Annotated in this window: 53 protein-coding genes and 3 pseudogenes (1 of these 56 cut by a window edge); 31 read left to right on the top strand and 25 right to left on the bottom strand. The window is 70.1% G+C overall.

All coding sequences use genetic code 11. The features are described 5' to 3' along the window. The 3 genes from ACZ7L9_RS14210 to ACZ7L9_RS14200 form a co-directional block, all read left to right on the top strand. A protein-coding gene (locus tag ACZ7L9_RS14210; protein WP_471415301.1) for an acyl-CoA dehydrogenase family protein crosses the window boundary here: on the top strand, positions 1-500 show its 3' portion. The gene continues 661 nt to the left of window position 1, outside the view; the window shows 500 of its 1,161 coding nt (coding positions 662-1,161); its start codon lies beyond the left edge, outside the window; it ends in the stop codon at positions 498-500. A 146-nt stretch (positions 501-646) separates the two neighbouring features. Further along, positions 647-1,396: an enoyl-CoA hydratase family protein gene (locus ACZ7L9_RS14205; RefSeq protein ID WP_471415300.1), complete on the top strand. Its 750-nt coding sequence runs from the start codon at positions 647-649 to the stop codon at positions 1,394-1,396. Further along, a complete protein-coding gene (locus ACZ7L9_RS14200; protein ID WP_471415298.1) occupies positions 1,384-1,977 on the top strand; it encodes a TetR/AcrR family transcriptional regulator in 594 nt (197 codons plus the stop codon). Before ACZ7L9_RS14205 ends, ACZ7L9_RS14200 begins: the two co-directional genes overlap by 13 nt. Before the next feature lie 135 nt (positions 1,978-2,112). Here ACZ7L9_RS14200 and ACZ7L9_RS14195 read toward each other — a convergent pair whose 3' ends face one another. The 3 genes from ACZ7L9_RS14195 to ACZ7L9_RS14185 all read right to left on the bottom strand — a co-directional run bounded on the left by ACZ7L9_RS14195 (position 2,113) and on the right by ACZ7L9_RS14185 (position 5,311). Continuing rightward, on the bottom strand, positions 2,113-2,745 hold the full coding sequence (locus ACZ7L9_RS14195) for an RloB family protein (RefSeq protein WP_471415297.1): 633 nt from the start codon (positions 2,743-2,745) through the stop codon (positions 2,113-2,115). Beyond that, positions 2,699-4,021, bottom strand: coding sequence for an AAA family ATPase (locus tag ACZ7L9_RS14190; protein ID WP_471415295.1), 1,323 nt, complete (start codon positions 4,019-4,021; stop codon positions 2,699-2,701). The genes ACZ7L9_RS14195 and ACZ7L9_RS14190 overlap by 47 nt, the downstream gene beginning before the upstream one ends. 180 nt (positions 4,022-4,201) lie before the next feature. Further along, complete coding sequence (locus ACZ7L9_RS14185) at positions 4,202-5,311, bottom strand: citrate synthase 2 (protein ID WP_471415292.1); 1,110 nt, start codon at positions 5,309-5,311, stop codon at positions 4,202-4,204. A gap of 220 nt (positions 5,312-5,531) precedes the next feature. Here ACZ7L9_RS14185 and pdxH point away from each other — a divergent pair, with 220 nt between their 5' ends. Then, entirely contained in the window at positions 5,532-6,158 is a 627-nt protein-coding gene (gene pdxH, locus ACZ7L9_RS14180; RefSeq protein ID WP_471415691.1) for a pyridoxamine 5'-phosphate oxidase, read from the top strand. Between the two features lie 350 nt (positions 6,159-6,508). Here the strand turns inward: pdxH and ACZ7L9_RS14175 are convergent, their stop codons facing one another. Continuing rightward, positions 6,509-7,264: an SIS domain-containing protein gene (locus ACZ7L9_RS14175; RefSeq protein WP_471415290.1), complete on the bottom strand. Its 756-nt coding sequence runs from the start codon at positions 7,262-7,264 to the stop codon at positions 6,509-6,511. 207 nt (positions 7,265-7,471) lie between these two features. Between ACZ7L9_RS14175 and ACZ7L9_RS14170 the strand changes: the two genes are divergently transcribed. Together ACZ7L9_RS14170 and ACZ7L9_RS14165 are read left to right on the top strand one after the other, a co-directional pair. Then, positions 7,472-8,164, top strand: a complete 693-nt coding sequence (locus ACZ7L9_RS14170; protein WP_471415288.1) for a metal-dependent transcriptional regulator — start codon at positions 7,472-7,474, stop codon at positions 8,162-8,164. 614 nt (positions 8,165-8,778) lie between these two features. Beyond that, positions 8,779-9,672, top strand: a complete 894-nt coding sequence (locus tag ACZ7L9_RS14165) for an alpha/beta fold hydrolase (protein WP_471415286.1) — start codon at positions 8,779-8,781, stop codon at positions 9,670-9,672. Positions 9,673-9,722: 50 nt separating this feature from the next. Here the strand turns inward: ACZ7L9_RS14165 and ACZ7L9_RS14160 are convergent, their stop codons facing one another. Together ACZ7L9_RS14160 and ACZ7L9_RS14155 are read right to left on the bottom strand one after the other, a co-directional pair. Then, the gene (locus tag ACZ7L9_RS14160; protein ID WP_471415284.1) at positions 9,723-11,378 is read right to left on the bottom strand and encodes a transporter; all 1,656 of its coding nucleotides are present in this window, start codon (positions 11,376-11,378) and stop codon (positions 9,723-9,725) included. After that, entirely contained in the window at positions 11,375-12,211 is an 837-nt protein-coding gene (locus ACZ7L9_RS14155; RefSeq protein WP_471415283.1) for an ABC transporter ATP-binding protein, read from the bottom strand. The genes ACZ7L9_RS14160 and ACZ7L9_RS14155 overlap by 4 nt, the downstream gene beginning before the upstream one ends. Positions 12,212-12,601: 390 nt before the next feature. On the opposite strand from ACZ7L9_RS14155, the gene ACZ7L9_RS14150 reads away from it, so the two are divergent. Continuing rightward, positions 12,602-13,984: a transcriptional regulator gene (locus tag ACZ7L9_RS14150; RefSeq protein WP_471415280.1), complete on the top strand. Its 1,383-nt coding sequence runs from the start codon at positions 12,602-12,604 to the stop codon at positions 13,982-13,984. Between the two features lie 355 nt (positions 13,985-14,339). After that, positions 14,340-15,821 (top strand): hypothetical protein, encoded by a 1,482-nt coding sequence (locus ACZ7L9_RS14145; RefSeq protein WP_471415278.1) that lies wholly within the window; start codon positions 14,340-14,342, stop codon positions 15,819-15,821. A gap of 58 nt (positions 15,822-15,879) precedes the next feature. Here ACZ7L9_RS14145 and ACZ7L9_RS14140 read toward each other — a convergent pair whose 3' ends face one another. Continuing rightward, positions 15,880-17,169: an ABC transporter substrate-binding protein gene (locus ACZ7L9_RS14140; protein WP_471415276.1), complete on the bottom strand. Its 1,290-nt coding sequence runs from the start codon at positions 17,167-17,169 to the stop codon at positions 15,880-15,882. A 173-nt stretch (positions 17,170-17,342) separates the two neighbouring features. Between ACZ7L9_RS14140 and ACZ7L9_RS14135 the strand changes: the two genes are divergently transcribed. Then, positions 17,343-17,789: an SCO4402 family protein gene (locus tag ACZ7L9_RS14135; RefSeq protein WP_471415690.1), complete on the top strand. Its 447-nt coding sequence runs from the start codon at positions 17,343-17,345 to the stop codon at positions 17,787-17,789. Positions 17,790-17,817: 28 nt separating this feature from the next. Further along, positions 17,818-18,696, top strand: a complete 879-nt coding sequence (purU, locus tag ACZ7L9_RS14130) for a formyltetrahydrofolate deformylase (protein ID WP_471415274.1) — start codon at positions 17,818-17,820, stop codon at positions 18,694-18,696. A gap of 57 nt (positions 18,697-18,753) precedes the next feature. On the opposite strand, the gene ACZ7L9_RS14125 is transcribed toward purU, so the two are convergent. Together ACZ7L9_RS14125 and ACZ7L9_RS14120 are read right to left on the bottom strand one after the other, a co-directional pair. Beyond that, positions 18,754-20,064: a zf-HC2 domain-containing protein gene (locus ACZ7L9_RS14125; RefSeq protein ID WP_471415689.1), complete on the bottom strand. Its 1,311-nt coding sequence runs from the start codon at positions 20,062-20,064 to the stop codon at positions 18,754-18,756. Positions 20,065-20,114: 50 nt separating this feature from the next. Then, complete coding sequence (locus ACZ7L9_RS14120; protein ID WP_471415273.1) at positions 20,115-20,717, bottom strand: RNA polymerase sigma factor; 603 nt, start codon at positions 20,715-20,717, stop codon at positions 20,115-20,117. Between the two features lie 365 nt (positions 20,718-21,082). On the opposite strand from ACZ7L9_RS14120, the gene ACZ7L9_RS14115 reads away from it, so the two are divergent. The 3 genes and pseudogenes from ACZ7L9_RS14115 (at position 21,083) to ACZ7L9_RS14105 (ending at position 23,214) form a co-directional block, all read left to right on the top strand. Then, a complete protein-coding gene (locus tag ACZ7L9_RS14115; RefSeq protein ID WP_471415688.1) occupies positions 21,083-21,451 on the top strand; it encodes an STAS domain-containing protein in 369 nt (122 codons plus the stop codon). A 45-nt stretch (positions 21,452-21,496) separates the two neighbouring features. Then, positions 21,497-22,018, top strand: coding sequence for an EF-hand domain-containing protein (locus ACZ7L9_RS14110; protein ID WP_471415272.1), 522 nt, complete (start codon positions 21,497-21,499; stop codon positions 22,016-22,018). A gap of 298 nt (positions 22,019-22,316) precedes the next feature. Then, a pseudogene (locus tag ACZ7L9_RS14105) lies at positions 22,317-23,214 on the top strand (glycosyltransferase family 2 protein). 23 nt (positions 23,215-23,237) lie between these two features. On the opposite strand, the gene ACZ7L9_RS14100 reads toward ACZ7L9_RS14105, so the two are convergent. From ACZ7L9_RS14100 to ACZ7L9_RS14080, 5 genes are all read right to left on the bottom strand, one after another. Further along, positions 23,238-24,416 carry a DegT/DnrJ/EryC1/StrS family aminotransferase gene (locus ACZ7L9_RS14100; protein ID WP_471415270.1) on the bottom strand — a complete coding sequence of 393 codons (1,179 nt, stop codon included), beginning with the start codon at positions 24,414-24,416 and terminating at the stop codon, positions 23,238-23,240. After that, on the bottom strand, positions 24,413-25,468 hold the full coding sequence (locus ACZ7L9_RS14095; RefSeq protein ID WP_471415268.1) for an NAD-dependent epimerase/dehydratase family protein: 1,056 nt from the start codon (positions 25,466-25,468) through the stop codon (positions 24,413-24,415). The genes ACZ7L9_RS14100 and ACZ7L9_RS14095 overlap by 4 nt, the downstream gene beginning before the upstream one ends. A 20-nt stretch (positions 25,469-25,488) precedes the next feature. After that, positions 25,489-26,520: an NAD-dependent epimerase/dehydratase family protein gene (locus ACZ7L9_RS14090; protein WP_471415266.1), complete on the bottom strand. Its 1,032-nt coding sequence runs from the start codon at positions 26,518-26,520 to the stop codon at positions 25,489-25,491. Next, complete coding sequence (locus tag ACZ7L9_RS14085; RefSeq protein ID WP_471415687.1) at positions 26,517-26,978, bottom strand: GntR family transcriptional regulator; 462 nt, start codon at positions 26,976-26,978, stop codon at positions 26,517-26,519. Before ACZ7L9_RS14085 ends, ACZ7L9_RS14090 begins: the two co-directional genes overlap by 4 nt. Before the next feature lie 84 nt (positions 26,979-27,062). Then, positions 27,063-27,437, bottom strand: coding sequence for an ATP-binding protein (locus ACZ7L9_RS14080; RefSeq protein WP_471415264.1), 375 nt, complete (start codon positions 27,435-27,437; stop codon positions 27,063-27,065). 132 nt (positions 27,438-27,569) lie between these two features. Here ACZ7L9_RS14080 and ACZ7L9_RS14075 point away from each other — a divergent pair, with 132 nt between their 5' ends. Both ACZ7L9_RS14075 and ACZ7L9_RS14070 read left to right on the top strand, forming a co-directional pair. Beyond that, the gene (locus tag ACZ7L9_RS14075; protein WP_471415263.1) at positions 27,570-27,950 is read left to right on the top strand and encodes a hypothetical protein; all 381 of its coding nucleotides are present in this window, start codon (positions 27,570-27,572) and stop codon (positions 27,948-27,950) included. Between the two features lie 12 nt (positions 27,951-27,962). Beyond that, on the top strand, positions 27,963-28,436 hold the full coding sequence (locus ACZ7L9_RS14070) for a hypothetical protein (RefSeq protein WP_471415261.1): 474 nt from the start codon (positions 27,963-27,965) through the stop codon (positions 28,434-28,436). A 216-nt stretch (positions 28,437-28,652) separates the two neighbouring features. Here the strand turns inward: ACZ7L9_RS14070 and ACZ7L9_RS14065 are convergent, their stop codons facing one another. Beyond that, positions 28,653-30,197, bottom strand: coding sequence for a class I adenylate-forming enzyme family protein (locus ACZ7L9_RS14065; protein ID WP_471415258.1), 1,545 nt, complete (start codon positions 30,195-30,197; stop codon positions 28,653-28,655). A 149-nt stretch (positions 30,198-30,346) separates the two neighbouring features. On the opposite strand from ACZ7L9_RS14065, the gene ACZ7L9_RS14060 reads away from it, so the two are divergent. The 4 genes from ACZ7L9_RS14060 to ACZ7L9_RS14045 all read left to right on the top strand — a co-directional run bounded on the left by ACZ7L9_RS14060 (position 30,347) and on the right by ACZ7L9_RS14045 (position 34,690). Then, positions 30,347-31,546 (top strand): amidohydrolase family protein, encoded by a 1,200-nt coding sequence (locus tag ACZ7L9_RS14060; RefSeq protein ID WP_471415257.1) that lies wholly within the window; start codon positions 30,347-30,349, stop codon positions 31,544-31,546. A 7-nt stretch (positions 31,547-31,553) separates the two neighbouring features. After that, on the top strand, positions 31,554-32,708 hold the full coding sequence (locus tag ACZ7L9_RS14055) for an acyl-CoA dehydrogenase (RefSeq protein ID WP_471415256.1): 1,155 nt from the start codon (positions 31,554-31,556) through the stop codon (positions 32,706-32,708). Between the two features lie 7 nt (positions 32,709-32,715). Continuing rightward, positions 32,716-33,672, top strand: a complete 957-nt coding sequence (locus tag ACZ7L9_RS14050; protein WP_471415254.1) for an acyl-CoA dehydrogenase family protein — start codon at positions 32,716-32,718, stop codon at positions 33,670-33,672. Between the two features lie 517 nt (positions 33,673-34,189). Then, positions 34,190-34,690, top strand: a complete 501-nt coding sequence (locus ACZ7L9_RS14045; RefSeq protein ID WP_471415252.1) for an ATP-binding protein — start codon at positions 34,190-34,192, stop codon at positions 34,688-34,690. A gap of 75 nt (positions 34,691-34,765) precedes the next feature. Here ACZ7L9_RS14045 and ACZ7L9_RS14040 read toward each other — a convergent pair whose 3' ends face one another. Then, complete coding sequence (locus ACZ7L9_RS14040) at positions 34,766-35,692, bottom strand: cyclase family protein (protein ID WP_471415250.1); 927 nt, start codon at positions 35,690-35,692, stop codon at positions 34,766-34,768. A gap of 84 nt (positions 35,693-35,776) precedes the next feature. On the opposite strand from ACZ7L9_RS14040, the gene ACZ7L9_RS14035 reads away from it, so the two are divergent. Both ACZ7L9_RS14035 and ACZ7L9_RS14030 read left to right on the top strand, forming a co-directional pair. After that, the gene (locus ACZ7L9_RS14035) at positions 35,777-36,709 is read left to right on the top strand and encodes an SDR family oxidoreductase (RefSeq protein ID WP_471415249.1); all 933 of its coding nucleotides are present in this window, start codon (positions 35,777-35,779) and stop codon (positions 36,707-36,709) included. Between the two features lie 129 nt (positions 36,710-36,838). Continuing rightward, positions 36,839-37,888 carry a Zn-dependent alcohol dehydrogenase gene (locus ACZ7L9_RS14030; RefSeq protein WP_471415245.1) on the top strand — a complete coding sequence of 350 codons (1,050 nt, stop codon included), beginning with the start codon at positions 36,839-36,841 and terminating at the stop codon, positions 37,886-37,888. 9 nt (positions 37,889-37,897) lie between these two features. Here ACZ7L9_RS14030 and ACZ7L9_RS14025 read toward each other — a convergent pair whose 3' ends face one another. Together ACZ7L9_RS14025 and ACZ7L9_RS14020 are read right to left on the bottom strand one after the other, a co-directional pair. Beyond that, the gene (locus ACZ7L9_RS14025; protein WP_471415243.1) at positions 37,898-39,523 is read right to left on the bottom strand and encodes a serine/threonine-protein kinase; all 1,626 of its coding nucleotides are present in this window, start codon (positions 39,521-39,523) and stop codon (positions 37,898-37,900) included. Positions 39,524-39,690: 167 nt separating this feature from the next. Beyond that, the gene (locus tag ACZ7L9_RS14020) at positions 39,691-40,680 is read right to left on the bottom strand and encodes a GlxA family transcriptional regulator (RefSeq protein ID WP_471415241.1); all 990 of its coding nucleotides are present in this window, start codon (positions 40,678-40,680) and stop codon (positions 39,691-39,693) included. A 58-nt stretch (positions 40,681-40,738) separates the two neighbouring features. Between ACZ7L9_RS14020 and ACZ7L9_RS14015 the strand changes: the two genes are divergently transcribed. Both ACZ7L9_RS14015 and ACZ7L9_RS14010 read left to right on the top strand, forming a co-directional pair. Further along, positions 40,739-42,088: an MFS transporter gene (locus ACZ7L9_RS14015; RefSeq protein WP_471415240.1), complete on the top strand. Its 1,350-nt coding sequence runs from the start codon at positions 40,739-40,741 to the stop codon at positions 42,086-42,088. Continuing rightward, positions 42,085-42,534 (top strand): ribosomal maturation YjgA family protein, encoded by a 450-nt coding sequence (locus tag ACZ7L9_RS14010; RefSeq protein WP_471415238.1) that lies wholly within the window; start codon positions 42,085-42,087, stop codon positions 42,532-42,534. The genes ACZ7L9_RS14015 and ACZ7L9_RS14010 overlap by 4 nt, the downstream gene beginning before the upstream one ends. On the opposite strand, the gene ACZ7L9_RS14005 is transcribed toward ACZ7L9_RS14010, so the two are convergent. Beyond that, positions 42,491-42,820, bottom strand: a complete 330-nt coding sequence (locus ACZ7L9_RS14005; RefSeq protein WP_471415237.1) for a hypothetical protein — start codon at positions 42,818-42,820, stop codon at positions 42,491-42,493. The two genes, ACZ7L9_RS14010 and ACZ7L9_RS14005, sit on opposite strands and share 44 nt — an antisense overlap. 177 nt (positions 42,821-42,997) lie before the next feature. Here ACZ7L9_RS14005 and ACZ7L9_RS14000 point away from each other — a divergent pair. Next, positions 42,998-44,294: pseudogene (locus ACZ7L9_RS14000) on the top strand (MFS transporter). Positions 44,295-44,312: 18 nt separating this feature from the next. Here ACZ7L9_RS14000 and ACZ7L9_RS13995 read toward each other — a convergent pair. Both ACZ7L9_RS13995 and ACZ7L9_RS13990 read right to left on the bottom strand, forming a co-directional pair. Then, positions 44,313-44,918 carry a flavin reductase family protein gene (locus tag ACZ7L9_RS13995; protein WP_471415686.1) on the bottom strand — a complete coding sequence of 202 codons (606 nt, stop codon included), beginning with the start codon at positions 44,916-44,918 and terminating at the stop codon, positions 44,313-44,315. Between the two features lie 43 nt (positions 44,919-44,961). After that, positions 44,962-45,189 (bottom strand): annotated as a pseudogene (locus ACZ7L9_RS13990) (hypothetical protein); the annotation flags it as partial. A gap of 129 nt (positions 45,190-45,318) precedes the next feature. Here ACZ7L9_RS13990 and ACZ7L9_RS13985 point away from each other — a divergent pair. From ACZ7L9_RS13985 to ACZ7L9_RS13970, 4 genes are all read left to right on the top strand, one after another. Further along, positions 45,319-45,720 carry an ArsR/SmtB family transcription factor gene (locus ACZ7L9_RS13985; RefSeq protein ID WP_471415236.1) on the top strand — a complete coding sequence of 134 codons (402 nt, stop codon included), beginning with the start codon at positions 45,319-45,321 and terminating at the stop codon, positions 45,718-45,720. Continuing rightward, the gene (gene arsB / locus ACZ7L9_RS13980; protein ID WP_471415234.1) at positions 45,717-46,823 is read left to right on the top strand and encodes an ACR3 family arsenite efflux transporter; all 1,107 of its coding nucleotides are present in this window, start codon (positions 45,717-45,719) and stop codon (positions 46,821-46,823) included. Before ACZ7L9_RS13985 ends, arsB begins: the two co-directional genes overlap by 4 nt. Continuing rightward, a complete protein-coding gene (locus ACZ7L9_RS13975; RefSeq protein WP_471415233.1) occupies positions 46,816-47,268 on the top strand; it encodes an arsenate reductase ArsC in 453 nt (150 codons plus the stop codon). The genes arsB and ACZ7L9_RS13975 overlap by 8 nt, the downstream gene beginning before the upstream one ends. Positions 47,269-47,384: 116 nt before the next feature. Continuing rightward, positions 47,385-47,522, top strand: coding sequence for a hypothetical protein (locus ACZ7L9_RS13970; RefSeq protein WP_471415232.1), 138 nt, complete (start codon positions 47,385-47,387; stop codon positions 47,520-47,522). 42 nt (positions 47,523-47,564) lie between these two features. On the opposite strand, the gene ACZ7L9_RS13965 is transcribed toward ACZ7L9_RS13970, so the two are convergent. Next, positions 47,565-47,774: a DUF397 domain-containing protein gene (locus ACZ7L9_RS13965; protein WP_471415229.1), complete on the bottom strand. Its 210-nt coding sequence runs from the start codon at positions 47,772-47,774 to the stop codon at positions 47,565-47,567. Next, positions 47,771-48,649 carry a helix-turn-helix domain-containing protein gene (locus ACZ7L9_RS13960; protein WP_471415227.1) on the bottom strand — a complete coding sequence of 293 codons (879 nt, stop codon included), beginning with the start codon at positions 48,647-48,649 and terminating at the stop codon, positions 47,771-47,773. The genes ACZ7L9_RS13965 and ACZ7L9_RS13960 overlap by 4 nt, the downstream gene beginning before the upstream one ends. 210 nt (positions 48,650-48,859) lie before the next feature. On the opposite strand from ACZ7L9_RS13960, the gene ACZ7L9_RS13955 reads away from it, so the two are divergent. The 3 genes from ACZ7L9_RS13955 to ACZ7L9_RS13945 all read left to right on the top strand — a co-directional run bounded on the left by ACZ7L9_RS13955 (position 48,860) and on the right by ACZ7L9_RS13945 (position 51,400). Then, positions 48,860-49,246: an ATP-binding protein gene (locus ACZ7L9_RS13955; RefSeq protein WP_471415685.1), complete on the top strand. Its 387-nt coding sequence runs from the start codon at positions 48,860-48,862 to the stop codon at positions 49,244-49,246. A 276-nt stretch (positions 49,247-49,522) separates the two neighbouring features. Continuing rightward, entirely contained in the window at positions 49,523-50,518 is a 996-nt protein-coding gene (locus ACZ7L9_RS13950; protein ID WP_471415226.1) for a helix-turn-helix domain-containing protein, read from the top strand. 9 nt (positions 50,519-50,527) lie between these two features. Then, positions 50,528-51,400 (top strand): RpnC/YadD family protein, encoded by an 873-nt coding sequence (locus ACZ7L9_RS13945; RefSeq protein ID WP_471415224.1) that lies wholly within the window; start codon positions 50,528-50,530, stop codon positions 51,398-51,400. 139 nt (positions 51,401-51,539) lie between these two features. Here the strand turns inward: ACZ7L9_RS13945 and ACZ7L9_RS13940 are convergent, their stop codons facing one another. After that, positions 51,540-52,370 carry an enoyl-CoA hydratase/isomerase family protein gene (locus ACZ7L9_RS13940; protein WP_471415222.1) on the bottom strand — a complete coding sequence of 277 codons (831 nt, stop codon included), beginning with the start codon at positions 52,368-52,370 and terminating at the stop codon, positions 51,540-51,542. Positions 52,371-52,500: 130 nt separating this feature from the next. Further along, on the bottom strand, positions 52,501-54,729 hold the full coding sequence (locus tag ACZ7L9_RS13935) for an acetate--CoA ligase family protein (protein ID WP_471415221.1): 2,229 nt from the start codon (positions 54,727-54,729) through the stop codon (positions 52,501-52,503). Between the last annotated feature and the right edge of the window lie 535 nt (positions 54,730-55,264).

Raw genomic sequence — 55,264 nt, 5'->3', positions numbered from 1 at the left:
CCGACGCCCTCGTCGGCGAAGAGGACGCCGGGCTGCTCCAGCTCTTCGCCGGGCTCAACCCCGAACGCATCATGACCGCCGCATTCGGCATCGGCATGGGCCGCTACGCACTCGCCCGCGCCGTCGAGTACGCGAAGACCCGCCAGGTGTGGAAGGAGCCCATCGGCTCCCACCAAGCCATCGCCCACCCTCTCGCCCAGGCCCACATCGAACTGGAACTGGCCCGGCTGATGATGCAGAAGGCCGCCCGACTGTACGACGAGGGCGACGACATCGGTGCCGGCGAGGCCGCCAACATGGCGAAGTACGCGGCCGGCGAAGCCTGCGTCAAAGCCGTCGACCAGGCCGTGCACACCCTCGGCGGCAACGGCCTCACCCGCGAATACGGCCTCGCGTCCCTGATCGCCGCCGCCCGCGTCGCCCGGATCGCCCCCGTCAGCCGGGAAATGATCCTGAACTACGTGTCCCACCAGTCCCTGGGTCTCCCCAAGTCGTACTGACCCGAGCCGTGTGCCGGACGGCCGAGTGCGACCGGTCGCTGTCCGTGCACGCGAGCGAGGGCACCGCAGACCATGCACGCGCGCTTGAACGCTCCCGGCTCGCTGCCACGCTCGGCAGGACGTCCGGGGAGAAGGAGACGAACCACATGAAGCCGACGCTCGCCGGCCCCACCCACGACCGGGGCATCACCAGCCTCACCCTCGACTCACCGGCCAACCGCAACGCGCTCTCCGCACGGCTGGTCGGCGAGCTCTCCACCGCCCTGGAGACGTGCGCGGCCGACGACACCGTACGAGCTGTCGTCCTCACCCACACCGGCAACACGTTCTGCGCGGGCGCGGACCTGACCGGGCCGCCCGACCCGGCGGCCTTCGTCGCCCTGATGCGGCAGATCGTCGCACTGCCCAAGCCCGTCGTCGCCCGGGTCACCGGACACGTCCGGGCGGGCGGCCTCGGACTGCTCGGAGCCTGCGACATCTCCGTGGCCGGGCCCGACGCCTCGTTCGCCCTCACCGAATCCCGGCTCGGCCTCGCCCCCGCCGTCATCTCTCTGCCGTTGCTGCCCCGCACCGACCCGCGCGCCGCCGCCCGCTACTACCTCACCGGAGAACGCTTCGACGCCACCGAAGCCGCCCGCATCGGCCTGATCACGCTCGCCGTCGGGTCCGCCGAGGACATCGACAAGGCACTCGTACCCGTCCTGGACGGACTGCGCAAGGCCTCACCCCAGGGGCTGGCGGCATCGAAGGAGCTGGTCACGGCTACTGTGCTGAAGAGTTTCGACCAGCATGCCGAAGACCTCATCGCCCGCTCGGCGGCCCTCTTCGCCTCCGCCGAGGCCCGGGAAGGAATGACGGCCTTCCTCGAACGACGGGACGCCGCATGGGTGTTTTGACGCCCCCCACCGACCGGACCCCCAAGCAGGACCGCAGCCGCGCCACCCGCCGACGGCTCCTCGAAGCCGCGGTCGCCTGCCTCGCCGAGCACGGCTGGGCCGGCTCCACGGTCTCCGTCGTCGCCGAACGCGCCGGCGTCTCGCGCGGGGCCGCCCAGCACCACTTCCCGACCCGCGAGGACCTGTTCACCGCGGCCGTCGAATACGTCGCCGAGGAACGGTCCGCCGCCCTGCGCGCCCTGCCCGTCCAGGGCCGCACGGCCGTCGTCGCCGCGCTCGTCGACCTCTACACGGGCCCACTCTTCCGCGCCGCACTCCAGCTCTGGGTCGCCGCGTCCAACGAGGAACAACTCCGCCCCCGCGTCACCGAACTCGAAGCCCGCGTCGGCCGCGAGACTCACCGCATCGCCGTCGAACTCCTCACCGCCGACGAGACGAGGCCCGGCGTACGCGAAACCGTCCAGGGCCTCCTCGACATGGCCCGCGGCCTGGGCCTGGCCAACGTACTCACCGACGACACCGCCCGGCGTCAGAGGGTCGTGGCACAGTGGGCGGCGCTGCTGGACGACGCCCTGGGCTGAGTCCGCTGTGACGCTCAGGATTTGGGTGCGCCCTACCTGAACGGCACGGTGAATCGCAGGGTGTGAGGCCGAAGTCGCGGCGGAAACCGAGATGTCGGCGCCAAGACCAACATCATTCGCCCCTAAGCACTTTGATCAAGTGTGCCGCTGTGCTGGGCCGCCGATGGCGAGGGCGAGCTGCCACATGCCGGTGGAGGGGTTCACCTCCGGCTCTTTGCCCTCCGGGGCCAGTCCTCTCGCGCGGCGGACGGCTTCGCGCCAGGTGCTTTTGTAGAGGCGGAAGTCGAGGCCTGTCTTGCTGTATCCGCCTGGCGTGTGTTTGTTCAGGTGCGGCACGAGATGGGCATACGACGGGGCGTGACTGCGGTGGTCGGTGAAGTGCAGCAACAGCCACAGCTCAAAGCATGGATTGGACAGCGCGACAGCAACGCCGTGGCGGCCCGCTTCGGCCACGGCCCGGTCGATGTCCGTGAATTCGTCGACATCGAAGACGCACCACGCTCGGTCGTACTCGTCGGCCGCCGACTTGAGTAACTTCACTGCGTACGAGACGACTTGAGAAGGCGCCTTGGGGCGCTCGATGATCTTGACCGAAACCGCCGAATTTCTCGCAGAGCTCTTGAGCCCCTGCACATAGTCCCGTTCCGTCACCTCGGTGCCGCAAACGACCAGTAATCGCTGCCGGGCGTCACGACGCCCGGTTCTCCTGCCGAGCTGGGACTCAAAGGAGGGACGATTTCGTCCGCTCGGCTTCGGTGTCCTCGCCATCCTGCTCCCCCCGGCCCGCCAGAGCCCTGGCGAAACTGTCGTCGATGAAGGGCACGCCGCCGTAGCTGCCGCCCAGATAGCGGCGCTCGTGGTTCTCCCCGATGCGTGGCTTGAACTCCGACAGGGCGAACAACTCCGTCTCCCCGTACTGATTTTTCTCCAAGAACCACACCTGGTCCCGCTTGAGGATGTCCTCCCCGCCCATGCGACCGAGCAGGCTGGCATCGTGGGTGGTGAAGACCAGTTGCGCTCCGTGCGGGTTGGTGGCCGGGTCCTGGAAGAGGCCGATGAGCTGCGCGGTGAGCAGCGGGTGGAGACTGGAGTCGATCTCGTCCACGACGAAGGTGCCGCCCCGCCGCAGGACCGACATGAACCGTGGAGCCTGTTCCAGAAGCGCCCGGGTGCCGGCGGACTGCTCGTGCAAGTCCATCCGCACCACGCCGGTACGACCGCGATGCCCAAGCCACGGACGTACGTGTTCTTGCGGGCCCTCTTCTTCCAGTCGGGCGAGCAGACGCGGCAGAACGCGTCTGCCGTACCGCTGTCGCAGTGCGTCCTCGTCCAGGAGCACGCGCTCCGTGCCGCACTCCTCGATGCCCAGGTCAGCCGCGCGCAAGAGGGCCATAAGCTCGGGATGGCGTTCCGGTGTCTCCAGCATCCGGCCCACCTCGGGGCCGACGAAGCGTCCAGGTCCCTGCCGACCGAACCTCAAGTCTGTCAGGAACCAGTCATAGACCGGGCGGAAGTCCATCTGCCTGGAACGTGCCGCCATGGTCAGGAACAGCACATTGGGTTCGGTGATGTTCTCGACCAGTTCCAGTTCGCGCTTGGCCTGCGAGTCACCGGGCTGTACGTCGCCGTCGGGCCGCTCGAAGATCTTGCGCTTCTTCCCGTGTGGGTAGCTGTAGAGCCACTCGTCGAGGACTCTTTCGTCGTCGACGCTGAAACCGTAGGTGTAGCGGACACCACGGAGCAGCAGGTCCACCACGTACCACGAAGGCTCATCGGATGAGGCGATGTCCAGACGGAAGGGGCTGCGAGTGATGCCGTCGCCGGGCTCCGCGTCGCGATGCGAGTTCACCACCATCCGGGCCATGTACTCCAGCGCGCCGATGAGGTTCGACTTGCCGGCCGCATTGGCGCCGAATAAGCCCGCCACGGGCACGGCCTGCCAGTCCGTGCCAGGGGGCCGGTCCGAGTCATAGGCGGGGTGAAGCTGGAGTTCCTGCTCCTCCCGGATCGAGCGATGGTTCGACACCCTGAAGTTCAGCAGCATGTGCACCCTCCCCCCGCCGACTTTATGGATCTGTGTGCAAGTGAATCGCGCGGACTGGTGGATGGCAACCTCTCACGGGGAATACAGCGCGACCGGGGTAATGGTTCCACCCGATGAGAACCCGACGCCCCCCTCCTGTGCGGACCGGCGTGCCCGCCCGGCCTGTCCGCCCTGGGACCGTCAGTTCCCCAGATCCGTGATCTGCTCGAACCCCTCGATCTCCCTGGGATCACGCGGCCCCGGACCGACGTACCTCGCCGAAGGACGCACCAGCCGGCCCGTCCGCTTCTGCTCCAGGACGTGCGCCGACCAGCCCGCCGTACGCGCGCACGTGAACATCGACGTGAACATGTGCGCCGGAACCTCCGCGAAGTCCAGCATGATCGCCGCCCAGAACTCCACGTTCGTCGCCAGCACCCGGTCCGGGCGCCGCGCGTGCAACTCCTCCAGCGCTGCCTTCTCCAGCGCCAGTGCCACCTCGAAGCGCGGCGCGCCCAGCTCCTCGGCCGTACGTCGCAGCACGCGTGCCCGCGGGTCCTCCGCCCGGTAGACCCGGTGCCCGAAGCCCATCAGCCGCTCACCCTTGTCCAGGGCCTTCCGCACGTACGCGGTGGCGTCCCCGGTGCGCTCGATCTCCTCGATCATGCCGAGAACCCGGGACGGCGCACCCCCGTGCAGCGGCCCCGACATCGCGCCCACCGCGCCCGACAGCGCCGCCGCCACATCGGCGCCGGTCGACGCGATGACGCGGGCAGTGAACGTGGAGGCGTTCATGCCGTGCTCGGCGGCCGACGTCCAGTACGCGTCGACAGCCTTGACGTGCTTGGGGTCCGGCTCACCGCGCCAGCGGATCATGAACCGCTCGACCACGGACTGCGCCTTGTCGATCTCGCTCTGCGGAACCATCGGCAGCCCCTGCCCGCGCGCCGACTGGGCGACGTACGACAGGGCCATCACCGCCGCCCGCGCCAGATCGTTGCGCGCCGTCTCCTCGTCGATGTCGAGCAGCGGCCGCAGGCCCCAGACGGGAGCGAGCATCGCCAGCGCGGACTGCACATCGACCCGGATGTCACCCGAGTGCACCGGGATCGGGAACGGCTCGGCGGGCGGCAGACCGGGGTTGAACGCACCGTCGACCAGCAGACCCCAGACATTTCCGAACGACACATGGCCGACCAGATCCTCGATGTCGACGCCGCGGTAACGGAGCGAACCGCCTTCCTTGTCCGGTTCGGCGATCTCCGTCTCGAACGCGACGACTCCCTCTAGTCCCGGTACGAAGTCGGACATGGCGGCTCCCTCGGTCGGCGGCTGTACGGAGGCCACAGTGGCCTGCCCCCAGTATTGGCGGGTTCCCACGACGCGGGGAAGCGTGACATCCGGCACAGCTTGCCCAATCACCGGTGACGGATTGACGCCCCTCCTTGACGGGCGGACTCGGCCGCTGCGGCAGGATGACCCCGTGCCCACCGCAGATTCCTCCTCCGATTCCACCACCGATCCGGCCGCGATGCGCGAGCAGTACCGTTCCGAGGGCTTCACCGAGGACACGCTGGCCGCCGACCCGATCCAGCAGTTCGCCCACTGGTTCCGGCAGGTCGCCGTGGGCGGGATGCTCCACGAGCCCAACGCCATGGTGGTCTCCACCGCCACCCCCGAGGGCCGCCCGTCCTCACGCACGGTGCTGCTGAAGAAGTACGACGAACGCGGCTTCGTCTTCTTCACCAACTACGAATCCCGCAAGGGCCGCGAGCTGGCGGCCAATCCCTACGCGTCGCTGCTCTTCCCCTGGCACCCGATGGCCCGCCAGGTCATCATCACCGGCCAGGCGTCCCGCGTCGGCCGCGAGGAAACGGTCGCCTACTTCCGTACCCGCCCGCACGGCTCCCAGCTCGGCGCCTGGGCGAGCGCCCAGTCGACGGTGATCGGCTCCCGCGACGAGCTGATCCGGCGCTACGAGGAACTGGCCGCCCGCTACCCCGAGGGCGAACACATCCCCGCGCCCCCGCACTGGGGCGGCTTCCGCGTCGTCCCCGACACGATCGAGTTCTGGCAGGGCCACGAGAACCGGCTGCACGACCGCCTGAGGTATGTACGCGAGGGCGAGAACTGGCGCGTCGAGCGCCTGTGCCCGTAGCGAATCGGTGCGGACACGCAGAAACCCGCAGGCTCTGGTCCCTCCTTGCGGAGGAGCCGGCCGGACTTACCGGCGAGCCTGCGGGTCGGTGACTGCTTGGGATTGGCCGATGACCGGCCTGCACTGCAAAGAGCGCGACAACGGGCGTCAGCCCGCAGTCACCTCACGAGTCCGAGAAGAAATCACTTCCGGAACACCTCCTTTCTTCGCTGGCAGCAGCCTAGGAACGGGCGACGGATGCCACAACCCATTTATTCGGTGACTTCTGTCCGGCGGTGACTTCTGTCCGGTGACTTCCCGCCGGTGGCCGCAGGCGTGTCCGCGGCGCCGCCGTGCCGGATGCCGCCCCCTCAGCGCCGGTAGAAGATCCGGTCCCGGTACTCCGTCATGACGCGCCCGTTCCACTCGTGGCCGCCGTCGACGTTCCCCGACCGCAGCATCGGCGGCTCGATCCCGAGCGCCACGAGCCGCTCCGCCGCGGCGGACATCATCGCCTGCATCACCGCGCTGGTGACCACCGTCGACGCGGGTCCGAACGGCGCCTCGATCCCCTCGGTGGTCAGCTCCGCGTCGCCGATGGAGATCTTGCTGTCGAGCACGATGTCGCAGTGGTCCCGCAGGAAGCCGCCCGAGGTGTGCCGGGACCGGGTGCCGTCCGCGTACGCGACCGAGGTGACGCCGATGACTGTCAGGCCGAGCGCTCGCGCGTTCATCGCCATCTCCACCGGCAGCGCGTTGCGCCCGGAGAGCGAGATGATCACGAGGACGTCGCCCGCCGCGGCGGGGCTGGAGTCGAGGACCGCGCCCGCCAGCCCGTCGACCCGCTCCAGCGCCGAGCCGAGGGTCGCGGGCATGACATCGACGCCGACCGTCCCCGGGACGGCCAGCAGGTTCATCAGGGCCAGTCCGCCCGCCCGGTAGACGACGTCCTGTGCGGCGAGCGAGGAGTGCCCGGCGCCGAAGGCGAAGAGCCGGCCGCCCGCGGCGACCGTGTCGGCGATCGCGGCACCGGCGGCCGCGATGTTGCCGGACTCCTCGTCGCGCACGCGCTCCAGCAGGCCGATCGCTGCATCGAAGAACTGACCGGCCAGCTTGCTGTCGCTCATCGAGGAGGCCCTTTCCGGCGGGGTGGGGTGTCCGTGCCGCCGATCACGTTGCGGTCTGGACCAGTGGCCTGTCAATACCGCCCACGCCGCTCCGCTGCACGGTGTTCGGTCGGCGCGGCACGGTTGTCAGCGGTATGCGTCAGAATTGGGGCAGGGCCAGCGCGCAGCGCTTACGACGTTTTCCTGTCACAGCATCGAGGGGCACGAATGTCCGGACTGATCGACACCACGGAGATGTATCTCCGCACCATCCTCGAACTCGAAGAGGAAGGCGTGGTCCCCATGCGCGCCCGGATCGCGGAACGGCTGGACCAGAGCGGTCCGACGGTCAGCCAGACGGTGGCGCGCATGGAGCGCGACGGCCTGGTGCAGGTCGCGGGCGACCGTCACCTGGAGCTGACCGACGAGGGGCGCCGCCTCGCGACCCGCGTCATGCGCAAGCACCGGCTCGCCGAGTGCCTGCTCGTCGACGTTATCGGCCTGGAGTGGGAGCAGGTGCACGCCGAGGCATGCCGCTGGGAGCATGTGATGAGCGAGGCCGTGGAGCGGCGGGTGCTGGAACTGCTGCGCCACCCGACGGAGTCGCCGTACGGGAACCCGATCCCGGGCCTTGAGGAACTGGGCGAGAAGGCCGAGGCCGACCCGTTCCTCGACGAGAGCATGGTGAGCCTGTCGGAGCTCGACCCGGGCGCCGAGGGCAAGACCGTGGTCGTGCGCCGGATCGGTGAGCCGATCCAGACGGACGCCCAGCTGATGTACACGCTGCGGCGGGCGGGAGTGCAGCCCGGTTCCGTGGTCAGCGTGACCCAGTCGCCCGGCGGGGTGCTGGTCGGCAGCAGTGGCGAGGCGGCGGAGCTCGACGCCGAGGTCGCCTCGCACGTGTTCGTGGCCAAGCGCTGACGGATTCGTGGCCAAGCGCGACGGACGCTGAAGCGTGACGTCCGCTTCCCTTTTTTCCGTCCGGAACCGCAGCGCTCGGACGGATCGCGTGCCAGGCTGTGGCTGAGGCATACCTGAGAGTGTCGGCCACCTGACCGTGCGGTCGGGGAGGGAGCAGGCGCATGCGCCCGTGGTACTTGCTCGTTCGGCATGTTCGGTTCGTTCCGTACGTCACGCACGTCCGGGTCACGCACGTCCGGCGCGCGCACCGGAAGGTGGCTGCCACGCTCCCGGCCGCCCGCGAGGGCGCTGCGGCCCCGGCCGCTCCCCGGACGGCAACAGCAGAGGGCCCCGGCGCCTTGCGGCGCCGGGGCCTGTCCTCCCCTGTTCCGACCCGGAGCCCCGAGCTCTCGAGGTCGGTCCCCACGGGCCCTCATCCCCGAGTGGCCCGCCTCCCGGTGAAGATCTCCCCTCCGTGGCCGCGGTCAATCCTCGGCGCCGGTCACTCGAACGAGGGGTGTTGGACGCCGGAACCCGGTTTTCGAATAAAGGTTCGATAGTCTGCCGTGGTGCGACCACGCGATGATCGAGCGGGATCAAGCGGTGATCGAGGACCAGAAGGGGGTGCCAGGCATATGGTGCGGCGCATCGATGTGACCGGGACCGACGGCGTACGCCTCGCGGCCTGGGAGTTCGCCGACCCGCCCAAGGGGCGTACGGAGGGCGAGAGCGCCCCCGGGGTCTTATTGCTCCACGGTTTGATGGGTCGGGCCGCGCACTGGGCCGCGACCACCCGCTGGCTCGCCGAGCGGTACCGCGCCGTCGGCCTCGACCAGCGCGGGCACGGCCGCAGCGAGAAGCCGGCCGAAGGCCCTTACACCCGTGAGGTGTACGTCGCCGACGTCGAGGCGGCGATCGAACAGCTCGGCCTCGCCCCCGTCACTCTCGTCGGGCATGCGATGGGAGCGCTCACCGCCTGGCAGCTCGCCGCGAAGCGCCCCGATCTCGTCCGGGCGCTGGTCATCTGCGACATGCGGGCCTCCGCGCTCGGCGCGGCCTCGCAGCGGGAGTGGGAGGACTGGTTCACGTCCTGGCCGGTGCCGTTCGCGACGCTTTCCGACGTACGGAAGTGGTTCGGCGAGGACGACCCCTGGGTGGAGCGGCCCAACCCGGCCCGCGGCGAGTTCTTCGCCGAGGTGATGGCCGAGCGGGCCGATGGCTGGCGCCCCGTCTTTTCCCGCCGCCAGATGCTCCAGTCCCGCGCGACCTGGGTGTTCGACGCGCACTGGGAGGAGCTGGCGCAGGTCCGGTGTCCGGCCCTGGTGCTCCGCGGCCTCGACGGCGAGCTGGGCCGGGCGGAGGCTCAGGAGATGGTCCGCGTACTGCCGCGCGGGCAGTACGCGGAGGTGACCGACGCCGGTCACCTCGTCCACTACGACCAGCCGGAGGGCTGGCGCGCGGCGGTCGAACCCTTCCTGGAACAGTTCGCCGAGGACCCGCAGGACGACCGCGAGTCCGTATCCCCGTGAGCGACCGCGAGCTCCTCCAAGAGGGGCGCGGGGTCCCACCCGCCCCTCTCTCAGCCCTTGCTGACCGCCGTAAGGATCTCCGGGAGCCGGTTCGCCGTGCGGGGAGCGGCGAGTCGTAGCCCCGTCCAGGCGATCAGCGCCCCGTACCCGGCCCCCGCGGGCAGCAGCAGCCACAACCACTGATCCGGACCGGCGACGCGCAGCCAGATCGTCACCGCGATCACCGGCGCGCTGAGCACCGCCGCCGAGACCATGCCGCCGAAGATCGAGATCCAGGCGAGACCGGCCTGCCCCGGTGCCACGTTCTTGAACGCCCCGTCCTGCGGGATCGAGTACGGGAAGGTCGCGGACGCCACCGCCCCCGTCGCCAGCATCGCGCCCAGCAGGGCGAGCGAAAGGCCCATGACCCCCGGCAGCGCGCCCCAGTCGCCGAGCACCGCGGCGGTCGCCACCGTCACCAGGACCGTGTACGGCAGTGTGATCAGCAGCAACGCCAGTGCCCGCGCGCGCAGTTCGAGGTACGCGTCCCGGGTGGAGGAGATCGTCAGCGTCACCATCCAGAACGCGGAGGTGTCCTGCCCGAACTGGTTGTACATCTGCATGCCGAGCATCCCGGCGGCGAAGCAGGCGAAGTAGAGCGAACCCGTGCCCTGCAACGCGTTGAGCATCGGCACGATCAGCCCGACCGCCAACGCCGTGACCCAGGAGGCCTTGGTCTTCGGGTCGCGTGCGATGTACCTCAGGCTGCGCTCCAGCACCGGCCCCGTACGCCCCGCGGGCAGCAGCGCGGCGAGCCCGGAGCCGCGCCTGCCGGACTTCTCGCGGCCCGGTCCGGCGGCGGTGAGGGTCGAGCCGTCCGGGGCCGTCATCAGCTTCACCAGACTCCGCTGCCACAGCCACAACAGCGCGAACAGCGCCGCCACGGACAGCAACAGCTGTACGGCGGCCTGCCCGTACGAGCCCTGCGACGCCGAGTCCACCGCCCCGATCGCCGAGGCGGGCGGCAGCCAGCGCACCACGTCCGCGACCGGGTCGAGCGCGGAGAGCCCGCCCGCCCGGCCGAGCCGCTGCGCACCGAAGTTGACGACCTGGAAGCCCACCGCGATCACGAGCCCGCTGAGCACCGCGAGATCGCGGCCCTTGCGTGATGTCAGCAGCCGGGTGTTGGCCGTGGCCACGGCCCGCGTCAGCGCGACACACAGCAGAAGTGTGAGCGGTGCGGCCACCACGGCGAACACCGCACCCGCCGCCCCGTGCGCCACCGCGAACACCGAACCGGCCGTCAGGCAGAGCGTGAACAGCGGGCCGATCCCGACGAGCGACGCCGCCAGCAGCGCCGCGATCAGCGGGCGCGGCCGCAACGGCAGCATCACCAGACGGCTCGGGTCGAGGGTCTCGTCACCGCTGGGGAAGAACAGCGGCATCACGGTCCAGCCGACCGCCAGCACCCCGGTCAGCAGGACGACGAGGGAACCGGCGTGGGCGTGCCCGCGCAGCGCGATCAGCCCGATCAGCTGGCCCGCGGCGATCAGCAGGGCGAAGACGACGGAGGTGATGTACGCGGCCCGGCGGCCCGTCGACTGCCGCAGTCCGTTGCGCAGCAGGGTCAGCTTGAGCCGTACGAAGACGGGGACGAGCCCTTCGCCGCCGCCGCGCGTGGTGTCCCGTCCGGGGGCGGCGCCCACGGGGGTGTCGAGCACGCTCATCGGTCGCCGCCCAGCCAGTCCAGGGATTCGCCGGTGGTCCGGGAACCCGCGCCGACGAGTTCGAGGAAGGCGTTCTGCAGCGAGGACGCCTCGCCGCGCACCTGGGCCAGGGTGCCCTGGGCCCGGATCGTGCCGGCCGCCATGACGGCCACCCACTCGCAGAGGGACTCCACCAGCTCCATCACATGGCTGGAGAAGACGACGGTCGCGCCCGAGCGGGTGTACCGCTCCAGAACCTCGCGGATGGTCTGCGCCGACACCGGGTCGACGCCCTCGAACGGCTCGTCCAGGAAGAGCACTTCGGGGTTGTGCAGCAGCGCCGCCGCGAGCCCGATCTTCTTCCGCATGCCGGTCGAGTAGTCGACGACCAGCTTGTGCTGGGCGCCCGCCAGGTCGAGCACATCGAGCAGCTGGGTGGCCCGCTTGTCGACCTCGGCGCCCGGCAGCCCGCGCAACCTGCCGGTGTATGCGAGGAGTTCGCGTCCCGAGAGGCGTTCGAAGAGCCGCAGCCCCTCCGGGAGCACACCGATCCTGGACTTCACCTCGACCGGGTCGCGCCACACATCATGGCCACCGACCTCGATCAGCCCCTGGTCGGGGCGGAGCAGTCCGGTGACCATCGACAGCGTGGTGGTCTTGCCCGCGCCGTTGGGCCCCACCAGACCGATGAACTTGCCCGCGGGCAGCTCCAGATCGATCCCGGCGACCGCGGTCTGCTCCCCGAACCGCTTCCACAGCCCCTGTACGCGAACGGCGGGCGCCGTCCGAGCGTCGCCCGCCTCTTGTGCCGCCCCCGCCCGTACCGCTCTGTCCGTCTCTGTCCCGTCCTGCATGATGTGCGCTGCCTTTCGATGTCCCCGTGTATGGGGACCACCCTACGAAAGGGCACCTCATGAGGGGTACCTCCCGAAACGGCGCTCTACGAAAGGCGCGCTCGGCGAGCGCGGTCACGGCGTGACCGATCGGGCATACGGGGCGCACGGATGCATGGGCGGGGGCGCGCGTGAGGCGGTGCCCGGCCGGGCGGGTAACCCCTTACGGGCACCTCCGGAACGGTCGGCCTCTGTCATATGCCGACACGTATGACGCACGTATGCCGAACGTATGCCGACACGAATGACAAGGAACACGACGGATGTGACGATCACGATGAATGTGCGCATTTTCCGTGCAACTGCCGGGCAGTGATCCGCTCATCGATCACTGCGGCCTCAGGGGGAAACATGGCAGCCAGGCCTCTCGTCGCCCGCCAGCCGAACGAACGGCTCCAGGCGCTCATTCAGGAAGCCGGATGCTCCAACGCCGGCCTCGCCCGCCGCGTCAACATGGTCGGCGCGGAACGCGGGCTCGATCTGCGGTACGACAAGACCTCCGTGGCCCGTTGGCTGCGTGGACAGCAACCACGCGGCAGGGCACCGGGAATCATCGCCGAGGCGCTCGGCCGCAAGCTCGGCCGGACGGTCACGATCGACGAGATCGGCATGGCCAACGGCAAGAATCTGGCGGCCGGTGTCGGCCTGCAGTTCGCCCCGACCGTGATCGGCGCGATCGAGCAGGTCTGTGAGCTCTGGCGCAGCGATGTCGGCCGCCGCGACTTCCTGTCCGGTTCGGCGATCGCCTCGTCGGCGCTGGTCGAACCCAGCCGCGACTGGCTGATCACCGGCGCCGACCCGCAGGTGGCACGGTCCGCCGGGGCCCGGGTCGGGATGTCGGACGTGGCGGCGGTACGGGCGATGACGGCCGCGCTCGTCGACCTCGACCACCGGTTCGGCAGCGGACATGTGCGGCCGGTCCTGGTGCACTACCTGAACAGCGTGGTCTCCGGGCTGCTCTCGGGGGCGTACCGCGAATCGGTCGGACGGCAGTTGTTCGCGGCGGTCGCCCGACTCACCGAACTCGGCGGGTACATGGCGGTCGACACCGGCCAGCCGGGTCTCGCGCAGCGCTACTACATCCAGGCGCTGCGCCTGGCGCAGGCGGCGGGCGACCGGGCGTACGGCGGTTACGTACTGGCCGCGTCGATGAGCCATCTCGCCGCGCAGCTCGGCAATCCGCGCGAGATCGCGCAGCTGGCGCGGGCCGCGCAGGAGGGCGCGCGCGGGCGGGTCACGCCGAGGGCGGAGGCGATGTTCTACGCGGCGGAGGCGCGCGGACACGCCCTGCTCGGCGACGCCCGCACCTGCCAGGCGGTGACGGGCCGGGCGCTGACGGCCATGGAGCACGCCGAACCGGACACCGGGGACGACCCCGACTGGATCGCCCACTTCGACCACGCCTACCTCGCCGACGAGCTGGCGCACTGTCACCGCGACCTCGGCCAGGCGGAGGCGGCCGCACGCCGGGCGAAGGAGTCCCTGGACGGCCACCCGGAGTCCCGGACCCGCCGCCGCGGCATCGGCCTGGTGCTCCTCGCCACGGCCCAGGTCCAGCTGCGCGAGGTGGAGCAGGCCTGCCACACCGGCACCCGGGCGATGGAGCTGCTGGGATCGGTGCGCTCCAGCCGGGGCGCGGAGTATCTGGACGATCTGCAGCAGCGGCTGGTGCCTTACGGGGGCGAGGCGGCGGTGCGGGAGTTCGGGGCGCGGCTGGAGCTCCAGGCGGCCTGACCGCGTGCGCTCCGGCACCTGTCCGTCGTCGAGCCCGGCGGCACCGTCCTCCACGGCGGACCGGACCACTCGCACACGGGGGACGACCCCGGACACGCGGACGGCCCTGGCCTCGGCAAGGGACGCCGGTCATGGCGTGAAAGTGCTGCCGGGTCCAGAGGGAGATTCGGCCGTGGAGCCGGCCGACAGGCCTGTTGCCCCAGGCTCGTCGGCTGCCGAGGGGACGGCTTTAAAGGGCGCCGGGTGCCATGGCTCCTGTGAAGGGGTGGTGAGACACCACACGCGCTTGGCGAACGGCGGTGGTCACCCGATAGCGTGAGCCGACGATTCCGTAGGTATACACGTAGGAGTCCCGGTGACGCAGAGCGGACAGGGTGACGAGCAGCAGCTCCCTGCTGTACGGCCCGCGCACGAAGGTGTCGTGCTGCCCGCGGGTGGCGGCGAGCCCTGGATACCAGGGGGGCCCGCGGATCAGGGCGCCCCGGCGGGCGGCCAGCCGTGGGGACAGCCCTGGGGGCCGCAGGCGGCGCACCAGGACGCCTCGTCGCAGCCGCAGGGGCCGTACGGGCAGGGCGGCGATCAGTACGGGCAGCCGTCGCAGGCCTACGGGCAGCCGTCGCAGGCATACGGGCAGCCGGCTCAGGTGTACGGCCAGCCTCAGACCGCCCAGCCGTTGCCTCCCGCCCAGCCCCAGCAGCACCAGCAGCCTCAGCAGCCGTACGGGCAGCCGTTGCCGCCCGAGGCAGTGCCCGGGATGGGCATGGGCGGGGACGCGGATGCCACGCAGTACATCGCGCCGGTGCCACCCGGACCCGCGCCGGGCGGGCTGCCGCCGGAGAGCCCCGCCGAGGCCACCCAGTTCCTCGGCCACGGAGCCCCGCAGCCGCAGACACAGGCGTACCAGCAACAGCCGCCCGCGCACGGGGGCGACGCCGAAGCGACTCAGTACATCCCGCCCGTCCCCGGCGGCGCCCCGTACGACATCAGGCCCGGAGCCCCCGGCGACCGGCAGCCGCCTGCCGAGTTCGACAACCTGTTCCGCAGCGAGGAGCCCGCGGGCGCCACCCAGCAGATGCCCCGGTTCGACCCCGGACAGCAGCATCAGGGGGCCTATCAGCCCCCGCAGGCACCCCACGCCCAGCAGGCCCCGCAGCCGCAGTACCAGCCCGTGGACGACGGGCCGCAGGGGCGGGCCGGGCAGCGCAAGAGGCCGGCGCACGTCACGCTCATCGCGGCGGTCGTCGCCGGCTGCGCGGTCGTCGGCCTCGGCGCGGGCGCGCTGATGAGCGGCGGCGACGACAAGGGCAAGGACAACAAGCAGCCGGTGGCGGCGGCGAGTTCGCCCGCCGACCAGCCCTCCACGCAGGCCGCGGCCGATCCGGCGAAGCAGCAGGCCGAGGCGCTCGACAAGCTCCTGGCGGACAGCAACAACAGCCGTGCCGCGGTCGTCGGGGCCGTCGAGAAGACCAAGAGCTGCACGGACCTGGACCAGGCCGTGACCGATCTGAAGGGCGCCGCCCAGCAGCGCCGTGATCTGGTGACCCGGCTCCAGGGGCTGAGCGTCGACAAGCTGCCGGACCACGACCGGCTCACCGCCTCCCTCACCAAGGGCTGGCAGGCGTCCGCTTCCGCCGACGACCACTACGCCGCGTGGGCCGAAGAGGCCAAGCACGGCAAGAAGGTGTGCAAGCACGGCAAGGCCCGTACGACCTCCGAGACGCAGCAGGCCACCGTCCAGAGCGGCGAGGCGAGCAAGGCGAAGAAGGAGGCGTCGGGGTTGTGGAACTCGATCGCGTCGAAGTACGGGCTGACCCGACGAGCGGCGACCGAGCTCTGAGGATCAAGCCCCTGGGGCGGCCGATGTGCGGGGTGCCGGGGGCGGGGCCCCCGGCACCTCACCCCTTGGCGCTCGCGTCCGACAGCGTCTTCGTGACGTCCACGAAGCCCTTCTTGTCCGCAACGAGCCGCCCGTCCCGTACCGCCTGAAACGTCACCTTGGTGTTCACGACGCGCGGGTACGCGGACGAGCCGATCATGTCGTCGAAGCGCCAGCGCAGCACCGGCGTGAGGCCGCCGGTGTCGACCGGGGTGCCGTGGTTGAGGGCGGAGACGAGATTCCCGGCGGTGATCCGCGGGGCGTCGATCGCCTTCACGAGCTCGCTCAGCGCGGTGTACGCGATCCACGTGGTCTGGACGCCTGTGTCGGCCGGATCGATCCGGTTGTCGCCGAAGGCGTGCTCACGGATCACCTCCCGCATCCGGTCCCAGCGGGCGTCGCCCGAGTCCGGGTACCAGCCGGTCACGTACGCCCCCTCGAACGGGCTGTTCCGGCCGCCGGTGCTGTCGATCAGCGGCTGGCCGACGCTGCCGAGGACGGACGAGATCCGTACGTTCCCGTACGACGGCTCGAGCCGCCGGAAGGAGTCGAAGAACGTCTCCGTACGGTCCCCGAGCACGGCCGTCACACAGCCGCCGTCCGCCCCCGCGGCTTTGAGTGCCCGCCGGGCGGCCTCGTCGTACGAGGTCGCCGACTCCGCCGCCCGGATGTCGACGGGCTCGGGCCGGCCGGCGTCGGTGAGACCGGTGTTGAGGAGCCAGGCCTGGCCGTCGCCGCCCAGGGTGTCGGGCCGCACCACGGACACCCGTTCGCAACTGCGGGCGAGCTGCCGGGCGTTGCCGGCGAGGAGCGCCGCCTGGCCGCCGTTGACGGGGTAGGAGGTGTAGCTGCTGAACTCCTCCTCGGAGGCCCCGTAACCGCCGATGTAGGGGATTCCGGCGGTCTCCAGCGGTGGCATGAACGACGACCCGTACCGGCTGTACGAGCCGACGACCGCCACCGCCTTCTCCTTGACGGCCAGCCGGGCGCAGTTCCCCGCGCCGGTCGAGGTGTCCGACTCGTCACAGGTGACGACGCGCAGCCGGTGACCGGCGAGCCCGCCGTTGCTGTTGACCCAGCGCGCGTACGTTTGCGCCATGGCGGTCATGCCCGACATGTTCACCGTGTTGACCGTGTCCGGTTTCGCCGCGCCGCCGGGCGCCCACGTCACCACGGTGAGGGGCTCCCTGGAGTCCCCCGAGGCCCCAGGGAGCGCACCGCAGCCGGTGACCAGCAAGGCCCCGACCGCCGCCGCACTCGTGAGGAACGTCGAGGGGCGGTGTGGGGTGGGGCGTCGCCGTCCGGTCATGAGAATGAACATTTCGCCCGCGGGGTAACAGCGCAGTGTGCTCCGTGCAACGCTCGGTGACGTCCAGGTGAATTACGGGGGCCTGTGCGGGGAGCCGGAAAGGGAACGTACGATCGACAACCGTGCAGCAAGGTTCGGAGAACACTTCCCGTCGCGGCCGTCGCTCCTCCACCATGGGCGGCATGCCGCTGAATGACATGCCCTGGTGGCGCTGGCGCAGCAACGTGCGCTCGGCGCTGCACATGCTCTCCGACCCCGTCTTCCACCACGAGTGCTGGCTGGCCGGCCGGGAGGGGTACGGCGACGTCACCGACGCCGTGTACCGCCTGGTCGAGGACACCTGGCTGGACAACTGGTCCGCCGAGAAGTACATCGGGACGATCTTCCGCGACGCGGGCGAGTCCGCTCTCGTCGACGTCGCCGTGCTCCGGGTGCTGCGCATCATGCACCAGGTCGGCGCGGACGCACCCGTCTCGGCGTATCTGGAGCACCACGGCTGGCCGGAGGCGGTGCGGGCCGCCCGCGAGGCCCATGTGCTGCTCGCCACCAACGACGGCGAGGACCCGGACACCCCGCCGCGCTCCCTGGACGTGCTCCGCATCCTGACCAGCTCGGCCTGATACCGGCCCGATATGGCACGCTACGGGGATGACCGCGCCGCAGCCTGCTGAAACCACACCGGAGCAGTACGTCCTCACCCTCTCCTGCCCAGACAAAAAGGGCATCGTGCACGCCGTGTCGAGCTATCTCTTCATGACCGGCTGCAACATCGAGGACAGCCAGCAGTTCGGCGACCACGACACGGGCCTGTTCTTCATGCGGGTCCACTTCTCGGCGGACAGTCCGGTGACGGTGGAGAAGCTGCGGGCCAGCTTCGCCGCGATCGGCGACTCTTTCCGGATGGACTGGCAGATCCACCGTTCCTCGGAGCGGATGCGGGTCGTGCTGATGGTCAGCAAGTTCGGCCACTGCCTCAACGACCTGCTGTTCCGCTCGCGGATCGGGGCGCTGCCGATCGAGATCGCCGCCGTCGTCTCGAACCACACGGACTTCGCGGAGCTCGTCGCCTCCTACGGCGTCCCCTTCCGGCACATCCCGGTGGCCAAGGAGACCAAGGCCGCCGCGGAGGCGGAGCTGCTGGAGCTGGTCCGCGAGGAGAACGTCGAACTGGTCGTCCTCGCCCGCTACATGCAGGTCCTCTCCGACGATCTGTGCAAGCAGCTGAGCGGCCGGATCATCAACATCCACCACTCCTTCCTGCCGAGCTTCAAGGGCGCGAAGCCGTACCACCAGGCGCACGCCCGCGGGGTGAAGTTGATCGGTGCGACGGCGCACTATGTGACGGCCGACCTCGACGAGGGGCCGATCATCGAGCAGGAGGTCGAGCGGGTGGGCCACGGCGTCACCCCGGACCAGCTGGTCGCCGTCGGCCGCGACGTGGAGTGCCGGGCACTGGCGCGCGCGGTGAAGTGGCACGCGGAACGCCGCATTCTGCTCAACGGCCGCCGTACGGTGATCTTCGCGTAGTGCCGTGACGGGGCAGAGCCGGCCGGGAGCGGCAGCAGGGAAGCCGGAGGTGCGGAGTCAGAGCCTGCTCAGGGACGCCGCCGCGAACAGTACGTCGCGGATCGCCTCGCGGTCGCCCTCCTGACCGGCCGCGGCCTCCACCGGAGGCACGTGCCCCGCCATCAGCTGGCAGAACTCGACGCCGTCCAGCGCGACCTGCGCCACCGCGTGCGCGGCCGAGCCGACCGCGGCGGGGGAGTCCAGCGGGATGTACCAGTCGCCGCCGCCCGTGCCCTCGATCTCCAGATGCAGCGAACGGCCCGGTGAACCTGCCGTCACCGGATGGCGGACCGGGCCGGCCAGCCCCGATCTGCGGCGCTCGGCGAGGGCGGCCGGGATGAGCCGGGCCGCCAGGTCGACCATCCGGTGGAGATGGGCGGCGGACGGCGCCTCGTACGGATAGTCCACCGCGCCCGCGATGTCACCGCCGTGCACCCAGCATTCGAAGGCCCGGTCCAGCAGCGCGTCGCGCATCGGAAGGGCGAAGTCGCCGTACGAGACGGAGAGTTCGGCGACTCTGCGGCCGGCGAAGGACACCGTACGGATGAGGGTGTGGCTCTGCCCGCGCCACGGTTCGTGGATCGCGCGGGTGGGCGGCCGGCGGGCCGTCGACCAGTACTTCTCGGTGCGCGCGGCGGGCGGGAGCGGCCAGTCGTCGCCCCGGCCCGTGGTGCCGTCGCCGAGCGGTACGTCGAGGCCGAGGGCGGCGGCGACCAGCCCGTCGACGGTCATGAGATGGCCGATGACACCCGCGACCGTCGTCTTGCGGCTGACCTCCGTCTCGCCCTCGAACCATCTCAGCCGCAACGGGGCGTGCCACTCCGAGCCACCGATGTCACGCAGCAGCGCGTCGAGCCGCGCGGTCTCCGCGTCGTACGGAGCGGCCCAGTCCGGTACCGGGATCCTGGCCGGACGGCGGCTCAGACACGTGTCGATCACCCGGGAACGCAGCGTCGGATCGAGGTCCAGACTGCGGTCGGTCTGGAGCAGGCCGACCGCGTCGCGCAGCCGGAGGGCCTCGTCGGCACAGGCGGCGCACTCGGTCAGATGCGCCTCGACGGCCTCGGTCTCCTCCGCCGAGCAGGCGGCCAGCGCCCAGGCGCCGAGGAGGGCCTTGAGGACACGGTGGGGGAGCACCAGGGCCGGTGCGGCGGGTGAGCCCGGTGGTGCCACGGCAGATTCCGGTTCCGGTGTCGTCGGCCGCGGGGTCGGCCGCGGGTCCTCGGGCTGAGGCCCGGTCGGGGGAACGGGCGGCGGCAGGGGTACGGCGTCGAGGTCGAAGTCGTCCGCCGCGGCCCGCGGTCCCGGTACGCGCCGCGCGCCCCGCATCTCGTCGCCGCGTCGGCCGTCCTCGCGTCCGTCCGCGTCGTCGTCACCGGTCACAGCGGCCGTCCGTATCCGGGTGGCGAGGACCCCTCCAGCGGGCGGGTGTGCGCGGTGGAGAGCAACTGGAGCCCGAGCCGCAGTCGGCGGCGGGCCTCGTCCTCGGTGACCCCGAGGTCGGTCGCGGTCTGCCGGTAGTCGCGGCGCTGGACGTACGCGAGCTCCAGCGCGGCCCGCAGCGGGGCGGGCATGGACGCGACGATGTAGTCGGCGCGCGCGGCGGCGGTGGCCCTGCGCACCCGCTCCTCCAGCTCGGCAGGGGAGGCGGCCCCGGAATTCTCATCCGTACCTTCCGTACCGTCCTGGAGGCTGTCCGCCTCGCCGCGCAGCCGCCGCACGGACTGGCGATGCGTGAGCCGGGCCACCCAGGACCGCATCGAGCCCTGCTTCGGGTCGTACGAGTCCGGGTTCTCCCACACGTAACCGAAGACCTCGCAGGTCACCAGGTCGGCGGCGGTCTCGTCGTCGAGCATCCGGTGGGCCTGGCTGTGCACGAGCGCGGCGAACCGGTCGTAGAGCTCGCCGAGCGCAGCCGCCTCACCGCGTGCCAGCCGCTGCTGCATCCTGCGGTCCCAGCGGGGTGGTGTGTTTCTCGCCATGCGACCCCCAGCCCTGTTCCCCTCGTCACATCGAATGTAGTCGGCGGCACCGGCCGTGCACGTCCCTTTGCGGCAAGTACGTCCTTTGAAGAGGCCGGAGATGATAGAGAATGCGCCATCCGCGGATGAGGGGATCGGACCGAAACGATCATTTCGGTCCGAACCCGGCTGTGTCCGTCGAGCGGTCCGGTGTTTCATGGGTCTGCGGCGCGGGCAGCCGCGAGGAGGAACGGAAACTTCCGCATCGTCGGAATCCCCGGAACGAGAGGCCCAGTCGCGTGAGGAATCCTTGCCCTCGTGGAAACCACCCACCGGCTGCAACCACCCACGCCCCCCGGCTCACCCAGGAACGTTCCCGGACGTCACTGAGAGTGGCCGAGACCGTGCAGGGCGACTGGACGGTGCTGCGCATACGCGGCGAACTGGATCTCGTGTCGTCGCCCGTCGTGCGCCAGTCCGTCCATGAGGCGGTCGCCACCGGCCGCCACGACGTGGTGCTCGACCTCTCCGAGGTCCTGTTCTGCGATTCCAGCGGCGTCGGCGTGCTGATCGCGTCCCGCCGTCTGATGCGCTCCTGCGGAGGCCGGCTGCGGCTGATCCTCCCGGCCCGCGGCGCGGAGGAGGGCTCCCACGTCAACCGGGTGCTCGCCGCCCTCGGCGTACGCCGGCTCTTCGACGTCTACCCCGACCGGTCCGCGGCCGTCGACGACGAGGCCCAGCCGCTCTCGGCGTGAGGCCGTAAGTGAACGTGGCGCCGGTCGGCGTCGTACGCTCCCCGCATGGACAGCGCAGAGTATGAGCGCAAGATCGCCTTCCGCTTCGCCGCCTTCGACCAGGACGGCAACGGATACATCGATCGCGCGGATTTCAGTGCCGCCGCGGCCCGTCTGCTCACCGAATTCGGTACGACGGCCCGCTGTGACAAGGGCCAGGCGCTCTACACCGGGGCCGAAGCCCTCTGGCAGGGCATGGCGGGCATCGCGGACGTCGACGGGGACCAGCGCGTCACCCGTGAGGAGTTCGTGGGCGGAGCCGTGAAACGGCTGCGCGACAACCCCGAGCGCTTCGCGGAGATCGCCCGCCCGTTCCTGCGCGCCGCGCTCGCCGTGGCGGACCGGGACAACGAGGGCGCGGCCTCCGTACCCGCCGTGGAGCGGGCGCTCCGGGTGCTGGGCGCGAGCGCGGAGACGGCGGGTCTCGCGGCGCGGAGCCTGGATGCGGACCAGGACGGCAGGATCACCGAGGACGGGGTGGTGGCGGCGTTCGCCACGTACTTCACGGTGATCGCACCGGACGCCTGACGTGCTGTTCCCTGGCCCTCGGGCCAGGGACTGCGGCCCGGGTCGTCCGCCCCTTCCGGGGGCTTCCTGCTTCGGCGGGCTGTGCCGGGACTCTCGGGGACAGGCCGGGCACCATTTGCGGTGGCCGGCCGACGTCGTGGTGCACGGCGTAGCCGCGGAGTCGGCCTGCCCATCGGACCGCCAACCAGTGCCATCAGGCTGCGATGTACCGCCCCGGTGATCGACTTGGCGGCACAGCCGGACGGGGCCGTCCTGCGGTCGGCATTCACTGGCCAGACGCACCGTTAAGCTCGGCATCATGCCCAAGAAGCCTTCCGTTTCCATCCCTCCCATGCTTGGCAACGTGATCCTTACGATGGGTGACCGGCCCATTGAGGTGGCTGCTCTTCTGGAGTCGGTGGAGAAGCAGGACGGGGGGCCGGTGCCCACCGTAGTGATCGGCCAGGGCGCCCCCCTGCCGCCGATGCCGGACTGGGTGGACGCCGTCGAGATGAAGGAAAACCTGGGCATCCCAGGGGGCCGTAATGCGGGCGTACAGCGGCTGCGGGACCGGGGCGACATCGATGTGGTGGTCGTCCTGGACGATGACGGCCTGCTACCACGCCGGGACACGATGCAACTCATCCGCGAGGCGTTTGCCACGTCGCCCCGGCTCGGCGTGGTGGGATTCCGTATTGAGGACGAGGAAGGGCTGACACAGCGGCGCCACGTACCACGTCTGCGTGCCTCCGACCCCATGCGCTCGTCGAAGGTGACCACCTTCCTCGGCGGCGGCCACGCCATCCGCATGAGCGTGATCGACGAGGTGGGTGACTTCCCCGCCCCGTTCTTCTACGCACACGAGGAGACAGACTTTGCCTGGCGGGCGCTGGATGCCGGCTGGGACATCGAGTACCGGGCCGACATGGTGCTCCGGCACCCCCGGACATCCCCGGCCCGGCATGCGGCCTACTACCGGAACGTGGCGCGCAACCGGGTGTGGCTGGCGTGCCGACACCTTCCCGCCATCCTGGTCCCGGTCTACCTGGGTGTCTGGGCGCTGCTCACAATGGTGCGTCGCCCCCCCTCTTTCGGGGCTTCGCGCGTGGTGGGGCGGTTTCTTCGAAGGCGTACGGACGCCGTGCCCGCCCCGGCGTCCGATGCGCTGGCGCACGGTCTGGCGGATGACACAGCTGGGCCGCCCACCCGTCATCTGACCGAATGGGCGACCCGGAACCGGTCAGCTCAGGACGGTGTGCAGCGCGCGCACGACCCTCATGACGTCGTCGTCAGTCATCGCCGGGTAGCAGGGCAGCGACAGTTGCTGACCAGCGACACGGTCGGTGACCTGGAGAGGGTGCTTCTTCTGACCGCCACGCAGACAGCTGCGCGGATGGTGAAGGTTGTACGCGGCGAGTGCGTGCACCGGTTTGAAATGAGAACTCGTGCCGATCATGTGCTCGGAAAGTAGCCGTTCGGACACCATGTCGCGGCTCCTACAGCAGACGTCCGGGTCGATCAGCACCGAGTAGAGGAACCAGCCGTGCTCGACCCCGTCGAGGACAGTGGGCAGGACCAGGCCGGGCAGACCCGTGAGCTCACTGGTGTACATCTCGGCGATCTCTCGGCGGCGAGCTGTGAAGACGGGCAATTTCCGGAACTGCTGGAGTCCGACGGCTGCCGTGATATCGGGCATGACGTACTTCAAGCCCGGGACCGTAACTTCGTAGGCGGCGGTGCTCCGGCGTCCGTGGCGCTGCCACACCGATGAGTCGATGCCGTGGCGCCCGAGAAGCCGGGCTCGTTCGACGAGACGGGCGCGGCCCAGGAGCATTCCTCCCTCTCCGCTGGTGATGACCTTGTTTGCGTAGAACGACAGGGTCGTGAGGTCCCCGACGCTGCCGGCCCGGTATCCGTCGCGGCTTGCCTGGAGTGCATGGGCGGCGTCCTCGATGAGGAGCAGCCCGTGATCGTCGGCCAGCTTCCGGAAGGCGACCAGGTCGCAGGGATGGCCTCCGTAGTGCATCACCACGATCGCCTTGGTGTCATTTGTGATCGCGGCCTCCGTGGCGGCCAGGTCGATGTTGCACGTGTCGGGATCGACGTCGACGAACACCGGATCGGCTCCGGTCTGCACGATCGCGTTGGGCGCGGCACAGAACGTCAGACTGGCGGTGATCACCTGGTCCTCGGGGCCGATATTCGCAGCGAGCAGGCCCAAGTGCAGAGCGGCGGTGCAGGACGACACGGCGAAGCTGTCCTCCTGGCCCAGTGCCTGACGCACTTCGTATTCGAACTGGATGGCCTTGGGCCCATGGGTCAGCCAACCCGAGCGGAGGGTGTCGGTGACCTCGGCAATCTCCTCGTCTCCGATGGAAGGCCTGTTCCAGGGAAGGAAGACGCCGGGCCGGGCGTTCATCGTTCATCTCCGAAGGCGTCCGTGTACTCGGCGTGGAGACGCTCACAGTCCTGTGAACCGAGTACGGCTACCCGGTTGCTGGCGATCGCGAGGCGCAGCCCGGCGTGATTGTCGTACTGCGGATCCTGGGGGTCCTTTACGGTGCCCTCGGCGACGGCTGTAGCGATCTCCTGAACGCCCTGCTTCAGCGTGGTGGAGCAGGTGCCGGGCATCGCTTCGCGCAGGCGAGCGAACGACACGCGGTAGTCGCGTGCATCAGTCTCGTCGAGCTCCGGGCCGTAATCGATCAAAGCCAGGGGGACGACGTCCTCGACGATTTTCGCGATGTCGCCAATGGTGTGGTTCTCCTGGTCGCTGCCGACGTTCCAGACGTGGTTGCCGGGCATGGTCAGGGCCTGTGCCAGGACGTGCACGACATCGTTGACGTGCACGAGGGGGCGGCGCTGGCCGCCGCCGTTGAGGGGAATGATTCCGCCAGCGACTGCGCGGGAGGTCATGCGATTGACCACCGAGTCCAGGCGCTGACGCGGGGACAGCCCATGGACGGTGGCCAGCCGCAGGACGGTGGTGGGGACGCAGCCCAAGACCTCGGGGAGGCGCCTCTCCGCCAGGACCTTGGTCCTGGCATAGATGCCCAGCGGGTTCGTCGGTGTCTCCTCGTCGACGGTTCCCTCGTGACGGCCGTAGACGCTGCACGAGGAGAAGAAGACGAACCGCCCAACGCCGGCCTGCACGGCGGCGTCGGCAGCGAGTATCGGGGCCGCGTAGTTGAGTTCGACCGCGAGCCGCTCGTCGGTCGCGCAGGCGGGTTCACCAACGAGCCCGCCGAGGTGCACGACCACGTCCGCACCAGCCGAGACATCGCCGAGAATGACGGGCTCGCGCAGATCGCCTTGAACAAACTTTGCCGCCGCAGGCAGGAGCTGGGCTGGGTCGTCATCGCGGTTGTAGATCAAGCCGTCAACCACGGTGACGTCGAGGCCCTGTCGTACGAGGTGATGAGCAGCGACAGAACCGATGTACCCGGCTCCGCCCAGCAGGACAACGCGCATGGTGTTTTCCTTCGATGAGGTCAGACAATGGGGGCGGAGGTGGGGACCATCCAGGCGGGCACGACGTGAGGGTTGGACTTGAGCCAGGTGACGTAGCGGTCGATGCCCGCTTCGAGCGTGACGGTCGGCTTCCAGCCGAGGAGTTCCCAGGATCTGCGGGTGTCCGCATAGCCGCCGAGCGGATCTCCTTCCGGCAGCGGCGCGTCGGTCAGCTCAGCTTCCGGGTAGTGGCGGGCGATCACCTCGGCGATCTCACGCACGGATGTCGCCCGTCCGCTACCGACATTGATCGTCTGGCCCGCGGCTCCGTCCGCGACGAGCGCCAGCACCGTCGCGCGGGCGATGTCGTCGACGTGCACCATGTCACGGACTTGCCGGCCGCCACCGTTGAGTCGCATGGGCAGGCCGAGCTGGGCCGACATCGAGAGCCACGGCACCATCCACGAATGCGATCCGGGCTTCGGTACCTGCGGGTTACCGTAGACGGAGAAGTACCGCACCACCGAGTACTGCTGGTCTTGTGACCTGCCGAGCATCAGCCGAACCTGATGTTCGCCCCACAGCTTGGTGTTCGCGTAGACGGAGATCGGCACCAGCGGCTGACTCTCCGTGAACTGCTGCACGCCGCCCTCGCCGCCATTGCCGTAGACGGAGGCCGAGGACACGAACACCAATCGCTTCACCGGCGACCGGAGAGTTTCCTGCAGCACGGTCTGCGTGCCCTGAAGGTTCGCTGCGAAAGCGACCTCGGGCTTGCGAGTACAAGCAGCAACATCCGCATACGCGGCAGCGTGGATCACGTAGTCGGCCTGCTGAACCAGCCAACGGACGGTCGCGACCTCGCGCACGTCCCCCAGGATCACTTCGACTGCATTCGAGTCGATGTCGAAGAGCCCGCGGACCGAGTGCGGGTAGGCGTCGAACCGGTCCAGGACACAGGCCTGGGCTCCGTTCGCCTTCAGCAGCGCAACGATGCGGCTGCCGACGAGGCCGCCTCCTCCTGTGACGAGTACCCGGGCGCCATTGAGCTCCCGTAAGCGCGAATCTCTCATGTTCGTGACCCTTCTGGTCTGGGGATGCATACGGACGGGGTTCGTTGATCGGCTTGCTTCTGTGTCAGGCACCAGCACTGACGTACAGGCCGGGGCCAAAGGGGCCGTGGTTGTCGTGATGCAGCAGACCGTCTGCGACGAGGTGGCGGCACGCCCGCCGCACCTGCTCTGCTGTGAAGTCGTGTTCGGCAGCCAAGAGGCCAGTGGGGAGAGCCAGCCCCGGCCAGTAGTAGCCGCTGGACATCCACGCGCGGACGGACCAGTCCAGGTCGACATCCGCGGTGCATCCCACCCGGTTCGAGGACGCGAGAGGCCGACCAGGCCCGGCACCAGACGATCAGCCCGGCAGCGTCGAGTCGGGTGAGCGCACCCCGTATCAGCGGTTGCGAATAGGCCAATTCCTCCTGGAGGTCGCTAATCGTGGGGAGTTGTTCTCCGGGGGCGCAGTAGGAAGCGATGAGTTGCTGTGCCGTTGTCGACCGCGCCGAAGACAGGCCGGTCTCCGTGTCGAGAGGCGGCGTTCATCGGAGTGAAGGCGGCCATCATTGGCTGTCTCCGGAACTCACATCGATCGTGCACCAGGTGGTGCAACCGTCCGTGCTGACACCCCACACATCGGCGAGGGCATCGACAAGGAGCAGTCCTCGGCCCCCCTCTTCGTCGTTTTCGGGCCGGCGACGTTCGGCCTGGCGCCCGGGCGTGCGGTCGTTGACAGCGATATGCGCCTTGCTCAAGAAGCTGTCGTACGCGACGTACAGTCCAACCGTGCCCGAGGCGCCGTACAGCACCGCGTTCGACAGCAGCTCACTGATCGCTACGAGAACCGGGCCGCCTACCAGACCGGCAGCCTGGCCAGCTTCGAAGCCGACACCGGAGCCCCACATGAAGCCTTGCGGCTGGTCAGCGAAGCCCGCCACCACCTTGGCAACGACGTACCTGTCCTTGCTACCGTGTGGCTGTCATCCATCGAGGCCCTCGCCCACGCAAGCAAGGGTGACCGCTCTGCCTGCGAACGCGCTCTGCGGACTTGCGAACGCCACGCGAGCAAGATGCCCACCGGCCCTGTCGTCTGGCCCTGGATCTTCGCGTTCGATGAGCGCAAGATCGCCTGCTGCCGGATCACCTGCGCGGCCCGCCTCGCATCCACACTGCCGATCCGGGTATCGGAGAAGGACATCGCGGTCGCACTCAGCAACGGCAACGACAAGCAAAGGGCGCTGCTGACCATCGACGCCGCCACCTGCCATCTCAGATCCGGTGACGCGGATGCCGCGTTCGCACTGGCCTCACGGGCCCTCGGAGACGGCATCCGGCTCCGCTCGGGAAAGATCGTGGAACGGGCACGTCGTCTTCGCTCCATCAACACGGACTCCGGACGCACGGCTATGGTGCGCGAGTTCGACGCTCAACTACACGCGACATATCTGTAGAGAGACAGTGAGATGCGTATCGGTATCACCGGCCACCGCGGCCTTCCATCGGAAGTGGCCGAACAGGTTCGCGCCAGCCTCGCCGCCCAGATCGAGGCACTGGACGCCACCGAACTCATTGCCGTCAGCTGCATCGCCGATGGGCCTGACGCGTGGTGGGCACAGATTGCCCTCGATGCAGGGGCCAAGCTCGAAGTCGTCATTCCGGCCACCGAATACCGCGCCGGACTGCCCAACTGGTACCACGCCGAATACGATCACCTTTTCGGCAGAGCTACCGACGTTCACCGCACCGGGCTCACCGAGTCGACCTCTGAAGCCCACCAGGCCGGAAGCGAAATCCTCGTCCGACTGTCCGACCAACTCCTGGCCGTATGGGACGGCAAACCCGCACGTGGCTACGGAGGAACAGCAGACGTCGTCAGCTACGCGCACCAAGTCGGCGTGCCCGTCACCATCCTCTGGCCGGACGGGGCCTCACGGTAGAAACGCCACGGCCACCCTAGTCTCCTGACCGTGCCGACCTGCCACCGTTGGTCGTATGTTCACTGGGAAGCACCGACGCCGCTCCGCGTGCGGACGACCTTCGCTGACCCGAGTCGTGCGCAACGGGCGGCAGGGTCATCGGCCGAGGTGTTCGCGCCGAGCCGGTCTGGCGCGGCGCTCACCTCGTGCCATGCCCCGGACGAACCGCCCCTTCCGTCAGGAGAACCGCTCCCGAAGCCGGTACTTCAGTACCTTCCGCAGCGTCTCGTTGCGCGGCAGCGCCGCCACCACCTCCAGTTGTTCCGGCAGCTTGTGCACGGACAGGCCCTCCGCCCGCAGGTGACCGGTGATCTCCGGCAGGGTCAGAGGGGCGGCGCCCGCCGGCTGCTCCACTACCGCGCAGACGCGTTCGCCGCGCTCCGGGTCGGGAAGCCCGATCACCGCCACGTCCCCGACGCCCGGGTGCCGGTGCAGCAGGTCCTCTATCTCCTTGGCCGAGATGTTCTCGCCCTTGCGGATGATGATGTCCTTCAGCCGCCCGGTGAGCACCAGGTGCCCGCTCGCCTCCACATGACCGACATCGCCGGTGATGAGGAACCCGTCCGCGTCGAAGGCCGCGGCCGACGCCTCCGGGTCCAGATAGCCCTTGCAGACGGCCTCGCCGCGCAGCCGTACCTCTCCGTCGGTGCCGTACGGCAGTGGTTTGCCGTCCTCGTCGTTGATCCGTATCTCCATGCCCTCGGGCGGGCGCCCCTCCGTCCCGGCGAGGTGCTCCGCCGTGTCGTCGGGGGCACCCATCGTGATCATCGGGACCTCGGTCATGCCGTACCCGTGGGTGAGCTGGACGCCCATCTCACGTACCACCGCGTGGTAGATCTCCGGCGGTTTCGGCGCCCCGCCGCCCGCGAGCAGCCGCAGGGTGGGGATCAGCTTCCGCTCCGGGGCCTTGCGCTGCTCGGTCAGGAACATCGAGTAGAACGCCGTGGACCCGCCCGCGACCGTCACCCCGTGCCGCCGGTAGCCCGCCAGCGCGTCCGGCATCGCGAAGTGCTCGAAGAGGACCGCCGGGAAGCCGTACAGCAGCAGCATCACCGTGTAGTCGGGCCCGGCGACATGGGCGAACGGGAACGCCATCGAGCCGATGTCGTCGGCCGACAGCCGCAGCGCGTGGGCCAGGCAGGAGCCGCCCGCGATCAGGCTGCGGTCGGTGTGGAGGACCCCCTTCGGGTCGGAGGTGGTGCCCGAGGTCCAGTAGATCCAGCGCACCGCCGTCCCGTCGGCGGGCGGCGGCGGCAGCACGGACGGGTCGCCGTCCGGCAGTGACTCGTACGCCTCGAAGACCAGCGGCGGGTGCTCCGCCTCCGCGGCCAGCCGGTGCGCCATCGCCGTGTGGTCGAAGCCACGCCAGATACCGGGCACGGCGAAGAAGCCGGCCTTCGACTCGCGCAGCGCGAACCCCACCTCGCGGTCCCGGTAGAACGGGATGACGGGTGTCTGTACGGCCCCGATGCGGGTGAGGGCGAAGGAGAGCAGCGCCGTTTCGAGACGGGTCGGCAGCTGCCAGGCGACGACGCTGCCGGGGCGCACGCCCATTCCCCACAGCCCGGCCGCGACCCGCTCGCCGCGACTGCACAGCTCGCCGAAGGTCAGGGTGCGGTCGTCCTGGATCAGGACGGTGTGGGCCGGGGTCAGTGCGGCCCGGCGCTCGATGAGTTCCCAGAAGGTGCCAGATGCGCCCAGGGCGTGTGCGGTCTCGTTCACGGCGAACCCCTCACAGCTGACGGGTAGTCAGATAGTGCGGAGAGCGTAGAGCGCTGCGCCTTGTCGGTCCAGGGGTGCGGGGCTAACCTGTGCGGAAACTGAATCTGACGAACCATCAGATACTTTCAGTGTGCGCCGAAGGGGACACCATGACGTCAGCGGAACTGCCTCGGATCGTCAGCGTCGACGACCATGTGATCGAGCCGCCGCACCTCTTCTCGACCTGGCTGCCCGCCAAGTACCGCGAGCGCGGCCCGCAGCCGCTCACCGCGGGCATCGGGGAGCTGGCGTACACGGGGGGCAAGTACGTCATCACGATGGACCCGGACGGGCCGCCCACCGACTGGTGGATCTACGAGGACCTGAAATTCCCGTACAAGCGGAACATCGCCGCCGTCGGCTTCGACCGCGACGACATGACGCTGGAGGGGATCACCCGGGCCGAGATGCGCCCCGGCTGCTGGGACCCGGCCGAGCGGCTCAAGGACATGGACCTCAACCACGTCGAGGCGAGCCTCTGCTTCCCCACCTTCCCGCGCTTCTGCGGCCAGACCTTCGCCGAGGCCCACGACAAGGAGGTCGCCCTCGCCTGCGTCCGCGCCTACAACGACTGGATGGTGGAGGAGTGGTGCGGCGACAGCGGCGGCCGGCTCATTCCGCTCTGCATCATCCCGCTCTGGGACATCGACCTGGCGGTCGCGGAGATCCGGCGGAACGCGGCGCGCGGGGTGCGCGCGGTGACCTTCTCCGAGATCCCCACGTACCTCGGCCTGCCATCGATCCACACCGGCTACTGGGACCCGTTCTTCGCGGCCTGCCAGGAGACCGGCACGGTCGTCAACATGCACATCGGGTCCAGCTCGCAGATGCCCGCCGCCTCACCGGACGCCCCGCCCGCCGTGCAGGCCAGCCTCTCCTTCAACAACGCCATGGCCTCGATGATGGACTTCCTGTTCAGCGGTGTCCTGGTGAAGTTCCCCCGGCTGAAACTCGCCTACAGCGAGGGTCAGATGGGCTGGATCCCGTACGCCCTGGAGCGCGCCGACGACGTCTGGGAGGAGCACCGTGCCTGGGGCGGGGTGCGCGATCTGATCCCCGAGCCGCCGTCCACGTACTACTACCGTCAGATGTTCTGCTGCTTCTTCCGCGACAAGCACGGGGTCGCCTCGCTCGACGTCGTCGGACGGGACAACGCCACCTTCGAGACCGACTACCCGCACGTCGACTCGACCTTCCCGCACACCAAGGAGGTCGCCCTCGACCACGTCAGGGGACTGGACGACGAGACCGTCTACAAACTGATGCGCGGAAACGCGATCCGGATGCTCGATCTGGACCTCGACAAGTAGGCGCGCGGTGGATCTCGCGTACACGGAGGAAGAAGAGGCGTTCCGGGCGCGACTGCGCGAATGGCTGGCCGGCGTGCTGCCGGCACTGCCCGCGAAGCCCGGACCCGACGACTGGCCGGGGCGCCGCGCATACGACACCGCCTGGCAGCGGATGCTGTACGACGCGGGCTACGCGGGCCTGCACTGGCCCGTCGACGCGGGCGGGCGGGGCGCCACCCCGACCCAGCACCTGATCTTCCTGGAGGAGACGGAGAAGGCCGGCGCCCCGTACGTCGGCGCGAACTTCGTCGGACTGCTGCACGCCGGTCCGACGATCGCGGCCGAGGGCACCGCCGCACAGCGGGCGCGCTGGCTGCCGCCGGTGCTGCGCGGCGACGAGATCTGGTGCCAGGGGTTCAGCGAGCCCGACGCCGGCTCGGACCTCGCCTCGCTGCGGACCCGGGCGGTGCGCGACGGCGACCACTATGTGGTGAGCGGGCAGAAGATCTGGACCTCGCACGCGGAGGTCGCCGACTGGTGCGAACTCCTGGTGCGCACGGACCCGGCGGCGCCCAAGCACCGCGGGATCAGCTGGCTCGCGATGGAGATGGACGCCCCCGGCATCACCGTCCGCCCGCTGCGCACCCTCGCAGGGTCCACCGAATTCGCCGAGATGTTCCTCGACGAGGTGCGGATACCGGTCTCCCACCGCGTCGGCGCGGAGAACGACGGCTGGCGGGTCACCATGGTCACCCTCTCCTTCGAGCGCGGTACGGCCTTCGTCGGCGAGGTCGTCGCCTGCCGCCGCACGCTGACCGCCCTGGCCGCCGAGGCGCGGGCGAACGGCCGCTGGGACGACCCGGTCCTGCGTCGCCGGCTGGGCAGGCTGAACGCCGAATTCCGGGCGCTGTGGCGGCTCACCCAGTGGAACGTCAGCGAGGCGCAGCGCAGCGGTGGCGTGCCCGGCACAGGTGGCTCGGTCTTCAAGCTGCGCTACTCGCAGGCCCGCCAGGAGCTGTACGAGGCGGCCGCCGAGGTGCTTGGCGCGGGCGCCGCCGATCTGGACCGGGAATGGGTCCTGGACCGGCTCTCCTCGCTCTCGTACACCATCGCCGCGGGCACCTCGCAGATCCAGCGGAACATCGTTGCCGAACGGATCCTCGGCCTGCCGAAGGGGCGGTGAGCGGACGGTGGACTTCCAGCTCTCGGACGACCAGCGGGACTTGAAGGCCGGGATACGGGAACTTCTCGCCGGACGCTTCGGCAGGGACCGGATGCGGGCGGCCCTCGACGGCGGTACGGGCATCGACCTGGCCCTGTGGCGGGAGCTCGGCGGGGCCGGGCTCTTCGCGCTGCGGCTGCCGGAGGCGGAGGGCGGTGTCGGGCTCGGCCTGCCCGAGTCGGTCCTGCTCTTCGAGGAGGTGGGACGGTCGCTGCTGCCGGGACCTCTGATCGCCACCCACCTCGCCGCGGGCGCGGTGAAGGGGGCGGCGGAGGGCGAGGCGGTGATCGCCGTGCTGGACGCGGGGCAGCCGGTGGGTCACCTGGGCGACGCGGACGGTCTGCTCGTGCTCGGGGCGGGGGAGGAAGACGCCCCGGGCCCGGCCGGCGGGATCCTGCGGGACGCCGTAAGGCTGCGGGAGGCCGCCGATCCCGTACGGTCGCTCGACCCGTTCACGCCCCTGTGGCGGGTCACGGGCCGAGTCGGCCCCGTCGAGCGGCTGCCCGGTGGGGCGCTGCGCGCCGAGGGTGCCCTGCTTGCCGCCGCCGAACAGCTCGGCAGCGCCGCCCGTACCACCGAGATGGCCGTCCAACACGCCGGTGAACGTGAACAGTTCGGTTCGCCGATCGGGTCCTTCCAGGCGGTCAAACACCTGTGCGCCGGGATGCTGGTCCGCACCGAACTGGCCCGTGGCGCCGTCTACGCGGCGGCCGTGACCGCGGACCGGGTCGAGATCGCGGGCGCCAAACTGCTCGCCGACGACGCGGCGGTCCGCAACGCGCGTGACTGCCTCCAGGTGCACGGCGGGATGGGCTTCACCTGGGAGGCAGACGTCCACCTGCACCTCAAGCGGGCCTGGCTGCGCTCCGGCCAGTGGCTGACGGCGGCGACGGCCGAGGAGGCACTTGCGGCCGACCTGTGCTGATCCCGGACGGTTTCCGTGCAGGTTTCGCCGGTGCGGCCGCGGGCGGCTGCGCGGGGCCGGAGCGTGACAAGCGGGCCGCTGAGCCTCACACAGCGGAGTTACGCAGTGCAGTCGGTCGACTCCGGAGCCGAGTTGTGTCCTTTGCGTGATTCGTCACGGGGTGGAGTCGGCGCCGGGCTCGGGTACTCTCCGTTGGATGCGACAGGATCTGGAACCGGGCGATCCGGGTGTTGCCCGTGCGGCGACTCCGGTCCGGAAGAGATGCCCTGATCGCCTTCCACGCAGAAGCGCCGAGCCTGCCCGGGGGGCGACTCCCACGGCCTCGATGCGCCTCTGTTCGACTTCCCGCAGCGTGCGTCGCACAGTATGCACGACGCGTACTCCTTCGCGCTGGAATATGCCCGAAGCGCTTGTTGCGGTGACTGTACGTCAACCATGCTGGCTCGTAAGGGAATCACGTTCCGTGACCCTGAGGAGGCGCGAGGCGATGTGTCCGCCGGTTCGGATGGTGTGAGCGGTGCAGGTGCTTCAGGTTCAGCTGGAGGTCGGGCCGGATCCCGCGGAGGTGGGGCGGGCCCGCAGATGGGCGCGATCGAGACTGGTCGGGTCCGGGATAAGAGACGACGAGCCGCTGGCCGAGACGCTCATCCTGCTGATCTCGGAGCTGGTCACCAATGCGGTGGTCCACACCGGGTGCCCGGCCGTGCTGCGCATGCTGTTCGGCTCGACGGGCACGGCGGGGGCGGCCGGGACCGTACGGGTCGAGGTGGCCGACGCCAGTTGCCGCCCGCCGCGGCAGCGCCACGCGGAGGGCGAGGACACCGGCGGCCGGGGCCTGGAGCTCGTCGACGGTCTCGCCGACCGCTGGGGCTGGCAGCCGGAGGGCGCGGGCAAGCGCATCTGGTGCGAGGTCGACCGGGACGCTCCGCTGATCCAGGCCGTGCCGGGAGTTCACAGCGCGGGCGATGCGGACCTCGGGGCTTGCAAGACTTCGCATGCTGTGACGAATCCCGCATAAAGGTTTAACCCGCATAAAGATCGAAGCAGTCGGTCCGGTGCGGGTCCGAGCGGTCCGGCGCGGCTCCGAGCCTCTTCAGAGGATCGCGACCGGGGCGACCGGGGTGCCGGTGGCGCCGACGAACGGCTCCGGCATCGCGGAGAGCAGAAAGCTGTAGCGACCCTCTTCCGCACAGGCCGTGGACAACTTTTCCAGGTTCCAGTTCTGGCCCTGCAGCATGCCCATCTCGACCAGGTCCAGCGCGTGCACCCCCAGCCAAAGATCCTCGATCTCGGGCGGGAAGATCTCGAAGGTCAGGGTGTCGTCGGCGACCGCCGCCGCATCGCGCGCCCGGAACCACTCGGGCGTCCGGATCGAGAGGCCGGGCGACGGGTAGCCGTACGCCTGTTTGTCGCCCGCCAGGTAGACCTGCACCTGCCCCGTCCGTACGAGCACGATGTCACCGGCCCGGACCCGGACCCCCGCCAGATCCTCGGCCGCGTCCAGGTCCTCGGGGGTGACGGCGTGGTTGCCGGGCAGCCGGTCGACACCGTGGGCGCGGGCCACGTCGAGCAGCACCCCGCGCGAGACGATGTGCGGCGCCTTGTCGATCCCGCTGAACCGTGCTCCGTCGTGGGCGGTGATCGTGGCGGCCGGGCGGCCGTTGTAGATCTTCCCCGAGTGCGAGGCGTGGGTGAGGGCGTCCCAGTGGGTGGCCGCCTGGAGGCTCAGGACCGCCGTGTCGTCGCTGGTGGCGACGGTGCCGGGGCCGAAGAGTTCCTGGTTGATCTGGACCATGGTGTGCAGCGGATTGATCCTCCCGGGGATCAGCCCGCTCTGGACGCCGTCCTGCTGGAGGGGCAGCGCGAGCGGCACACGCAGCCCGGCGCGGACGGTGGCAGCCGCCTCCCGTACGACGGCGTCGGTGATCAGGTTGAGCGTGCCGATCTCGTCGTCGGCGCCCCAGCGGCCCCAGTTGTTGACCCGCTTGGCGATGTCGTGGAACTCGGCCGGCAGTGACATGGGTACCTCCTGGGGCTTGTGTTCGTGAACCCGATGGCCCATAAAATCTAACGGTCCGTCAGAAACCGTGGGAAGGGGCCGGGCATGGGGAACTTCTTGGCAGGCAAAGTGGTGGCCGTGACCGGAGCCGGACGCGGCATCGGGAGGGCGGTCGCGCTCGCGGCGGCGGCCGAGGGGGCGCGAGTCGTCGTCAACGACTACGGCGTGTCCATCGAGGGCGGCGAGCCGAGCAGCGAGATAGCCGAGTCCGTCGTCAAGGAGATCGAGGCGGCGGGCGGTACGGCGGTGGCCGTCGCCGACGACATCTCCACGATGGCGGGCGGGCAGCGGATCGTGGACACGGCGCTCGCGCGGTACGGGCGGATCGACGGGGTCGTGTGCGTGGCGGGGATCCTGCGGGAACGGATGCTGTTCAACATGTCCGAGGAGGAGTGGGACCCGGTGGTCGCCACCCATCTCAAGGGCACCTTCACCGTTTTCCGGGCCGCCTCGGCGGTGATGCGGAAGCAGGAGGACGGCGGCACGCTGATCGGCTTCACCAGCGGCAACCATCAGGGCAGCGTCGCCCAGGCCAACTACAGCGCCGCGAAGGGCGGGATCATCTCGCTGGTCCGGAGCGCGGCGCTCGGCCTGCACAAGTACGGCGTCACGGCGAACGCCGTCGCACCCGTCGCCCGTACCCGGATGTCCGCCAATGTGCCCATGGAACTCAAGGAGATCGGCGAGCCGGAGGATGTGGCGGCGCTCGTCGTCTACCTGCTCAGCGAGCGGGCCCGCAAGGAGAAGATCACCGGCCAGGTGTACACGATCGCCGGTCCGAAGATCGCGGTCTGGGCCCAGCCGAGGGAGCTGCGAGCCGGGTACGCGGAAGGGGCCTGGACCCCGGAACGGATCGCGGACTTCCTGCCGGGGACGGTGGGTTCGGACCCGATGCCGATGCTGGCACAGCTGGAGGAGATGGCCGCGGCCGCTGCGGCGAAGGCACGGCCGAACAAAGCCGGCTCCTCCGGCCTTTGAGGAGCGGGTTCCGGGGGCGGAGCCCCCGGCCCCGGCGGTTCACCCGGTCCGACACATGCACGGCGGCTCGGACGAGATCCAGCGGAACACCATCGCCGAGCGAGCGCTCGGCCTACCGAGGGAGCCGAGATGAGAGGCGTCGTCTTCGACGGCAAGCGGACCGAGGTCGTCGACGATCTGGAGATACGCGATCCGGGCCCCGGCGAAGTGCTGGTGGCGGTGGCCGCGGCCGGACTGTGCCACAGCGATCTGTCGGTGATCGACGGGACGATTCCGTTCCCGTCGCCGGTGGTGCTCGGGCACGAGGGCGCGGGCGTTGTGGAGGCGGTCGGCGCGGGCGTCGGCCATGTGGTGCCCGGCGACCATGTGTCGCTGTCGACGCTGGCCAGCTGTGGGGCGTGCGCACAGTGCGACCGGGGCCGGCCGACGATGTGCCGCAAGGCGATCGGGATGCCTGGGCGGCCGTTCTCGCGGCGGGGCGAGCCGCTGTACCAGTTCGCCTCCAACTCGGCCTTCGCCGAACGGACGCTGGTCAAGGCCGTGCAGGCGGTGAAGATCCCCGCGGACCTGCCGTTCACGTCGGCGGCCCTGATCGGCTGCGGGGTGGTGACGGGAGTCGGGGCCGTACTCAACCGGGCGAAGGTCGACCGGGGCGACTCCGTGGTGGTGATCGGCACCGGCGGCATCGGTCTCAACGTCATCCAGGGGGCCCGGATCGCGGGCGCCCTGACGATCGTCGCCGTAGACGCCAACCCGGCGAAGGAGGCGGTGGCACGGCAGTTCGGCGCGACACACTTCCTGACGTCGGCCGACGGCGTACGGGAGATCCTGCCGAACGGCGCCGACCACGCCTTCGAGTGCGTGGGCCGTACGGAACTGATCCGAACCGCCATCGACCTGCTGGACCGGCACGGCCAGGCGATACTGCTGGGCGTCCCCGCGGCGACGGCGGAGGCCTCGTTCCTCGTCTCGTCGATGTTCCTGGACAAGTCGATCCTGGGCTGCCGGTACGGCTCCTCGCGCCCCCAGCGGGACATCGCGCTCTACGCGGAGCTGTACCGGGAGGGCAGGCTGCTGCTGGACGAACTCGTCACCGAGATCTACCCGGTGGAGGACTTCGCCAAGGCGGCGGACGACGCGCACCACGGGAGGGTGGCGCGCGGGGTGCTGGTCTTCTAGCTGGACTGGCTAGAGGGCTTCGTCCGGATCGGCGCTTGTACGCCAGACCGTCATGTCCGCCGTCACGAAGCTGAACCCGCCCCTCGGCAGCGCGGTCGACTTCGTCTGGATCACGAGCAGCGCGATGTCTCCGGAGGGGTGCTTCATACAGATCTCGCTGCCCGCCGCAGCCGCGGCCAGCGGGAGGCGGCGGTCGTCGGCGCCGGTGAGGGCGCGGCGGCACGAATCGAAGGTGGCGCCCGGCTTGTCGTACAGCAGCGTGATCACGCTGGTGTCGCTCTCCAGCGCGCAGCTGGTCTCCTTGCAGACGAAGCGGATGTCCCCCTTGCGGTCCTTGCGCTCGACAGGCTTCTCGATGCCCAGTGAGTTCTTCTCGTCCAGCCACTGGAGGGGGTACGCGACGGCTTGCGGCGGCTTGGGCGCCCCCGAGGAGGGGCGCGACGCCTCTGGTGTCCCGCCACCGGCCCCTGAGTCCGGCGCGGATGCCGATGAGGACGCCGACGTCCGTCCGGACGCCGTCGGACCGGGCGTCGAGGATGCGGCCGCACCCCGGTGGCCGAGCCGGTCCGCCGCGTCCATGACCGTCCACGTCAAGCCCGTCAGCAGCAGCGCACCCGCCGCCACGGCTGCCGTGATGAGCGCGGTGCGTCGCCGAAGGGGCCGCCGCGCGTCCTGCCTAGCCGGCTGCGGCGGCGCGAGAAACGGCAGTGTGTGCACCGGGGTGGGATCGGGGACCGGAGACGGAACCGTCACCTCCGGCCCCGTGACCTCCCGCCAGACGGCCGGCCCCGCCCCCGCGTCGGCGTCCCGGCCCAGCCGCTGTCGGCACCACTCGACGATCTCCTCGGGGGTGGCCCGCTCCTGCGGATCGGCGGCGAGGCACCGGGCGATCAGCGGACGGAGCTGCGCGGGCAGAAGAGACAGGTCAGGTTCCGAGTGCACGATCCGGTACAGCACGCTGACCGAGGGGCCGTCCCCGTACAGCGGCTCGCCCAGCGCCGCGAACGCCGCTGTCTGGCCGAGCGCGAAGACGTCGGTCGCCGCCGTGACCTCACCCGCGGACGCCTGCTCGGGAGCCATGAACTGGGGCGTGCCGATGGCAGTGCCCGTGGCTGTGTGCGAGGTGATGCCGGAGGCCAGCGAGATGCCGAAGTCGATCACCCGCGGCCCGTCGGCGGCCAGCAGTACGTTCGACGGTTTCAGGTCCCGGTGCACGATTCCCGCACCATGGACGGCCTGCAGCGCCTCGGCCACCCCCGCCATCAGCCACAGCACCGCCGGCACCGGCAGTGGTCCGCGACGGGCGACGGCCTCTGCCAGGGAGGGCCCGGGCACGTACAGCGTGGCCAGCCAGGGCGGTACGCCGTCCGCGTCGGCGTCGATCAGCTCGGCGGTGTACGCGCCCCGGACCCGCTGGGCCGCCTTTATCTCCCGGCTGAACCGCTGCCGGAAGGCCGGGTCGTCGGCCAGCTCCGGCCGTACCACCTTGATCGCCACCGGTCGACCGCCCTGCGTGTGCGACAGGTAGACCCGGCCCATGCCTCCCGCGCCGAGCCGGGCGGCCAGGCGGTAGCCGGCCACCAGGGGCGGATCGTCCGCCTGCAGTGGCTCGAATGCCTCAGTCGCGTTGTTCATCGGCCCTCGTCCCCCTGATCTCCCCAGATCCCCTGATCCGATGAGCTGATCAGCAGCAGCCTAGAGGTTGTCCCGTGACCGCTGGTCGGTTCCGGGGCGCAGGGTCCGAAACCCCGCCCGCTGTTCCGGACGAAACCTCCCAGGGCGCCGCAACCGCGTCCGCGCCCTCACCGGCCCCCGGCCGTCGCCCGGAACGTCCGCCGGTACGCCGTCGGTGACACCCCCAGCGCCGCCTGGAGATGCTGCCGCAGCGAGGTGGGCGTCCCGAAGCCCGCGTCCCGCGCCACCTGATCGATCGACAGGTCCGTCGACTCCAGCAGTTGCCGGGCCCGTTCGATCCGTTGCCGGGTCAGCCACTGGACGGGGCTGACCCCGACCTCCTCACGGAAGCGGCGGGTGAACGTCCGTACGCTCATCGACTCCTGCTGCGCCATGTCGCGCAGCAGGATCGGTCGCTCCAGCCGCCCGAGCGCCCAGGCGCGCGCCGTGGTGGTGGTCGCGAACTGGGTCTCGGGCACGGGGCGCTGGATGTACTGCGCCTGCCCGCCGTCCCGGTGCGGGGGTACGACCGTGCGGCGGGCGACGTCATTGGCGACGGCGGTGCCGTGGTCGCGGCGCACGATGTGCAGGCAGAGGTCGATTCCGGCGGCGACCCCGGCGGAGGTCAGGACGTCGCCGTCGTCGATGAACAGGACGTCCGGGTCGACACGGACCTTCGGGAAGAGCTGCTGGAAATGGTCGGCGGAGGACCAGTGCGTGGTGGCGGGCCGCCCGTCGAGATATCCGGCCGCGGCCAGTACGTAACTGCCCGTGCAGATGGAGACCATCCGGGTACCCGGCCTGATGTGCGCGAACGCGGCGGCCAGCTCGTTGGTGAGCCTGCCCTCCGCGTAGACGGGGCCGAGTTCGTAACTGGCGGGGATCACGACGGTGTCGGCGGTGGCCAGCGTCTCCGGGCCGCGTTCGACGGTGATCGTGAAGTCCGCGTCGGTGCGGACCGGGCCCGGCGGGCGGATGGAACAGGTCACGACTTCATAGAGTTTGCGGCCCTTGTTGCGCGGCTCGGAACCGAGCGATCGGCCGAAAATCCTTTGTGGGATGCCCAGTTCGAAGGGAAGCAGCCCGTCGAGGGCCAGGACGGCGATTCGGTGCGGCACCGGCGGACTCCCTTCGCCCCTAGCTGGTATAGACCTTCAGCTGATACATGTCACTGCCGTGAAGGAAAAGTCAGCAGAGCACCCGCGCATTCCCGCCGTGGGCGGCGAGAGCCCGCCGCCCCTTTCGCCCCGTTCTTCGGGTGGGGAGCCGCTGGGCAACGACCTTGGTACGGGCCTGAGCAAGGGCCTTGGTGCGGGCCTGGGTGACATCCGGCCCGCCGAGCTCTGGAACCGTAACTTCCGGCTCTTCTTCGTTGCCCGTACCGCCGCGCTCTTCGGTGACGGCATGATCCCGGTGGCGCTCACCGCGGGCCTGCTGGGGGCCGGCCGGCCGCACTCGTCGGTGGGGTTCGCGCTCGCGGCCTGGATGGGACCGCTGGCGCTCTTCGTGCTCTTCGGCGGCGTGCTGGCGGACCGGTTCACCCCCCGCCGGATGATGATCATCGCCGATGCCCTGCGGCTGGTCGGGGCCTCCGTGCTGGCGGTCTCCTTCGCCATCGGCAACCCGCCGCTGTGGGCGGTGTACGCACTCAGCGCGGTGGCCGGTGTGGGCGCCGCGCTCTTCCAGCCGGGCGTCGCGTCGACCGTGCCCCGGGTCGCCCCGGACGTGCAGCGCGCCAACGCGGTGCTCCGGGTCTCCGAGGCGCTCATGACCATGGCGGGCCCGGCCTTCGCGGGCATGCTCGTCGGGTTCGCCAGCGCCGGCGCGGTCTACGCGGCGAACGCGTCGACGTTCCTGGTCTCCGGTCTCTGCCTCTTCCTGCTGCGGCTCGCACCGGCACCGGCGGACGAGGTGCACCGAGGTACATTCGTCGCCGAACTGGCCGACGGATGGCGGGAGTTCCGGGCGCGGAGCTGGCTGTGGGGGGTGATCGCGATCTGGACGGTGTACGGCTTCGCGGTGCTCGGCCCGATGCTGCCGCTCACCGCGGTCGAGGTCACCGAGGCGCACGGCTCGGGGACGTACGGCGTCATGATGGCGGTGAACGGCGCGGGCAGTGTCGCCGGGGGGCTGCTCGCACTGCGTCTGCGACCGCGCCGCCCGCTCGCGGCCGGAGCCGTCGCGCTGACTTCCGTCTGCGTGAACCTGGTGGTGCTCGGCCTGAGGATGCCGGTGGCCGCGCTCGGGGCGGGGCAGTTCGTGGCCGGTGCGGCGTTCGCGTTCTGGCTGGTGATGTGGTCGACGACGGTGCAGACCCATGTGCCGCCCGAGGCGCTGAACCGTCTGCACGCGTACGACGTGGCGGGCTCGCTGCTGATGCTGGCGGCGGGCCGGGCGCTGGCCGGACCCGTCGCTGACCGGGTGGGCGCACCGGAGGTGCTGCTGGCGGGAGCGTTGATCAACATGGTGGTGGTGGCGGTACTGCTGGCGGCCCGGCCGATCAGGCGGCTGGAGCGGATCGGATGACCGGGGGAGGAGGGCCGGAGGCGGTGGTGCCGGGGACGGCGCGGACGGCTCTGCGGGCACGCGCGGTCGCGGCCGGGGCCGCGGCGCTGACCGTCGCCGCCGGGCTCGGGGTCAGGGCGTTCGCGGACGGTGCCGTTGCCGAGCACGCCGGGGACGCGCTCTACACCGTGCTGATCTGCGCCCTGGCCACCGTGATCGCCCCGCGTGCGCGGCCGGCCGTCACGGCCGGGACGGCGCTCGCGTTCAGCTGGGCGGTCGAGCTGCTGCAACTGACGGGGGTGCCCGCGGAACTCTCCCGGCACAGCGCGATGGCGCGGCTGGTGCTCGGCTCGACCTTCGACGCACCCGACCTGTTCTGGTACGCGGTGGGGGCGGGGTGCGCCTGGGCCGTGGCGGCCCTGGCTACTTGCTCCGGGAGCGCTCCTCGGACTTCTGCATCTCGATGACTTCGAAGACATGGGCGCTGGTCTGCCTGCGCACACTGCCCGCGACGAGCAGCGCCGCACCGCACACGGACAAGGGGGCGGAGATCCCCAGAACGGCCAGCTGTTTCGGCCACTCGGTGATCATCTCGCATTCCGTCGTGACCCGGTAGCAGTACGCGTCCTGCTGTTCCACCAACAGGAAGCCCAGCCAGATCCACAGGGCGCAGGCGACGATCAGAAGCACGGCGCCCCAGCCCTGCATCAGCGCGGAGCGGTGGTGGAAATGCTGGCGTGCTGCCCACTGCATGAGATCCCCCGGTTCGTTACGTGGCGAAGGCTTCGGTGTACGACGACGACGGCGTGGCGTACGGCCGCCGGCCGACAGGTGATCGTACGCACAGTCCCGGGACCGTCCCCGGCGTGTGGCCCGATCCCTGCGAAGGGTGGCCCTCCGGCCACTCGTGAACAGACATGTCGCGACCCGATGCTGAGTGACGTGACCCAGACAACCGAAAGCGCCGCCCGGGACGACGACCGGCAGGCCGCCCCCGCAGCCGCCGGCCGGCGCTCCCGCCTGCGCGTTCACCGCGCCTGGCTCGTCGCCGTCGTCACCTTCGTGACGATCATCGGTGGCGCCGCCTTCAACTCCCTGCCCGGCCTCCTCATCGACCCGCTCCACACGGAATTCGGCTGGTCGCGCGGCGAGATCGGACTCGCCGTCTCCATCGACATGGCGCTGTACGGGCTCACGGCACCGTTCGCCGCCGCGCTGATGGACCGTTTCGGCATCCGCCGGGTCGTCGTCGTCGCGCTCGGGGCGGTGGCGGCCGGGGCGCTGGCCAGTGTCTGGATGACGGCCTCCTGGCAGCTGATGATCTATTGGGGGCTGCTCGTCGGCCTCGGCACCGGCTCGATGGCGCTGGCCTTCTCCGCCACGGTCACCAACCGCTGGTTCGTGGCCCGGCGCGGCCTGGTCACCGGCATCCTCACCGCGGCGGGCGCCTCCGGCCAGCTGGTGTTCCTGCCGCTGTGCGCCTGGATCGTCGCGGAGCACGGCTGGCGTCCGGCCTCGGTGACCGTCGCGCTCGCCGCCCTGGTCGTCGTCCCGTTCGTCCGGCTCCTGCTGCACGACCACCCGGCAGCCCGCACCCGCACGCGGTGCGGCGAGGCGGACCGTACGCGTACTGGCCGACGCGGCGCGCACCGGCCCGTTCTGGTTGCTCGCCGGCACGTTCGCGATCTGCGGGGCCTCGACCAACGGCCTGATCCGTACGCACTTCGTGCCATCGGCCCACGACCACGGCATGCCCATCACCGCGGCGGCCTCGCTGCTCGCCGTCATCGGGGTCTTCGACGTCATCGGCACGATCTTTTCCGGCTGGCTCACCGACCGCTTCGACGCCCGTCGGCTCCTCGCCGTCTACTACGCCCTGCGCGGCGTCTCGCTGCTCTTCCTGCCGATGCTGATGGCGCCTACGGTCCATCCGCCGATGGTGTTCTTCATCGTCTTCTACGGCCTGGACTGGGTCGCCACCGTCCCGCCGACGCTGGCCCTGTGCCGCGAGCAGTACGGCGAGGACAGCGCCATCGTCTTCGGCTGGGTCCTCGCCTCCCACCAGGTGGGCGCGGCGCTGGTGGCGTTCCTGGGCGGTGTGGCGCGCGACGTGTTCGGCTCGTACGACGTGGTCTGGTACGCGTCGGGGGCGCTGTGCGCGACGGCGGCACTGATGGCGCTGGTGATCCGGCGACAGCCCCGGGCAGCTGTGGCGGCCGTCCGGTGACGGACCCGGCCCGCCCGCTCACCCGCTGAACCGTCCGAACCTCCCCCGGTGGAACAGCAGCGGATCGCCCCCGTCCGCCGCCCCCAGTGCCTCCACCCGGCCGACCACGATCAGATGGTCGCCCCCGGTGTGGACGGCCTGGACGCGGCAGTCGATCCAGGCCGGTACGGAGTCCAGCAGCGGCGACCCGGTCGCCGGAGTCGGCCCGTACACCACCCCCGCGAACTTGTCGGCCCCGCTCACCGCGAAGCTCCGGCACAGCGCGCCCTGGTCCGCGCCCAGGATGTTGACGCAGAACGCTCCGGCGCGGGCTATGCGCGGCCAGGTCGTCGACGTACGGGCAACCATGAACGTGACCAGCGGCGGGTCCAGGGAGAGCGAGGCGAACGACTGGCAGGCGAAGCCCGCCGGTCCCTCCGCGTCGTCCGGGTCGTGGGCGGTGACGATGGTGACCCCGCTGGCGAAGTGCCCCAGCACGCGGCGGAATTCGGACGCGTCGACGGGGTGTCTCTCGTCGTCCGCGACAGCCCGCAGTTCCGGGCGCGGCAGTGGATCGACCGGTGCCGGCCCTGCGGTGGTGGCGGCGCCGACGGACCTGAGGTACCGGACGGCGGTGGCGGCCATGCCTGCGTGTCCCATCACGCTTCCCATTGAAACTGACGATACGTCAGATAGGAACCCCTGTGAGCTCTGTCGGTGGGTGGACCCGGTCGGACTCGGCTACGCAGCAGTGATCGCCGTCCAGGGCTGCGCTCTTGCCCATCCGGTCGGCATCCGCCTTGACGACGTAGACCTCCCACGGCTCCTTTCCGGGCCCGTGCACCCATACCTTGTCCTGAAGCGCATAGCAGCAGGACGTGTCGTTCTCCTCGAACGTCGCGAGCCCCGCAGGCGACCGACGCTTCAAGGTCGGCGACGTTGAGCGCGAGCTGGACACGGGACATGGAAGTCTCCCTGGGCAGGGTGCATTGATATCTGTCGATGCAACCTTGCGCCTTGAATCGAAAAACATCAACATAGAGGCATGTCGAAACAAGAACTTGTGGTGCTCGGCCAGGACGGTGCTGACGGATGCTGCCCCACGCTGCTGACCGCGCCGCTGGACGAGGACCGGGCGGAGTCGCTGGCGAAGGTGTTCAAGGCCTTGGGCGACCCCGTGCGGCTGCGGTTGCTGTCGATGATCGCCTCCCGCGCGGGCGGGGAGGTCTGCGTCTGTGACCTCACACCTGCCTTCGACCTGTCCCAGCCGACGATCTCCCACCACCTCAAGCTGCTGAAGCAGGCCGGGCTCATCGACTCCGAGCGGCGCGGGACGTGGGTGTACTACCGGTTGCTGCCCGAGATGACCGACCGCCTCGCCGCCGTCCTCACCCGCCCCGCCGGGCAACAGCACCCCGAGACGGTTCCTGCCGGGGCCGCCTCGTGAGCACCGGGACCGCAGGGCCGGTCGCCGGGCGGTTGTCGTTCCTGGACCGGTTCCTGGCCCTGTGGATTCTGGCTGCGATGGCCGCCGGCCTCGGCCTGGGCCACATGGCCCCCGGTCTCGGCGAGACGCTCGCGAAGGTCACCGTCACCGGCGTCTCGCTGCCGATCGCGCTCGGCCTCCTCGTGATGATGTACCCGGTCCTTGCGAAGGTCCGCTACGACCGGCTGGAGACCGTCACCCGCGACCGGCGGCTGCTCATCCCGTCCCTGGTGCTGAACTGGGTCGTCGGCCCGGCGCTGATGTTTGCGCTCGCCTGGATCTTCCTGCCCGACCTTCCCGAGTACCGCACCGGCCTGATCATCGTCGGTCTCGCCCGGTGCATCGCCATGGTCGTCATCTGGAACGACCTGGCCTGCGGCGACCGTGAGGCCGCTGCCGTCCTCGTCGCCCTCAACTCCGTCTTCCAAGTCCTCGCGTTCAGCCTGCTCGGCTGGTTCTACCTCTCGGTCCTGCCCGGCCGGCTCGGTCTGGAGCAGACCGCCCTCGACGTCTCCGTGTGGGAGATCGCCCGCGCCGTGCTCGTCTTCCTCGGCATTCCGCTGCTGGCCGGCTTCCTCACCCGCCGACTGGGAGAAAGGGCCAGGGGCCGCGTCTGGTACGAGACGAAGCTGATTCCCCGGATCGGCCCGTTCGCCCTGTACGGGCTGTTGTTCACCGTCGTCGTGCTCTTCGCCCTTCAGGGCGGCGCCATCACCTCCAAGCCCCTCGACGTCGTCCGCATCGCGTTGCCGTTGCTTGTGTACTTCGCCTTGATGTGGGCCGGGTCCATGGCTCTCGGCCGTGCGGTGGGACTCGACTACCCGAAGGCGACGACGCTTGCATTCACCGCCGCGGGCAACAACTTCGAACTCGCCATCGCGGTCGCCATCGCCACCTTCGGCGCCACCTCCGGCCAGGCCCTCGCGGGAGTCGTCGGCCCCCTCATCGAGGTTCCTGTTCTGATCGGCCTGGTTCATGTCGCCCTGGCCACCCGCCGATTCTTCACCCAGGCCGCCCCGGCGACCGGTCGGGCCGCTGCCCCGAAAGGTTCCGCCCGTGTCTGAGAAGCCATCCGAGTCCAAGCCGTCCGTGCTGTTCGTATGTGTCCACAACGCAGGCCGCTCGCAGATGGCCGCCGCCTTCCTCACCCACCTCGGAGGCGACCGCGTGGAGGTCCGCTCGGCCGGGTCCGCTCCGGCCGACGCCGTGAACCCGGCCGCGGTACAGGCAATGGCGGAGGTCGGCATCGACATGTCCGCCGAGACGCCGAAGGTGCTGACCGTGGAAGCCGTGCAGGCGTCCGACGTGGTGATCACCATGGGCTGCGGCGACACCTGCCCCGTCTTCCCCGGCAAGAAGTACCTCGACTGGACGCTCGACGACCCGGCCGGCCAGGGCGTCGAGGCCGTCCGCCCGATCCGCGACGAGATCGAACGGCGCACCCGCACTTTGCTCGCCGAACTCCGCTGCGGCTGGCCGCCGACGGCACGGCGCGCGCCGATGCGCTGACGGACCACGACTCCGCCGTCGAGCACGGTGCGGTGCCGGAAGCCGGGAAGTACCGTTGCTCGGAGCGGGGTACGTGGTCCTACGAGCCCGAGGACGCGAGCACATGGGAGCAGAGCGTGCGGCTCGAGATCGAGGGCTGCTCCTTCGGCGGCGACGCCGACGGCTGGCGGATCAGCGGCACGGCGGAACGGCCGGAACTCAATCGCGAGTACGGCGATCTCGACTTACCGGACTGGTACACGCTCAGGCGGTGAGGGGCTCGGGCCACCCGGCGGGCGGAGAGAGCTTGTTGAGGGTCAGTTCCCGGCGGCGTACGTCACGAAGTCTGCCCAGGCGTCAGGGGTGACGGCGAGCCGGGGGCCCTGGGCGTTCTTGGAGTCACGGACGTGGACCGTGTTGGGGGTGGTGGCGATCTCGACGCAGTCGTTGCCGTCGCTGCTGTCGCTGTAGCTGCTCTTGAACCACTTCAGTTCGGGAGCATCCTCGGCAGAGGTCTTGCGGATCATGTCTCTCCCAGCGCTTGCTCGATGAAGGCCAGCGACTCCCTTGGAGTGAGAGCCTCGGCCCGGATGATGCCATACCGCAGTTCAAGGACTCGGAGCTGTCGCGGATCAGAGACCGGACGCCCGCCATGCACGCCATCGGTACGCCCCACTCCAGAACCGTCGCTGAACTTCAGCACCTGGATCTTTCCGCCTGTTCCCGGGTGGTCCCAGCGGTCGGTCGGCATCACCTGAATCTCGACGTTCCGCATCTGCCCAACCTCCAACAGGTGCTCAAGCTGCTGGCGTCGCACCATTGTCCCTCCGATCGGGCGGCGCAGCGTCACTTCTTCCAGGACAAAGCTGAGATCCGGTGCTGGTGACCGGTCGAAGATGGAACGCCGAGCCGTACGAGCAGCGACCATGCGTTCCAGCTCATCCTGGGAGTACGCAGGTCGGCGCGTCCCGAGTAGCGCTCGGGCATGTTCATCCGTCTGCAAAAGACCGTGCAGGTTGTGGTCGCCGTACGACAGCAGCTCGACCGCCCGCGCCTCCATCCGCGCCAGATCCCGAATCTTCTTCGGGTACCGGACCTCCGCCACGTCCTTCTTCATCGCGGTGAGCAGCCCACCCGCGCCCAGCACCTCGTCCGCTCTGTCCAGATACTCCGGGCGCGGAATCCGCTTGCCGGCCTCGACCTTGTAGACCTGGTCCTCCCCGTACCCGATCGCCACACCGAACTCGGCCGCTCGCATTCCGGCCGCCTCCCGGCGCAGCCTCAACTGCCGCCCCACCGTGGCGACGACGGCCGCGCCCGACTCGTCGTCGGGGTCGACCTCCCAACCGGGCTCGTCCGTCTCGCCCCCGGATCGCTCCGTACCGTTCGCATCCACCCGCATCCGCGCCACCTCCGATGTGCCGTCACCATCGCGGCACCATCTACCCGCACGCCTGCTCCGGACAGCCCGGACAGCTCCGGACAAGCGCCGGACAGTCACCGTACGCATCCGCTTGATCACTGGTCAGCGTAAGTGTGCCCGGCCACGCTGAGTGACGTGAAACAAGAAATCAACCTCTCCCAACCCCCCGCTCCCAGCAGCAGGTTCACCATGTTGCTCTCGCCCACCCGACGGGGAGCCAGGCTGGCCCGGCTGCTCACCACCGCACATCTGGGCGAGTTGGGACTCCCGTCGGAGTCGGCCGCGCAGATCGTCGCCGAACTGGCGGCCAATGCCATGGCCCATGGCCGCGTGCCGGGGCGGGACTTCCGCCTGGGCCTCACGGTTCACGACGGCGGCGCACTCCTGCGGATCGAGGTGAGCGACGCCCGCGGCGAGTGCCTTCCGCCCGGCCCGGGGAACACGGCCTTGCCGGACGGTGACTGCGAATCCGGGCGCGGCCTGCTGATCGTCGAGGCGCTTGCGGACCGTTGGGGCGTCAGTCCCGGGCCCTTCCCTCATAAGACCGTCTGGGCCGAACTCGACCTCGTACCGTGACCGCCGCCACCGGGTCGCGGATTTCCACGATCCGGTGGTCCGCGACGCGGCTCCCCGCGACATCAAAAGCCTTGAAGAACTTGGGAAATGAACCTTCCCAACCCCACCCTGCCTCCCGTCACCCACATGGGTGAGATTGGCCAACTTGGCTGCGATTCGGGCTGGTTGGCCGGCATATGCTCGCCGCGACGAACAACCCCCAGACATGCGACGGCCCCCGGCCGGGACTGGCATCCCGATCGAGGGCCTGACCAACGAGGAAGAGAACCCTTCCCGATGGATACCCAGCAGATTAGCGCGCCCTCGCGCGCCCCGTCCCGCACACGCGGAGACGCCGCGTCGTACTCCGGCGTCGTGCACGACAACTCCCGGCACACCAGCCGTTTCACGGTCGTGGGCAACCACCTCACCCAGCACCGCGAGCTCTCCCTCATCGCGATCGGGCTCGCCGCGCACATCCAGTCGCTGCCCGCCGGAGCCGGGATCGGCATCAAGGACCTCACCGGCCGCATTCCGGAGAGCGAGGCCCGGATTGCCGCAGCGTTACGCGAACTCGAAGCCCACGGCTACCTGCGGCGCACCCGCACGCGCCTGGCCGACGGCCGGATCGTCACCCGTACCGTCTCCTGCAACCAGCCCCCCGACCGGCGGCCCGCAGGAACCGCACCGGGCCGCGAGCGTCCACCGCGCCCGCAACGTACGGCCCGGCCGCCTGCGTCGATCCGACCCTGCCGGGAGCCCGAAGCCGACGACACGCGCCCGCTCAGGTCCCCGGCCCGGACCGTGCCCACACCAGGCCGTGAGCCCGTCCCCGCAGTACGCCGCGAGCGCGTCCCGCGCAGCCGGTCCACGCCCCTGCCCGTACCGCAGCCGGCCTTTCCCGCAGCGTCCCTCCTCCGGACCGCCGCCGACCTGCTCGCCGGGCTGCATCGCCAGGATCCGCGCCTCCTGCTCTCCGCACAGGATGTGGACTTCCTGACCCCGGGGGTGGCCGCATGGCTGGAGCGCGAGGTCGGCCCCGCCGCCGTGGAACACGCCCTGACCAGCGAACTCCCACCCGAACGGCTGCTCCGCCCTGCCGGGCTCCTCGCGCACCGGCTCACGGCCCGGCTTCCGCCACTGCCTCCGTTCCGATCCCCGGCCGATGTCCCGCCCCGGCCCTTCCCGCTGCAGAACTGCGAGAGCTGCGACCGGGCATTCCGCGCGGCGGAGTCAGGAGAGTGCCCCGACTGCCGGACCGACAACTTCCATCCGACCGTTCGACAACTCTAGGAAACCCACATGGTCAGCTCGTCCCACGAGGCGATGCACCGCATCTTTCAGGAGTACCCGGGGCTTTTCTCCCGCGTCTCCGAGGTACTGGGGGTCACGATCGGCCCACCCGCCTCGGCCACCGTCATGCCCACGGACCTCACCGAGAACAGGCCCCTCGAACGCCGTGTCGATACCCTGCTGCGCATCGACATGGAGGACGACCAGGCGTACCTCCTCGCGATCGAGGCCCAGGGCAAGAAGGACCCGGACAAGCCCGCGAGCTGGATGTACTACCTGTCGTACCTTCAGGCGAAGTACAGGCTGCCTCCCATGCTGCTGGTCGTCTGCCAGGACAGAGCGACCGCCGAATGGGCAGCACGCCCGTTCCACGTAGGCCACCCGCAATCACCCGCGCTCACCCTGCAAGCCCTCGTCGCGGGCCCGCACAACATGCCGGTGATCAGGGATGTGGCGGAGGCCCGCAAGGACCTGGCGCTGACCACGCTGGCGGCGATCACACACGCAGGCGATCCGGACATCGGTGCCATACTGAAAACGCTGTCTACCGCTCTGCGGGACGTACCGGAAACCATCGCCAATCCCATCGTCGAACTCACCGCACAAGACTTGGGCAACCGCCCGGCCGCACAACAGTGGAGGAACCTGGTGGCCGTGGACCTTTCCTTTTACAAGTCCTTCATGTCGGAGGAAATCCGGGACGAGGGCCGTGCAGAGGGCATTGCGCGGGGCATCTTGCTCTTCCTTGAGCAGTCGGGTGTGGATGTGCCTGACGAGGCGCGTGAGCGCATCTTGGGCTGTACCGATCTCGACGTTCTGAGTTGTTGGCTTCTGCGTGCTCCTGCCGCCGCGTCGGTCGAGGATGTGTTCGCCGAGGTGTAGGCAGGTTGTGGCCGGGATTCGCCGGTGGCCCACGCCAACCGGCGGGTTCCGGCCGCACAGCACGGCAGGAGCCCCGTGGCCACGGACCACGGGCAGTGGCACCCCGCGGCAGGGGAGGACGGTGCAAGCGGCATCGGGGTCACAGCCCCCGGTACTTCGGCGTGCGCCGCTCCACGAAGCTCGCCACCCCCTCGTTGGCGTCCTGCGTGGTCATATTGATCTCCTGGGCATTCGCCTCCGCTGCGAAGGCCGTCGCCCGGTCGGAGTCCAGCGATGCGTTGACGAGCTGCTTGGTTGCGGCGATCGCACGCGTCGGCCCCTCGGCCAGCCGCTGCGCCCACGCGCGGGCGGTCGCCGCCAACTCCTCGTCCGGGACGACCCGGTTGACCAGCCCCAGCCGTTCCGCCTCCGCGGCCCGGAGCGAGTCGCCGAAGAACATCAGCTCCTTGGCGCGCTGCGGGCCGATCAGGCGCGGCAGGAGGTACGCGCCGCCGCCGTCGGGTACGAGGCCACGGCGTACGAACACCTCGATGAACTTCGCCGACTCGGCGGCCAGCACCAGATCGCAGGCGAATGCGAGGTGCGCGCCGATGCCCGCCGCCGTGCCGTTGACGGCCGCGATCACCGGCTTCTCGCAGTCCAGGACCGCGGCGATCAGGCGCTGGGCGCCGAGCCGGATGGTGCGGGCCACGTCGCCGGGTACCCGGTCGCCCGTCGAAGGGGCGCCGCGCAGGTCGGCGCCCGCGCAGAAGCCGCGGCCGGTGGCGGTGAGGACGACGGCCCGGACCGCCGGGTCGGCGGAGGCCTCGGCGAGGAGGGCGATGACGCGTTCCCGCTGGTCCCAGGTGACCGCGTTCATCGCCTCGGGGCGGTTCAGGGTGATCCACGAGACGCCGTTGTCAGTGGCGTGGAGTATCAATGAGTCCGGTGACCCGGACGGGTCGGTGGTGTCTTCGGGGGAGGACGGCATGAGGCAGCTCCTGGGTGAGTGGTGTGGCCGGTGGCGGCGCGGCGGTAGGGGTGACCGGCGAGTCGGCCGGTGCTGCGGTTGCCGGGACGACCGGTGGTGCCGTCGCCGGGACGACCGGCGCTGTGTTCGGTCAGCGGCAGACGGCGAGCGCGTCCAGTGCCACCGCGCCCTGTCCCCGCCCGAGCACCATCAGCGGGTTGATGTCGAGTTCGGCGAGGTCGTCGCCCAGTTCCAGCGCCATCCGCTGCACCCGCAGCACGACCTCGACGAGCGCGTCCACATCCACCGGCGGACCGCCGCGTACGCCCTCCAGCAGGGCCCGGCCGCGCAGTTCGCCCAGCATCGCCCGCGCCTGGTCCTCGCCGAACGGCGGCACCCGTACCGCCGCATCGTGCAGCACCTCGACCAGTACGCCGCCGAGCCCCACCGTCACCGTCGGCCCGAACAACGGGTCCTGCGTGACGCCGACCATCATCTCGACGCCGCGCTCGACCATCTGGCAGACCAGGATCCCGTCCAGCTCGACACCCTCGTAACGCGCGATGTCGGTCAGTTCGCGATAGGCGTCCCGCACCTGGCTGGCGGAGGTGAGCCCGACCTTGACCAGGCCCAGCTCGGTCTTGTGGGCGAGCCGGGCGCCCGACGCCTTCATGACGACCGGGTAGCCGACCAGCCCCGCCGCCCGGACGGACGCCGCGGCGCTCGTCACCAGCTGCTCGCGCGGTACGCGGATTCCGTACGCGCGCAGCAGCTGCTTCGCCGCGTGCTCGCTCAGCTGGTGGCCCGGGCGCATCAGTGCCTGCGCCTTGCGGAACGAGGGCGACGGCGTGCGCGGAGCCTCGTCGAAGGGAGAGCGGTAGGAAGCGGCGAACCGGTGGTGGTCCAGGTAGGCCTTCACGGCGGTGATGCAGTTGCCGAAGGTGCGGAAGGTGGCGACGCGGGACGAGCCGAGCAGCGTCGTGCGGTACGCGTCCTCCGTACCGACGGGCGAGCCCCACACCACGCACACCAGCTTGTCCGTGGTCTCCGCCGCGTCCACCAGGTCCTGCGCGAGTTTGTCGCTCATCGGGGGGAAGGGGCCGGTGATCGGGCAGATCAGCACCCCGACGGCGGGGTCGGCGAGGATCGCGTCGATGATCTTCCGACCGCGCCAGTCGCCGACCGGATGGCCGCCGTTGTCGACCGGATTCGCCACGTTCAGATAGTCGGGGATCCACTCGTGCAGTTCGCGCTGCTTCGCCTCGGACAGGGTGGGGAGCTTCAGTCCGGCTCCCGTCGCCAGGTCCGAGAAGTGCGCCCCCGTGCCGCCCGAGATCGAATACACGACGACGCCGTCGGCCTGCGGCCTCCGTGCCCGCGCCAGCAGGGCCGCGGTGTCCTGGAGCTCATCGAGTCCGTCCACCCGGATCACGCCGAACTGCCGCATCGCCGCGTCCACCACCTGGTCGGCGCCGGTCAGCTTGCCGGTGTGTGACGCGGCCATCCTGGCCCCTGCCTCCGTACGTCCCACCTTGACCGCCACCACCGGAACCCCGGCCCGCGCCGCCCGGTCCGCGGCGAGGAGAAAGGAGCGCCCGTCCTTGAGTCCCTCCACGTAACAGGCGATGGCCCCGACCTCGGGGCGCTGCGAGAAGTACGAGATGAAGTCGGCGGTCTCCAGATCCGCCTCGTTGCCCGTGGGCGCCCAGTGCGAGAGCCGCACGCCCAGCTCCTGAAGGGTGTAGACGGGGCGTCCCTGGTGACCGGACTGGGTGATCAGCGCGATCGCCGGCCCGTCCAGATCGTCCCGGAACTCCTCGAAGGCGTTGAGGTTGGTGTTCGGCCCGAGCAGCCGCAGCCCGGACCGCTCCACCGCCGCGGCCAGCCGTGCCTGGGCGGCGGCGCCCTCCTCCCCGGTCTCGGCGAACCCGGAGGCGAAGGCGACGGCGAACTTCACCTTGGCCTGCGCGAGTTCCTCGATCACCGGAAGTGGATCGCCGACCAGTAACACGGCCAGATCGACCTGCTCCGGCAGGTCCGCGACGGAAGGAGAACAGGGCCGTGCGAAGACGGACTTCCTGGTGGGATGCACGGGGTGCAGCCGGGCTCCGACCCGATCGGCCCAGGCGATGAGCTGCCGGGTGATTCCCGTGTTGGGCCGCCCTTCGGTGTCGGACGCGCCGATGACGGCCACGGACTCGGGCCGGAAGAACCGGTCCAGGTCCGGCACGGGCGCGTGCAGCGGGCGGCCGCTGACGTCGAGATCGCCCTCCGCGGCGGCGGCCGCCATGCTGTGGACGATGGCGTGCGGTTCTTCGCCGCAGGCCACCACCCTGGCGCGGAAGTCGGTGGTGAGGGTGCCGTGAGTCGATCCAAGCATCGTTCCGCCCACTCCTGCTCGAAGTCCGTCGGGTGTTCGTGACCGGCCAGCCCAAAGCTGACACTTAGTCAGGTTACTGAACTGACGGCCCGTCAGGAATGGGTGTGCAGGGAAAGGCTGAGACGGACGGATGCCCGGTGCTGTGCGGGTTGCGGCCGGACTGCGCCTTCCGGCCACATGCGGCGCCACCGGGTCCGCTTCCACGTCCGACGCACGGGCGGCGGCGCGGACCGGCCGGACCTCACTGCCGTGGAGCGGCGGCTACTACCCGCAGCGGACGGGCGCGCCGCGAAGCCGGGGCACGGAAAGGGCTGTCCCCCGCACCCTGGGCACAGGTGCGGGGGACAGCGTGTGTGCGAAGACGCCTCAGGCGGGCTAGTGCCCCTCCCGGCAAGCTTTGCCCCGTCGCGCCGCCCAGCACGCACTCCCCCAAGGCCTTGAGGGCCAGGGGGGACCCCCTTCCGCGTTGGCCAAAAGCCCTGGTAGCTCCTTCCCCAAGCTCTCAACTTCGTTCGAGCAGGGGAGACCCCATCCA

It is taken from the genome of Streptomyces sp. NPDC111516, assembly GCF_055635345.1.
Note: the sequence above shows the minus strand (reverse complement) of the source record. Positions and strands in the feature narration are given on the sequence as shown.

Coding starts and splice junctions, on each gene's coding strand:
- ACZ7L9_RS14205 (WP_471415300.1), top strand. CDS start 647: ATGAAGCCGACGCTCGCCGGCCCCACCCACGACCGGGGCATCACCAGC.
- ACZ7L9_RS14200 (WP_471415298.1), top strand. CDS start 1,384: ATGGGTGTTTTGACGCCCCCCACCGACCGGACCCCCAAGCAGGACCGC.
- ACZ7L9_RS14195 (WP_471415297.1), bottom strand. CDS start 2,745: ATGGCGAGGACACCGAAGCCGAGCGGACGAAATCGTCCCTCCTTTGAG.
- ACZ7L9_RS14190 (WP_471415295.1), bottom strand. CDS start 4,021: ATGCTGCTGAACTTCAGGGTGTCGAACCATCGCTCGATCCGGGAGGAG.
- ACZ7L9_RS14185 (WP_471415292.1), bottom strand. CDS start 5,311: ATGTCCGACTTCGTACCGGGACTAGAGGGAGTCGTCGCGTTCGAGACG.
- pdxH (WP_471415691.1), top strand. CDS start 5,532: ATGCGCGAGCAGTACCGTTCCGAGGGCTTCACCGAGGACACGCTGGCC.
- ACZ7L9_RS14175 (WP_471415290.1), bottom strand. CDS start 7,264: ATGAGCGACAGCAAGCTGGCCGGTCAGTTCTTCGATGCAGCGATCGGC.
- ACZ7L9_RS14170 (WP_471415288.1), top strand. CDS start 7,472: ATGTCCGGACTGATCGACACCACGGAGATGTATCTCCGCACCATCCTC.
- ACZ7L9_RS14165 (WP_471415286.1), top strand. CDS start 8,779: ATGGTGCGGCGCATCGATGTGACCGGGACCGACGGCGTACGCCTCGCG.
- ACZ7L9_RS14160 (WP_471415284.1), bottom strand. CDS start 11,378: ATGAGCGTGCTCGACACCCCCGTGGGCGCCGCCCCCGGACGGGACACC.
- ACZ7L9_RS14155 (WP_471415283.1), bottom strand. CDS start 12,211: ATGCAGGACGGGACAGAGACGGACAGAGCGGTACGGGCGGGGGCGGCA.
- ACZ7L9_RS14150 (WP_471415280.1), top strand. CDS start 12,602: ATGGCAGCCAGGCCTCTCGTCGCCCGCCAGCCGAACGAACGGCTCCAG.
- ACZ7L9_RS14140 (WP_471415276.1), bottom strand. CDS start 17,169: ATGACCGGACGGCGACGCCCCACCCCACACCGCCCCTCGACGTTCCTC.
- ACZ7L9_RS14135 (WP_471415690.1), top strand. CDS start 17,343: ATGGGCGGCATGCCGCTGAATGACATGCCCTGGTGGCGCTGGCGCAGC.
- purU (WP_471415274.1), top strand. CDS start 17,818: ATGACCGCGCCGCAGCCTGCTGAAACCACACCGGAGCAGTACGTCCTC.
- ACZ7L9_RS14125 (WP_471415689.1), bottom strand. CDS start 20,064: ATGCGGGGCGCGCGGCGCGTACCGGGACCGCGGGCCGCGGCGGACGAC.
- ACZ7L9_RS14120 (WP_471415273.1), bottom strand. CDS start 20,717: ATGGCGAGAAACACACCACCCCGCTGGGACCGCAGGATGCAGCAGCGG.
- ACZ7L9_RS14110 (WP_471415272.1), top strand. CDS start 21,497: ATGGACAGCGCAGAGTATGAGCGCAAGATCGCCTTCCGCTTCGCCGCC.
- ACZ7L9_RS14100 (WP_471415270.1), bottom strand. CDS start 24,416: ATGAACGCCCGGCCCGGCGTCTTCCTTCCCTGGAACAGGCCTTCCATC.
- ACZ7L9_RS14095 (WP_471415268.1), bottom strand. CDS start 25,468: ATGCGCGTTGTCCTGCTGGGCGGAGCCGGGTACATCGGTTCTGTCGCT.
- ACZ7L9_RS14090 (WP_471415266.1), bottom strand. CDS start 26,520: ATGAGAGATTCGCGCTTACGGGAGCTCAATGGCGCCCGGGTACTCGTC.
- ACZ7L9_RS14075 (WP_471415263.1), top strand. CDS start 27,570: ATGCCCACCGGCCCTGTCGTCTGGCCCTGGATCTTCGCGTTCGATGAG.
- ACZ7L9_RS14070 (WP_471415261.1), top strand. CDS start 27,963: ATGCGTATCGGTATCACCGGCCACCGCGGCCTTCCATCGGAAGTGGCC.
- ACZ7L9_RS14060 (WP_471415257.1), top strand. CDS start 30,347: ATGACGTCAGCGGAACTGCCTCGGATCGTCAGCGTCGACGACCATGTG.
- ACZ7L9_RS14040 (WP_471415250.1), bottom strand. CDS start 35,692: ATGTCACTGCCGGCCGAGTTCCACGACATCGCCAAGCGGGTCAACAAC.
- ACZ7L9_RS14035 (WP_471415249.1), top strand. CDS start 35,777: ATGGGGAACTTCTTGGCAGGCAAAGTGGTGGCCGTGACCGGAGCCGGA.
- ACZ7L9_RS14030 (WP_471415245.1), top strand. CDS start 36,839: ATGAGAGGCGTCGTCTTCGACGGCAAGCGGACCGAGGTCGTCGACGAT.
- ACZ7L9_RS14025 (WP_471415243.1), bottom strand. CDS start 39,523: ATGAACAACGCGACTGAGGCATTCGAGCCACTGCAGGCGGACGATCCG.
- ACZ7L9_RS14010 (WP_471415238.1), top strand. CDS start 42,085: ATGACCGGGGGAGGAGGGCCGGAGGCGGTGGTGCCGGGGACGGCGCGG.
- ACZ7L9_RS14005 (WP_471415237.1), bottom strand. CDS start 42,820: ATGCAGTGGGCAGCACGCCAGCATTTCCACCACCGCTCCGCGCTGATG.
- ACZ7L9_RS13995 (WP_471415686.1), bottom strand. CDS start 44,918: ATGGCCGCCACCGCCGTCCGGTACCTCAGGTCCGTCGGCGCCGCCACC.
- ACZ7L9_RS13985 (WP_471415236.1), top strand. CDS start 45,319: ATGTCGAAACAAGAACTTGTGGTGCTCGGCCAGGACGGTGCTGACGGA.
- ACZ7L9_RS13965 (WP_471415229.1), bottom strand. CDS start 47,774: ATGATCCGCAAGACCTCTGCCGAGGATGCTCCCGAACTGAAGTGGTTC.
- ACZ7L9_RS13960 (WP_471415227.1), bottom strand. CDS start 48,649: ATGCGGGTGGATGCGAACGGTACGGAGCGATCCGGGGGCGAGACGGAC.
- ACZ7L9_RS13955 (WP_471415685.1), top strand. CDS start 48,860: ATGTTGCTCTCGCCCACCCGACGGGGAGCCAGGCTGGCCCGGCTGCTC.
- ACZ7L9_RS13950 (WP_471415226.1), top strand. CDS start 49,523: ATGGATACCCAGCAGATTAGCGCGCCCTCGCGCGCCCCGTCCCGCACA.
- ACZ7L9_RS13945 (WP_471415224.1), top strand. CDS start 50,528: ATGGTCAGCTCGTCCCACGAGGCGATGCACCGCATCTTTCAGGAGTAC.
- ACZ7L9_RS13940 (WP_471415222.1), bottom strand. CDS start 52,370: ATGCCGTCCTCCCCCGAAGACACCACCGACCCGTCCGGGTCACCGGAC.
- ACZ7L9_RS13935 (WP_471415221.1), bottom strand. CDS start 54,729: ATGCTTGGATCGACTCACGGCACCCTCACCACCGACTTCCGCGCCAGG.